The sequence below is a fragment of the Pinibacter soli genome, from assembly GCF_029961145.1.
GTDB classification, from domain to species: Bacteria; Bacteroidota; Bacteroidia; order Chitinophagales; family Chitinophagaceae; genus Pinibacter; species Pinibacter soli.
In genome coordinates this window covers 519,268-576,938 of record NZ_JASBRG010000007.1, presented here as the reverse complement: position 1 = coordinate 576,938, position 57,671 = coordinate 519,268, and the positions used below count along the sequence as shown (strand labels likewise).

General features: G+C 41.3%; 41 protein-coding genes and 1 tRNA gene (2 of these 42 only partly in view). 18 read left to right on the top strand and 24 right to left on the bottom strand.

The genetic code is table 11. From position 1 onward, the window contains the following. Positions 1-1,071: the 3' portion of a PAS domain-containing sensor histidine kinase gene (locus QJ048_RS13275; protein WP_282334858.1), read on the top strand. 504 nt of this gene lie to the left of the window's left edge; only the last 1,071 of its 1,575 coding nucleotides appear in the window; the start codon falls outside the window, past its left edge; the stop codon is at positions 1,069-1,071. An 88-nt stretch (positions 1,072-1,159) separates the two neighbouring features. Here the strand turns inward: QJ048_RS13275 and QJ048_RS13270 are convergent, their stop codons facing one another. Further along, positions 1,160-1,483 carry a hypothetical protein gene (locus QJ048_RS13270; protein WP_282334857.1) on the bottom strand — a complete coding sequence of 108 codons (324 nt, stop codon included), beginning with the start codon at positions 1,481-1,483 and terminating at the stop codon, positions 1,160-1,162. A 454-nt stretch (positions 1,484-1,937) separates the two neighbouring features. Between QJ048_RS13270 and smc the strand changes: the two genes are divergently transcribed. Further along, positions 1,938-5,471 carry a chromosome segregation protein SMC gene (smc, locus tag QJ048_RS13265; protein ID WP_282334856.1) on the top strand — a complete coding sequence of 1,178 codons (3,534 nt, stop codon included), beginning with the start codon at positions 1,938-1,940 and terminating at the stop codon, positions 5,469-5,471. Between the two features lie 244 nt (positions 5,472-5,715). On the opposite strand, the gene QJ048_RS13260 is transcribed toward smc, so the two are convergent. The 8 genes from QJ048_RS13260 to QJ048_RS13225 all read right to left on the bottom strand — a co-directional run bounded on the left by QJ048_RS13260 (position 5,716) and on the right by QJ048_RS13225 (position 12,325). Next, entirely contained in the window at positions 5,716-6,192 is a 477-nt protein-coding gene (locus QJ048_RS13260; RefSeq protein ID WP_282334855.1) for a hypothetical protein, read from the bottom strand. A 398-nt stretch (positions 6,193-6,590) separates the two neighbouring features. Beyond that, a complete protein-coding gene (locus QJ048_RS13255) occupies positions 6,591-6,998 on the bottom strand; it encodes a hypothetical protein (RefSeq protein WP_282334854.1) in 408 nt (135 codons plus the stop codon). A 219-nt stretch (positions 6,999-7,217) separates the two neighbouring features. After that, the gene (locus QJ048_RS13250; RefSeq protein WP_282334853.1) at positions 7,218-7,577 is read right to left on the bottom strand and encodes a hypothetical protein; all 360 of its coding nucleotides are present in this window, start codon (positions 7,575-7,577) and stop codon (positions 7,218-7,220) included. 245 nt (positions 7,578-7,822) lie between these two features. Then, positions 7,823-8,149: a hypothetical protein gene (locus QJ048_RS13245; protein ID WP_282334852.1), complete on the bottom strand. Its 327-nt coding sequence runs from the start codon at positions 8,147-8,149 to the stop codon at positions 7,823-7,825. A gap of 203 nt (positions 8,150-8,352) precedes the next feature. Next, positions 8,353-11,013, bottom strand: coding sequence for a TonB-dependent receptor (locus tag QJ048_RS13240; RefSeq protein ID WP_282334851.1), 2,661 nt, complete (start codon positions 11,011-11,013; stop codon positions 8,353-8,355). A gap of 247 nt (positions 11,014-11,260) precedes the next feature. Continuing rightward, positions 11,261-11,824, bottom strand: a complete 564-nt coding sequence (locus QJ048_RS13235) for a DUF445 domain-containing protein (protein WP_282334850.1) — start codon at positions 11,822-11,824, stop codon at positions 11,261-11,263. Between the two features lie 97 nt (positions 11,825-11,921). Then, the gene (locus QJ048_RS13230; protein WP_282334849.1) at positions 11,922-12,158 is read right to left on the bottom strand and encodes a hypothetical protein; all 237 of its coding nucleotides are present in this window, start codon (positions 12,156-12,158) and stop codon (positions 11,922-11,924) included. A 93-nt stretch (positions 12,159-12,251) separates the two neighbouring features. After that, a tRNA-His gene (locus QJ048_RS13225) sits at positions 12,252-12,325 on the bottom strand. A 317-nt stretch (positions 12,326-12,642) separates the two neighbouring features. Here QJ048_RS13225 and QJ048_RS13220 point away from each other — a divergent pair. Continuing rightward, positions 12,643-14,793, top strand: coding sequence for a carboxy terminal-processing peptidase (locus tag QJ048_RS13220; RefSeq protein ID WP_282334848.1), 2,151 nt, complete (start codon positions 12,643-12,645; stop codon positions 14,791-14,793). Between the two features lie 137 nt (positions 14,794-14,930). On the opposite strand, the gene QJ048_RS13215 is transcribed toward QJ048_RS13220, so the two are convergent. The 8 genes from QJ048_RS13215 to QJ048_RS13180 all read right to left on the bottom strand — a co-directional run bounded on the left by QJ048_RS13215 (position 14,931) and on the right by QJ048_RS13180 (position 23,198). After that, on the bottom strand, positions 14,931-15,443 hold the full coding sequence (locus QJ048_RS13215) for a DinB family protein (protein WP_282334847.1): 513 nt from the start codon (positions 15,441-15,443) through the stop codon (positions 14,931-14,933). Between the two features lie 149 nt (positions 15,444-15,592). Then, on the bottom strand, positions 15,593-16,783 hold the full coding sequence (locus tag QJ048_RS13210; RefSeq protein WP_282334846.1) for a BamA/TamA family outer membrane protein: 1,191 nt from the start codon (positions 16,781-16,783) through the stop codon (positions 15,593-15,595). Positions 16,784-16,881: 98 nt separating this feature from the next. Beyond that, positions 16,882-18,054 (bottom strand): BamA/TamA family outer membrane protein, encoded by a 1,173-nt coding sequence (locus QJ048_RS13205; RefSeq protein ID WP_282334845.1) that lies wholly within the window; start codon positions 18,052-18,054, stop codon positions 16,882-16,884. A gap of 92 nt (positions 18,055-18,146) precedes the next feature. Then, on the bottom strand, positions 18,147-19,187 hold the full coding sequence (locus QJ048_RS13200) for a hypothetical protein (protein ID WP_282334844.1): 1,041 nt from the start codon (positions 19,185-19,187) through the stop codon (positions 18,147-18,149). A 180-nt stretch (positions 19,188-19,367) separates the two neighbouring features. Next, positions 19,368-20,942, bottom strand: a complete 1,575-nt coding sequence (locus tag QJ048_RS13195; RefSeq protein ID WP_282334843.1) for an arylsulfatase — start codon at positions 20,940-20,942, stop codon at positions 19,368-19,370. 54 nt (positions 20,943-20,996) lie between these two features. Further along, positions 20,997-21,968, bottom strand: coding sequence for an HAD family hydrolase (locus QJ048_RS13190; RefSeq protein ID WP_282334842.1), 972 nt, complete (start codon positions 21,966-21,968; stop codon positions 20,997-20,999). Positions 21,969-22,193: 225 nt separating this feature from the next. Further along, a complete protein-coding gene (locus QJ048_RS13185; RefSeq protein WP_282334841.1) occupies positions 22,194-22,496 on the bottom strand; it encodes a hypothetical protein in 303 nt (100 codons plus the stop codon). Between the two features lie 120 nt (positions 22,497-22,616). Continuing rightward, entirely contained in the window at positions 22,617-23,198 is a 582-nt protein-coding gene (locus QJ048_RS13180; protein ID WP_282334840.1) for a DUF4136 domain-containing protein, read from the bottom strand. A 670-nt stretch (positions 23,199-23,868) separates the two neighbouring features. On the opposite strand from QJ048_RS13180, the gene QJ048_RS13175 reads away from it, so the two are divergent. Both QJ048_RS13175 and QJ048_RS13170 read left to right on the top strand, forming a co-directional pair. Further along, on the top strand, positions 23,869-24,897 hold the full coding sequence (locus tag QJ048_RS13175; protein ID WP_282334839.1) for a DUF481 domain-containing protein: 1,029 nt from the start codon (positions 23,869-23,871) through the stop codon (positions 24,895-24,897). A gap of 235 nt (positions 24,898-25,132) precedes the next feature. Continuing rightward, on the top strand, positions 25,133-25,810 hold the full coding sequence (locus tag QJ048_RS13170) for an NUMOD4 domain-containing protein (protein WP_282334838.1): 678 nt from the start codon (positions 25,133-25,135) through the stop codon (positions 25,808-25,810). A 231-nt stretch (positions 25,811-26,041) separates the two neighbouring features. On the opposite strand, the gene QJ048_RS13165 is transcribed toward QJ048_RS13170, so the two are convergent. Next, complete coding sequence (locus tag QJ048_RS13165; RefSeq protein WP_282334837.1) at positions 26,042-26,992, bottom strand: DUF2279 domain-containing protein; 951 nt, start codon at positions 26,990-26,992, stop codon at positions 26,042-26,044. A gap of 188 nt (positions 26,993-27,180) precedes the next feature. Here QJ048_RS13165 and QJ048_RS13160 point away from each other — a divergent pair, with 188 nt between their 5' ends. The 4 genes from QJ048_RS13160 (at position 27,181) to QJ048_RS13145 (ending at position 32,272) form a co-directional block, all read left to right on the top strand. Then, the gene (locus tag QJ048_RS13160; RefSeq protein WP_282334836.1) at positions 27,181-28,905 is read left to right on the top strand and encodes a phospho-sugar mutase; all 1,725 of its coding nucleotides are present in this window, start codon (positions 27,181-27,183) and stop codon (positions 28,903-28,905) included. Between the two features lie 180 nt (positions 28,906-29,085). Continuing rightward, positions 29,086-29,334 (top strand): type B 50S ribosomal protein L31, encoded by a 249-nt coding sequence (locus QJ048_RS13155; RefSeq protein WP_282334835.1) that lies wholly within the window; start codon positions 29,086-29,088, stop codon positions 29,332-29,334. A gap of 320 nt (positions 29,335-29,654) precedes the next feature. Further along, positions 29,655-30,335 carry an SDR family NAD(P)-dependent oxidoreductase gene (locus QJ048_RS13150; RefSeq protein ID WP_282334834.1) on the top strand — a complete coding sequence of 227 codons (681 nt, stop codon included), beginning with the start codon at positions 29,655-29,657 and terminating at the stop codon, positions 30,333-30,335. 149 nt (positions 30,336-30,484) lie between these two features. Continuing rightward, complete coding sequence (locus tag QJ048_RS13145) at positions 30,485-32,272, top strand: chloride channel protein (RefSeq protein ID WP_282334833.1); 1,788 nt, start codon at positions 30,485-30,487, stop codon at positions 32,270-32,272. 211 nt (positions 32,273-32,483) lie between these two features. Here QJ048_RS13145 and uxuA read toward each other — a convergent pair whose 3' ends face one another. Both uxuA and QJ048_RS13135 read right to left on the bottom strand, forming a co-directional pair. After that, positions 32,484-33,650, bottom strand: a complete 1,167-nt coding sequence (gene uxuA, locus QJ048_RS13140) for a mannonate dehydratase (protein ID WP_282334831.1) — start codon at positions 33,648-33,650, stop codon at positions 32,484-32,486. Positions 33,651-34,054: 404 nt separating this feature from the next. After that, positions 34,055-35,110: a LacI family DNA-binding transcriptional regulator gene (locus QJ048_RS13135; RefSeq protein WP_282334830.1), complete on the bottom strand. Its 1,056-nt coding sequence runs from the start codon at positions 35,108-35,110 to the stop codon at positions 34,055-34,057. Positions 35,111-35,411: 301 nt separating this feature from the next. On the opposite strand from QJ048_RS13135, the gene QJ048_RS13130 reads away from it, so the two are divergent. The 7 genes from QJ048_RS13130 to QJ048_RS13100 all read left to right on the top strand — a co-directional run bounded on the left by QJ048_RS13130 (position 35,412) and on the right by QJ048_RS13100 (position 49,430). Next, the gene (locus QJ048_RS13130) at positions 35,412-37,604 is read left to right on the top strand and encodes a glycoside hydrolase family 3 C-terminal domain-containing protein (RefSeq protein ID WP_282334829.1); all 2,193 of its coding nucleotides are present in this window, start codon (positions 35,412-35,414) and stop codon (positions 37,602-37,604) included. A 255-nt stretch (positions 37,605-37,859) separates the two neighbouring features. Continuing rightward, positions 37,860-41,096: a SusC/RagA family TonB-linked outer membrane protein gene (locus QJ048_RS13125; RefSeq protein ID WP_282334828.1), complete on the top strand. Its 3,237-nt coding sequence runs from the start codon at positions 37,860-37,862 to the stop codon at positions 41,094-41,096. A 19-nt stretch (positions 41,097-41,115) separates the two neighbouring features. Further along, positions 41,116-42,978, top strand: coding sequence for a RagB/SusD family nutrient uptake outer membrane protein (locus QJ048_RS13120; RefSeq protein ID WP_282334827.1), 1,863 nt, complete (start codon positions 41,116-41,118; stop codon positions 42,976-42,978). Between the two features lie 25 nt (positions 42,979-43,003). Further along, entirely contained in the window at positions 43,004-44,611 is a 1,608-nt protein-coding gene (locus QJ048_RS13115) for an endo-1,4-beta-xylanase (RefSeq protein WP_282334826.1), read from the top strand. Positions 44,612-44,900: 289 nt separating this feature from the next. Further along, positions 44,901-45,653 carry an SDR family NAD(P)-dependent oxidoreductase gene (locus QJ048_RS13110; RefSeq protein ID WP_282334825.1) on the top strand — a complete coding sequence of 251 codons (753 nt, stop codon included), beginning with the start codon at positions 44,901-44,903 and terminating at the stop codon, positions 45,651-45,653. A gap of 192 nt (positions 45,654-45,845) precedes the next feature. Further along, entirely contained in the window at positions 45,846-48,335 is a 2,490-nt protein-coding gene (locus QJ048_RS13105) for a glycosyl hydrolase 115 family protein (RefSeq protein WP_282334824.1), read from the top strand. Positions 48,336-48,356: 21 nt separating this feature from the next. After that, positions 48,357-49,430 carry an endo-1,4-beta-xylanase gene (locus QJ048_RS13100; RefSeq protein ID WP_282334823.1) on the top strand — a complete coding sequence of 358 codons (1,074 nt, stop codon included), beginning with the start codon at positions 48,357-48,359 and terminating at the stop codon, positions 49,428-49,430. A 232-nt stretch (positions 49,431-49,662) separates the two neighbouring features. Here QJ048_RS13100 and QJ048_RS13095 read toward each other — a convergent pair whose 3' ends face one another. After that, positions 49,663-49,812, bottom strand: a complete 150-nt coding sequence (locus tag QJ048_RS13095; RefSeq protein WP_282334822.1) for a hypothetical protein — start codon at positions 49,810-49,812, stop codon at positions 49,663-49,665. A gap of 534 nt (positions 49,813-50,346) precedes the next feature. Here QJ048_RS13095 and QJ048_RS13090 point away from each other — a divergent pair. Further along, positions 50,347-53,037, top strand: a complete 2,691-nt coding sequence (locus QJ048_RS13090; RefSeq protein ID WP_282334821.1) for a 4-alpha-glucanotransferase — start codon at positions 50,347-50,349, stop codon at positions 53,035-53,037. A 333-nt stretch (positions 53,038-53,370) separates the two neighbouring features. Here the strand turns inward: QJ048_RS13090 and QJ048_RS13085 are convergent, their stop codons facing one another. The 3 genes from QJ048_RS13085 to QJ048_RS13075 form a co-directional block, all read right to left on the bottom strand. Continuing rightward, positions 53,371-54,234, bottom strand: a complete 864-nt coding sequence (locus QJ048_RS13085) for an SMP-30/gluconolactonase/LRE family protein (protein ID WP_282334820.1) — start codon at positions 54,232-54,234, stop codon at positions 53,371-53,373. Positions 54,235-54,320: 86 nt separating this feature from the next. Further along, positions 54,321-54,680 (bottom strand): DUF1304 domain-containing protein, encoded by a 360-nt coding sequence (locus QJ048_RS13080; RefSeq protein WP_282334819.1) that lies wholly within the window; start codon positions 54,678-54,680, stop codon positions 54,321-54,323. A gap of 111 nt (positions 54,681-54,791) precedes the next feature. Then, positions 54,792-56,243 (bottom strand): glycoside hydrolase family 30 protein, encoded by a 1,452-nt coding sequence (locus QJ048_RS13075; RefSeq protein ID WP_282334818.1) that lies wholly within the window; start codon positions 56,241-56,243, stop codon positions 54,792-54,794. A 429-nt stretch (positions 56,244-56,672) separates the two neighbouring features. Between QJ048_RS13075 and QJ048_RS13070 the strand changes: the two genes are divergently transcribed. Beyond that, positions 56,673-57,671: the 5' portion of a DUF5009 domain-containing protein gene (locus tag QJ048_RS13070; protein WP_282334817.1), read on the top strand. Its footprint extends 174 nt past the window's final position; the window shows 999 of its 1,173 coding nt (coding positions 1-999); it begins with the start codon at positions 56,673-56,675; its stop codon lies off the right edge, out of view.

Below are 57,671 nucleotides of genomic sequence, written 5' to 3'. Positions count from 1 at the left end.
CATCATGCCGGTTACAGGAATGGATATTACCAAAATCCCGGCAACAGGAAAATGGGCCACGGCCGTGACCTTTATGCGGTAAGGAAAAACGGTAGCGAGTTTCCGGTGGAAGTCAGCCTGAGCCACTACAAGCAAAACGACCAGCAGTTTGTAATCGCGTTCATTGTCGACATTACCCAAAGAAAAGAAGCTGAGTTGATTCTGCGCGAACAAAAGGAACAACTGGAAAGAATCACCGACGACATCAAGCTACTTAATACACAACTCGAAAATAAAGTAGAGGAGCGAACTTTGATCTTAAAAGAGGCATTGGGTGAACTTGAAAAATCTCAAAGTGAACTGAGCGAAGCTTTAAGCAAGGAGAGGGAGTTGAACGAGATCAAATCAAGATTTGTGTCTATGGCTTCGCATGAATTCAGAACGCCCCTTGCTATTGTATTATCGTCCGCTTCATTGTTGTCGCGATACCAGCTAACAGAAGAGCAGGAAAAACGTGACAAACATATTTACCGGATAAAAAATTCTGTAAATCACCTCAACGATCTGTTACAGGATTTTCTTTCTTTCGGCAAGTTGCAGGAAGGCAACTTTTTTACAGATGTTTACAGCTTTGAAATTCCATCATTTCTACAGGAAACCGTCGATGAAATAAAAGCTTTGCTAAAGCCAGGCCAAACAATTGAATTGCATTTTGACGGGGAGCCGACTTTTGTTTCCGATAAGCGGGTATTAAAAAATGTGCTGATGAACCTGATGGGAAATGCAATAAAATTTTCGCCGGAAAACAAATCGATCACTTTAAAGGCGATATCAAAAGAAAATGAATTACTTATTAGTGTCGCTGACAAGGGAATAGGTATTGCAGAAGAAGATCAGCAATATCTTTTTAGTACTTTTTATCGCGGGAAAAATGCGGTTAATATCCAGGGAACCGGTTTGGGACTGCATATAGTATCGCGTTATATTAATCTGCTGCAGGGAAAAATCACTTATGAAAGCAAGCTGAATGAAGGGACGACTTTTTATATCAGGTTGCCGAAAATGGAAAAGCAGATAGTGAGTGGGGAATAAAACCGGCTTTTCATTCAATTGTGAAACAACCTTTATCAGCCATGTTGATAAAGGTTGTTTCATTTTAAATTCGAAAGTCGCGAATTGATTAATTTATTACTCTGCTATAGGCAGCGCTTAAATCTAGTAAAGAATGGTAATAGCGGTTGCTTGTTCGCTTGCCGGACATACTATTATTTCTATTTTTGTCGATTTTTGTGCTGTTAAGTAAAGCTTTCGCACTGCTTAGGTAATTGGCCGCAGCGTCGTAAAAATTAACCAGCCTGGTTGACGCTTCGTTTTTGGCAACATTTGAACTGTGTTCTGAAATTTTTTCTTTTAACGCGTCTAAAATATTCATCAGAGAGTCCTTGTGTTTGATGAATTCTTCGTTAGTATATGGCAAGCCGGAAATTTCGTGTATGGATTTCATGTCGTCGACCACGTCAATGCTTGAAACCCTCTAAGGCATGCGTACAAGAGCTCGTGCAAAGGTGTTTTTTGTTGTGTCAATCGGTGCAGGCGCCAAATTTTTCTGACTTGCGTGCGCAAAAGATAAGGTACTAAAGAAAAGAGATGTAATAGCAAACTTTTTCATTGAGTTCGAGTTGTTTAGAGGTTTTTTTCGAACGCAAGGTAAAGGAAATCATGATTATCAACAATATATAAAGTTCTCCGATTTTTATTGCAAGTTAATTTACTCCTCCGGATAAAAAAGTGAGTTGAATTTTGTTGACTTCTCACAATCTGTATTTTATCTACTTATCCACAGTTTACCCACAGATTTTTTACTGTTCAGTTAATAACTAGGGAAAAATAACTATTATGGCATCCTTTTTCTTTATTGGCAAACCAATATATTTGCCGTCCCACTAAAATTAAGATCAGTGCGTTTAAAGAGTTTAGAAATCAAAGGGTTCAAAAGTTTTGCTGACAAAACGGTAGTCAACTTTGACGAGAATATTACCGGTATTGTTGGGCCCAACGGTTGTGGAAAAAGTAACATTATTGACAGTATACGTTGGGTGATCGGCGAACAAAAGATCAGTCAGCTGCGCAGTGAAAACCTGGAGAGTCTTGTTTTCAACGGTTCCAAAACACGTTCTGCCAGTGGTTTGGCGGAAGTGAGCCTAACGTTTGAAAACACCCGTAATCTGTTACCAACGGAGTTTACCACCATTACCATCACCCGAAAATTCTATAAAAGCGGCGAAAGTGAATATCGTCTGAATGATGTTAGCTGCCGCCTGAAAGATATCCAAAACCTTTTCATGGATACGGGGGTGAGTACCGATAGCTATTCCATCATTGAGTTGGGTATGGTGGATGACCTGATCAAGGATAAAGAGAATAGCCGTCGCCGCATGCTTGAACAAGCTGCCGGAATTTCCATTTATAAAACAAGAAAAAAAGAAGCCAAGCAAAAGCTGGATGCGGCAGAGCAGGATCTAGCCCGTATCGAGGACCTTTTGTTTGAGATCAATAACCAGCTGAAATCGCTGGAAAACCAGGCGAAAAAAGCGGAGAAATATTACGAGATCAAAAAGGAGTATCGCGAATTAACCATTGAGTTGGCGAAAGCTTCACTGGAAGGATTTAATCTTACCTACCGCGATCTTTCTTCTCAAACTGAGGAGGAAACCGACAAGAAGATCCAGCTCGAAGCGATGATTGCGCAAGAAGAAGCTGCGATCGAGCAGGAGAAAGTTGGTTTTATTGAAAAAGAAAGAGCGCTTCAAAGCATGCAGCATGAGTTCAACGATTTGCTGCAAAACCTGCGAGGTAAAGAAAACGAAAAGAACCTAGCTTCTCAGCGTTTGAATTTCCTGACAGAAAAAATCACCAACCTGGAAGATTTCCTTCAAAAGAGCGAAGGACAAATGCAAGGTTTGGAAGAAAGCATCACTTTCACGCAAAAACAGGTAGAAGAAGAAAGCGGCAAAATGGAAACGCTGCAAATGCAACTGGACGACAAGAAAGACTTAGTCGACAGTCAGCGCCAGGCTTTTGACGAACGCAGAAAGGCGGTTGATGCATTAAGACAAGAAAATCAACAAATACAACGTAGCCAGTTTGAAGCTGAAAAACGCGTGGCTATTGCCGATACATCTATACAAAATATCCAGCGCACCATTAACCAGATTGAAGAGGAGCGTGAAGCGAGACACAGCCAGCTTAAACAACTGGATGAGGAAATGAGTGTGAAGGAGCAGGAATTGGAAACAAAGAAAACCGACCTGCAACAACTTCAGGAGCATCACGAAAGAACCAAAGAGCAAATTTTGCAAACGCAAAGTACACTTGAAGGTTTGCGCCAGACGCTGGCAGATGAAAGCCGTAAACTGGATGCGAAAAAGAACGAACACGATCTGTTGAAGAGCCTCATTGATAGCATGGAAGGCTATCCTGAGAGCGTAAAATTCTTACACAAAAATCCTAACTGGAACCATACTGCACCAATTCTTTCCGATATCATTTATGTAAAAGAAGAGTACCGTGCGGCAGTAGAAAATGTATTGGAGCCATACCTAAACTATTATGTTGTAAACAACCTGCAGGAAGGCTTGCAAGCCGTGCATTTGCTGGATGCCAACAAAAAAGGTAAAGCGAACTTCTTCTTACTGGATAAATTAGACGCGTCAGACGCCAATACACATGAGCCTTTGGCAAATGCGATCCCGGCGATTGATGTAATTGAAGTGGATGCTCAATACAAGAAACTGGCTGAGCATTTATTGGGAAATGTTTTCATCGCAGAAAATGAAGAAGTGCTGAACAACAGCAACGGTGCGGTGGTGCTGGAAAAAACAGGTAAATACGTAAAAGGAAAATATGCACTGACTGGTGGTAGCGTAGGTTTGTTTGAAGGTAAAAAAATCGGTCGTGCGAAAAATCTTGAGAAACTGCGCGATGAGATTGCAGCGTTGGAAACCGTTGTAAGCGGCATTAAAGCATCTATTCAGGAGAAACATAATGAGGTTATCGGCTTCAATGAGCAGTTGAAAGAAAATGTGATCAAGCAAACACAGTCTGATATCAATACATTGACGAACCAGGTTTTTGCGTTACAAAATAAAATTGAAAACCTGCATGCGCAGCAATCAAGCAGCCGCAACAGGTTGGAAGAAATGCAGCAAAACCTTGAAAGCACCAATGGATCTGTTTCCGGTACACGTGAAGAGCTTTCTACATTGGTTCGCCAGATCGAAGAAGTGGGCATGAAACTAATGGAAGTAGAGGGAGAGTACAAAGCTGCGGAAAATGCGTACAACGACGCAAACGCGCAGTACAACGAATTCAACCTTTCACTTACACGTCAGCAAAGCCGCATCAATTCATTGAAACAGGAGCTTGCATTCAAGACCAACCAGTTCAATGATTTGAAAATACAGATCGAGAGCAATGCATCTCAATTGAAACAAACAAGCGAAAATATTGCAGAGAGCGAAGAAGCATTGAAAAATGCAGAGAATGGTTTGGTGGATCTTTTGCGCAAAAAAGAAGAAGATGAAAAGAAATTGAACGAAGCGGATCAGGCTTTCTACAATCTGCGAAACCAGATGACTGAGAAAGAAAGTTTGCTGCGTTCAAAAACAAAAGAGAAAGATATTCTTGAGCATTCATTGAGTGCGATTAAAGATAGACTGAATGAATTGAAACTACAGCTTGCAGGCATGAAAGAACGCTTGCAGGTGGAGTTCAGAATTAACCTGGATGATATTATCGACCAGGCCCGCAATACGGAAACTCCGGTGGAAGAATTGCAGGAGAAAAGCGATAGGATGAAGAAGCGTCTGGAGAACCTTGGCGAGGTGAACCCTACGGCCATTGAAGCTTTTCAGGAAATGAAAAAGCGTTACGAGTTTATTCTTGAACAAAAGAATGACCTTGTTACGGCGAAAGATAGTCTGTTGCAAACGATTGCTGAAGTAGAAAGTACAGCGAACCAAAAGTTCCTGGATACTTTCAACAAGGTAAAAGAAAACTTCATCAAAGTATTCAAGGCTTTGTTTACAGAGGAAGATCAGTGTGACCTTATTTTGGAAAACCCTGAAAACCTTGCGGAGACGGCAATTGATATTGTGGCGAAGCCAAAAGGTAAACGCCCTTCTTCTATCACACAGTTAAGCGGTGGTGAAAAAACATTGACTGCAACAGCATTGTTGTTTGCGATCTATTTGATCAAACCTGCGCCGTTCTGTATTCTTGATGAGGTGGATGCTCCATTGGATGACGCGAACGTAGGTAAATTCACCAACATGATCCGTCGTTTCAGTGAAGAGAGCCAGTTCATTATTGTGACGCACAATAAAATGACGATGAGTGCTGTAGATGTAATATATGGTGTGACCATGCAGGAGCCCGGTGTTAGCCGACTTGTGCCTGTGGATTTTAGGGCGCTTAGCGCGCCGGCGAGATAACAACCAACGTGTCTTTTATAGTAAGCAAGCCTTTCTTCACAGAAAGGCTTTGCTGTTTTTAATACTAAATAAAGTCAGGATACAGACAGAGACGCATTCAATACGTCTCTGTCTGTATCCTTGGGATTGTAAAACAAAAAATTAGGGTCCTAACTTTTTAATGACAGGTTTCAGGCTCGACTGAGACGCGTTCAACGCGTCTCTACAAGGTTCGATTAGTTCGATATTCTTATAGACTGCCGGCTTATTTTGCAGAAACAAACCCTTTGTATAGCTTAGGTTGAGAGTAAATGGTCATTCCAAGAAGTTTCCATTCTACTGTGCCATCAACAAAATATTCAAATTTAGTATTGTCGTCTGTTTGGTTTACGTTGATGAATTCTGGTTTCCAGTTTGTTCCGCTAACCAAACCCGTCCTCCATGCGGAAGCGCTAATTGGCGTGTTTAAATGCTTTTGTTGGTCTTGTCCGTACGTTACATGAAGTTGGTAATCGGAAACCAGAGTTTGCTCTAATTTTACGATTGTGGAGAAAGTGGCCTTTTTATCCAGGCTATCTTCTGGAGTAAATTTCCATGTCTTGATTTGATTCGAGTTGGGTTCTTTATTGCTTTTGTCGTTGTTGGAACTGCCCATGAATGACAGAAGCCCGAATACAAAAACTATCGAGGCAAACAGCCCCCACTTTTCTCTGACAAGTTTTGTCGCTCTGAAACAGGTCACGAAGAAAAAAATGAGCAATGCGATATTGAGTAAGCCCAAAGAAGATAAATCATAGAAAATTGTTTAGTGGTTAATATTGATCCGGGAAAACAGCAACATTTGAAATAACGACGTTCCGGTATTTTAAAATTACAGTATTATTTGGTCTTCATCGGTATTTGGAGGATTCAATGGTGCGTTTTTCTTATATGCCTTCAACATCCAAACTACAGCTCCGAGAATTAGTCTGGTTGAAGTTTTCATCGTCGCAATGTTGTTTCTAAATATAGAAAGATAATTTTCCTGTCGCAAGCGCATGAATATTTGATAAAGGCCATGAATGTCAGGTAGAGATGCATTGAATGCGTCTTTGTAACGCCGGTCATCGTGCAGCAAAAAGTACGCGATTCAGGACATCGTTATACCGATTGCTTTTTTACGATTTTAGAAGCGATAAAAGCAAATAATCCCAGAACAAGACCTGATACGACTCCCACAATTGGTCCCGTCACAAGCATCATTAATTTGGGCGAGTCCGGCATTGGCATCGTTTTCATCATTTCCGCTTCCTTAGCATGATTGCTGATGTAGGTGTTGAATAGAAGAATGTGTGCCGCTGTGATCCAGATGCAGTTTACTAGGCTCACTAAAAGCCCGTGCAGAAAATACTTTGAAGAACAATTTTTGGCAATTAAATAAGCACAAATGATAAAAATTATTAGCCAGAATATCGGTTCAATGTTCGATGGGATAAAATATACTGTACCTAACGCCATTGCCAAACCGAAAAGCGAAAGTTTGAAGATTAAGTTCCAATTTAGATTCATATGGGGATGTTTTATGTTTTCTTAAATTAATCGATCAGTTTAAGTTGTGCAATGGGCACAAAACATTAGTAACAACGATTACCTTTTTGCTGCGGAAAAATACTTCTCCAGCCCTGCTTTCGCAAGTGCAAGTCAGTAATCGTTGCCAGATAAGGTATTTCTTTTTGAAAATTAGTTTCAGTCAGACTGCTTCTGAGCGGTGTCGGCTAAGTTGCGAAGTTAGGAGGCAAGAACGCTGGGGTTCGAATCAATGATCATTTCCGGTGCAGGCCCTGGCATTGGTTGGGAGAGGTCAACACCATGTAAATTTTTGACATTAGCAATAAACCATTTTGTGAATTCATCCTGGTTCGAAGCAAGTTTTGCAAATGCTCCCTGTGGATCATCACCTTCCAAAGTTACAATCACCATGTCGCCCATTGGTGTGTGTTGAAGGAAAGTGCGTTCGTGAATGTTCATTTTTTTTCTGGAATCCACGAAGTCGTCGTACCTGGACGTACGCAATTCATCATGCCATTTTTTCCAGTCGGCTTCTTTCCCTTGAAGAATGGGAAGTGCAAACGCAACGAAATTAGACATACAATTGATTTTAGAAATCAAAAGTAAATTTTCAGGTGTTCATTGTCAAGCGCTGAATTGTTAATGCACAGCAATTACAAGGAAGGAATCCCGTAGAGACGCATGATAATGCGACTCTGTAACACGCAAAGGATACAGGAAAAAGGCGGAAGATGCGTCATCTGTGTGATCACGGCGCGGGAGCAGCTGAGACGCGTTCAACGCGTCTCTACGGATGACTGAATGCCTTGTTGGGGTGCATTGTTCTAGCCAGTTTTAATTATCATTTGTTCTAAATCTTTTAACCTAGGATTATTCGAAGGGACGCTATTGAACGCTTGTATCGCCAAATTGACTATATCGCTATCTAATTTGTAATCAACCTCAAATAAATTGTCAATTGTGTTTTCTAGTGCGATAAACCATTCGTTATACAGTATTAATTCTCTTGCGATGGCTACTAATCTTGTTAAATACATTTTTTCATTGTATTCACTTACACCGTCTTTCACACAGTTATCAAAATTTTCTTTTTTTGCAACCGCCTCTATTTGATCAATAAATTCAATTGTTTTTTGTTTTCCCAGAGTCATTCCATACTTATTATTCGTTTGTATTTAAATGCGAGTTCATCGATGTTTTGGCCCGACTTTGTGATATCAACTTGTGATATTTTTTAAAAATAAAGTACAAAATTTTATCGAAGCTTATAAGTAGATTATATTTTTAAAAAACAACAGGGCCACATCCTTTAACGAATGTGGCCTATTAATTATTCTTTATTAATTATTAATTCCTACTGTCCCATACCGCCCATATTCTCCATGCCTTCCTGGCCGCCTTTCATGTTCTTTCTTTTGAACAATGACGCATCGAATTTACCGAAACGGTAGTTGAAGTTAACACGTATAACCTGCGCATCTCTTGTACGTAAAGAGTTTTGCACGAAGAAGTCTGATGCTGAGTACATATCTGTTTTTCTTGTTTTGAAGATATCGTTCATGTTGACAGAAATAGAAGCCGCCTTGTTTTTAAGGAACTCATATTTTACTGCGATATCAACGCCGCCAGTTGGTCTTAAATAACCTTGTGCTGTAGTTGTTGGACCGCCCCATGGGCCACGGCCGCCGCCGCCACCTGAGCTATAGCTTCCGCCCGGAGGCAACACTGTTTTAGAGGTGTAGTCGCCAGACAACTGGATCGTAAAGTTTTTTGGAAGCTTGAATGTGTTGCTCAATTTTGCGAAATAGCTGATGATGTTATCCTGTGGTTTGATAGTTGTATCGCTTGTGTTGATCTGTGATGTAAAGAAGTTAATGTTGCTGTTTACATCCCACCATTTTGTAATGGCGTTTTTACCTGTCAACTCAAGACCTGTTACATAGCTGTGGTTTGCGTTGATGTAGGTATTGATCAAAACCGCTTTTCCTGTTACCGGATTGTAGTCTTTTTGCTGGCTTCTTGTAATAAGATCAGTTGTGTACTTGTAATATACTGTGGCAAGGAACATATCATTGCCGTGGTATGTTTTTGAATAGCCCAACTCAATTGAATTGGTAAACTCTGGTTTCAAATCTGGATTACCGCGATTCAGGTTAAGCGAATCTGAGTAGTCAGTAAAAGGAAACAGTTGGAAAAAGTTTGGTCTGTTTACTTTTCTCGTATAATTCAATTGAAGATCTTCGCCTTCGCCAAGTTTTTGTGATAAGAACAAAGTAGGGAACAAACTGATAGGGAAGGTGTTCTTGAAATAATTTGACGTGTCTTTAAAGTCTGTTGTCGTGCTGTGAACAGTGCCGCTGTTTTCAGAGCTCTCTGCACGCAAGCCAAGCTGGTAGCTGAATTTGCCGCCCTTTACCTGGTTGGAATAAGTTGCATATGCCGCATACACTTTGTCAGAGTTGTTATACAAAGAAGAAAGTTGTGGCAGCTTGATCTTATTGCCATTGTGATCCACCGTGTAAATGTCATTGTGGCTATCCACGTTTCTTACAGCTGCACGCAAACCCATTTCCACTTTTGATTTTTCGCTGAGTGGATTTACGAAATCTGTTTGTGCAGTGAATGAATTATTTGTACCTCCACCATCAGTCAGCTGATTGAAATAACCAAAGTAATCGTTGTTTGGTCTCAGGTAGGTAGTTGAACCGGTAAAGTTTTCATTTTCGTTATGGCTACCGTTGTATGTTACGTCCGCAGTAAGTTCTTTGCCCGGTTTTGCGAAGTTGTGTTTGTAGTTAAGACTTGCGCCGGTGTTGCGGAACATTGAATTGCCATTCGCTTCTCTATCTGTATAATAGTATTTTGTATCAAGCGGCGGCATCACGCTATCTGTATACATCTGGCTCGATGTATTCGGCTTGAATTTACCACGAACGAAGTTGCCGGAGACAGAGATCGTGTTGCGGTTGTCAACAAAGTAATCCAATCCGAAACGTGAGAAAATGAAATTACCGTTGTTGATATTCTTATCGTATTGTTTAAGCAGGGTAATAGTATCAAGGTTGGTAGCACGTGATGTAGTACCGTTAGAAATAGATTTACGCTGGTTATAGTTAATGTTTGCAAACACGTTCACTTTGTTTTGACGGAGGTTTAAATCTGCACCACCACCTACTTTGCCACGGCTGTCGACATTTGCACGTACGTTTCCGCTATAACCGGCTTTCTTGTTTTTCTTTAAAACGATATTTAAAATACCGGAGTTACCACCAGACGCATCATATTTTGCAGAAGCATTTGTAATTACTTCAACACTTTCGATCGCATCCGCAGGGATTTGATCGAGTGTAAGGTTTGTCGGGCGACCGTCTACAAACAATTGCGGAGCCGTATTTCTTAAAGTAACATTACCGTCAATATCAACCTGCAGAGAAGGTACGTTTCTGATTACATCCACACCCGAACCTCCGGCAGAAGTAATGTTTTTATCAACGTTAAATACCTTTCTGTCGATCTTCATTTCCACCATTGGCTTGGATGCTGTTACGGTTACACCTTCCAGCATCTTCGCGTCTTGTTTCATTTTTATATTTCCCAGGTCCTTGTCAGTCGCATTAAGTGCAGCGTCCATGTTTCCACCCTGCATTCCTTTTAAATCAAATGCTACTTTCATGTCAATCGGTTCGTGTCCGATAGCAGTGATTGTGATTCGAAACTGGCCAAAGAGAGGAATATTTTCGAGACTAAAATCACCATTGCTCCTGGTAAGCATCCCGGTAACAACAGTATCTTTTCTTTTACGGGTAAGTGTATCAAATTTGCTTTGAACCAACTCGATTGTAGCAGCATCGATTCCTTTGTTCGTTTTTTCATCTACGATCTTGCCGTACATTCTACCGGTCATATTGCCCCCGCCAGCGCGTCTTTGGCCTCCACCACCGCCACCGGGGTATTGCGCCTGCGCAGAAATAGAATAAACTGTTACCAGTAATAAGATTAGATAGATTTGTCTCATTGTGTGTAATTGCTTGTATTTTCTGGATCTAGTAGTTAATATGAGGGACGAAAAGCAAAGGAAAATATTGTAAATGCCATGCCTCGAGTTTACATATTAAGGGCTAATTGGCGGCAAATATCTTCTTTAATAGTCTTTCCTACACTAATAAAATGATGAGTGGTTTAGTATTCGAACCAATGGTGAAATACTGAAAATTAAAGTCTTGTGAAGTGCGGATGGCGTACTATTCTATAAGATTAGTGTACTATTTTACGATAAAATATGTAATAAATACCGAGATCGACCCAATGACAAAACCCATAATGGCTCCAGTCATTTCAATAGTAAAGAATTGTTTTGAAAAAGCCTGCCTGATTGTATTTTGGATTTTTTCTTCCGGAACAGATTGCAGTTTGTAAGCGAGTATCTTTTTTAGGTCAAAATCGTTCTGCAGTTCTTTAGCATAATTCTGCATGATCTGCGGAAATAGCGACTGCAATTCATCAAGGAAAACCTGCTTAAGCTGGGCAATTGTTTTCTCTCCAATGAACATTCCCACCACTGGCATTGATTGCTTCAATTTCACTTTTAGAAAATGATCAATGTGTTCGTCAATCACAGGCATGATCTTTTGCAGGTTGGCAGGATCGGTGATCTTTTCAGAAATTTCATCAAAGGAAAAAATCTCGTCGACAGGAATGTTGGCTGCAAGGCTATTGACATTTGACTTACTTGAGAAACGTTTAATGAAAAACTGCAACGCAATCTTATTGCACATCCATCCAATAAAAGCGGCGACAACAGGAACAATCAACAATGCAGGATTCATATTTCAGAGATTGAGGCGCAAAGAAAGGTAATAATTTGAAAATTTGAAGATTTGAAAATTATCAATTGGTGGGGGCGAATTGTGTTCGCCCAAAAAACTACGATGCTTTTTCTGCATCCAAAAGGTCAGCGTTTTTTAGTGTTTCCTCTATTTCTTCAAGAGGGACACCTAACTTCCATGCAATCTTACTAAGCAGGTCAATCTGGGCCTCCATATATTTGTTTCGTTTTGGCACTTCATTGTACCAGTTAAAAACACGTTTTCCAACGTACAGGCTAATCATTACTCCCGCAATGTAAACGAGAAAGGGGATAATGCTGTTTAGAATAGACATTTGTTGTAGATTTTCTATTGTTAATTGAAATTGTAGGGGATTTGCAGGAAGGAAACTAATAAAAAAAGCCGAAACATTTGTTTCGGCTTTTTGGGTGGATGACCGGGTTCGAACCGGCGACCCTCAGAACCACAATCTGATGCTCTAACCAACTGAGCTACAACCACCGTGTATGGGGATGCAAAAGTAAGGTAATTCCGATTCCACACAAAAAAATGAGCACTTTTTTTGAAAAATAATTTCTGTTAGGTATTGAGGGAAAGGTAGTTGCGGGAGGCATTCCCTCACCGCTACCGTTTCCGTTTTACCGTAACCTCTTTCTCCCAACCAATAATTTACGAATTTTTTCGTTAAATATTTTACATGTTTTTACCGTTCATAATATTCTGGCAAAGACGTTGTTAATATGTAATTCATTTTACAACAAGCCATTGCTTTTATTGTTATTTTTGGAGGGACGTGTAAAAAATGTACAATTTGTTGAATGAAAAAAGTGCTTCAATTTATGTTTAGTAAAAGAAGTTTGCCGTTTTTAGTAGTGGTGTTAGCAGGCGCATTGTTTATTGGTTTTCAATCTCTGGGTACAAAGGGGCATAACCCTCCCACAAAGTACGAAAAGATACTCCATAACGTAGGCGAAATGCTGGACCAGGTTCATTACAGTCCGAAAGCAATTAATGATAGTTTTTCAAGAGAAGTTTTTAAGAAGTATTTAGTGGCGATCGACCCGGACAAAAACTTTTTTCTGCAGTCAGACATCAAACAATTAAAAATGTACGAGACCAAGCTGGATGATGAAATTCTAGGTGGCGCTGTACAATTTGTACCTGCTGTAGCTGAAATCTTTAAGAAAAGAGTGGCTGAAGCAGATTCAATCACCAAAGTGCTGTTGTCAAAACCTTTTGACTTCAAAGCAAATGAAGAGGTAGTATTAGATGCAGATAAACTTGATTTTCCAAAAGATGACGCGGAAAGAAAAGACATGTGGCGCAAACGCCTGAAATATATGGTGCTCGAGCGCTATGTGGATATGCAGGACACACAGGAAAAAAACAAAGCGACTGACAAAGCAGCTACTGTAAAAACAAACGAGCAGCTGGAATCAGATGCGAGGGACCGTGTGCAAAAGATCATGAACAAAACATTCGACAGATATAAATTCAAATTTTCTGTAGACGATCAGTTCAATACTTATGTGAACACGATCACTACAACTATGGATCCTCACACAAGCTTTTTTCCTCCTGTAGATAAAAGATATTTTGATGAACAAATGAGCGGCCGTTTCTTTGGTATTGGCGCTTCCCTTCGTGAAGAAGATGGTGGCATTAAAGTAATGACGCTGGTTACAGGAAGCCCTGCATGGAAATCCGGACAAGTTGCTGTTGGCGATATCATCGCGAAAGTGGCACAAGGAAATGGCGAGGCAGTTGACCTTACCGGTTATGCTGTTGAAGATGCCGTTAAACTCATCAGAGGTGATAAAGGAACAGAAGTAAAACTTACGTTGAAAAAAACTGACGGAAGTATGAAAGTTATTTCCTTGATCCGTGATGAAATTGTACAGGATGAAACTTTTGCAAGAAGCACAATTGTTGACAATGGTAAATCTAAAGTTGGTTATATTTATTTGCCTGAGTTTTATGCAGATTTCGACAATCCAAAAGGCGCACGTTGCTCTGCTGACGTTGCAAAAGAATTGATTAAACTGAAAGAGCAAAATGTAGACGGCGTTGTGCTTGACCTTCGTAATAACGGTGGGGGTTCGTTGTTTGACGTTGTACAAATGGTAGGCTTATTTATTGAAGATGGTCCGGTTGTACAAGTGAAAGACAGAGATGGCAAACCAAGTATTTTGCGTGACCGCGATAAAAACATTTTGTATGATGGACCGTTGGCTGTAATGGTAAATGAGTTTAGTGCGTCAGCGTCTGAAATCTTTGCTGCCGCTATCCAGGATTATCACCGCGGTGTGATCATTGGCAGCACTTCTACTTACGGTAAAGGAACTGTTCAGCGTAATATCGGTTTGGATAAGGAAACAGGCATGTTCTCTTCAAACAGTGAACTGGGAACGATCAAATTGACATTGCAGAAATTTTATCGCATCAATGGAGGTTCTACACAATTGAAAGGTGTAAGCTCTGATGTGATCTTACCTGATGTGTTTGAATATTCCAAACTGCGTGAAAAAGATGATCCTGATGCTTTGCCCTGGGATGAAATTCAAAAAGCAGATTATAATACATGGAAACCAGGGTTTGACATGAATGTTGTTTACAACAACAGCAACGGCCGTGTTAACAGTAATCCTGCGTTTAATGAAATTAAAACAGACACCAAATGGCTGGCTGATCAAAATGACAAAGTGTATTCTTTGAACATTGATAAATTCAAAGAAGAGAAGAAAAACATCAGCTCTACAGTTAAAAAGCTTGAGGCTTTGAACAAATTGCCTAAGGAGCTTGATGTAGTTACACTTCCTCAGGATGTTAACAGATATGCAAACGACAAAGACCGCCAGGATCGTTTTAAGCAATGGCAAAAATCTTTGAAGAATGATATCTACTTAAATGAAGCAGTAAATGTGGTGAATGATATGGTGGTGCAGAGAAATTTGGCGAAAGCGAAGTAGGAGGGAATTGGGAATTGAAAGTTGAAAATGGTAGGAGCGAATCGCTTCAGAAACCATTTAAAATAGAAAGAGAGTTGTACTAAGGTGCAACTCTCTTTTATTTTAAAACCCAATCATTTTCAATTTTCAATTCTCAACTAACCCAGGTATCTCTCCTTCAAAATCCCCATGTGGTGCTGCACGTGACCGGCACACATAAAGCCAAGGGCAGTAACGTTGATGTGGTTATTGTTGGCTGTGCCGGTTAAAAGTAGTTGCTCCTTTGTAAAGGCTTTAAACATGGCAATGTTTGCCTTTCTGAGATGCTTGAATTCTTCGATCATATCCTTCCATTTTCTCTGGTCAACCGGCGTGTTATAGCCCCATACATTTTCGTCAAAGCCAGGCAGATCTACACCCTCATTTTTTGAAAAGCGAAGTGCCCTATAAGCAAAAACGCGTTCAGTATCTATTACGTGTTGCAACAGTTGTTTGATTGTCCATTTGCCTTCTGCATAAGCGTAATTAACTTTCTTGCGTGGAATACGTTTGAGCAGTTTCAGAAATGATTTCAAATTATTTTCAAGTGCGTCCATTGCATCATCTTCTTTCACAATATTGATATAGCGTTTGAAAAAATCAGCTGATACGACGTTGGTCTTGGTTGGCATGTGTTTGGATTTAGTGAGTCTAAAGATAAGCATCATGGAGGAGAGACGGAAGGCTGATTATCAAGATTGTCATGATTAGCCAGGATAGAAGAAAGAAAAAATCATAACAAATCATCACAATCTTGATAATCTGCGTTCTTTCTCTTCCTCTAAAACGCTTCACCAAAATCAACATAAAATCCTCTTACTCCGTGAGGGCCAAAGCCACAGTCGACGCGAAGATTGGTATTGTTTTTTGTATCTACGCGAATGCGTAAGCCGCCACCATAGGACAGCCAGAAGCCGCTGGGCTTAAGATGTCCGTAGTAATCGGCAACGCGTCCAGTACCTATCCAGCCTGCGATGCCAAAGATGTTCCACACTGGCATACGATACTCAACCTGTGCGTCTACAAGTACTTTGTCGCGAATGGCACCTTCGTAGTAACCGCGCATTTTTTTATCACCGCCCATTTTTGCCAATTCAAAAAATGGAACGGTGCCTGATGTATAAGTAGTTGTTGCCTGCGCTGCAATAATATGTCTTAACCAGGGATTGAAATATGTACGGCCATCCAATTCAAATTTTATAAACTGGTACTTGCTTCCCATCCACGGTTCATAAAAAAGGATGTCTGTTAAAATGAAATGACCTTTGTATGGATTGTAACGATTGTCGCGGCTGTCATAAGCCATTGAAAGCCCTGCGCCAATGCAGGTTCCGCCTTCTGTACCAGGCACATTGTTCTTAACGAGATAGCCGGTGCTATCGACTTCTATTTTGAAATAATCTGCCAGATCAAGCGCTGCGCCGAAGTAAAGATTCTTTGCGATCAGCCGCATAGGATTGGTGACAAATTTTATGCGATCGACGGAGACTTCTTCTTCATTGTCCCTGGTTACATCATTGCCTATACCGTAAATATATTCCGGCGTTCGTTTGTAGTTGATATAACTTATAATGAGCCATCTGTTTTCATCAAAACTAAGATCGTTTGCTATCGATGCATTGATTCTTCCTTTTGTAGAATAACTTACCACTCCAGAAATTCGTGATGGCTTTGATATAGTATCTTTTTTAGAAAGATTGAAAAGGTTAAACTTGGCGAGCCCAAGCGTAGTACCAGCTTCAGTGCTATAAGATGCGAGTGGCACAGGAATTATTTTAAATAGTTTTTCCGCCTTTTGGTTGAATTTATCAAACTTGGAAGAATTCTTTTTTGCTGTATCTGCTGGTGGTACTGTGTCCGTTTTCGAAACAATAGTGGAGTCTTGCGCAATGCTGGCAAAACAAGACAATAGCATTAGCACCATGAGATGAACAGAATAAGGAAAGGTATTTTTATAAAACCTGCATAGCATAAATATTCTTCAGGGTTAATAGAATGTATTGCGTTATGAGTGATGAGTTGTGAGTATTGAGTAAATGCTACACTTCATTCTCAACTCTCAACTCTCCACTATTTAAGCCAATTGCTTCCAAACACTATATAATACGCCCAGTCCGAATTGCTGAATGCAACGTCAACGCCCATTCTTAAACCAAATTTCCTGGCCATCAGATAGCGGAAACCTGTACCGTAGGTGTACACCAGCGTTGAGCTGCCAAAATCTTTCCATTCATCGAAAGCTTTGCCGGTACCGCCATACAGCATAATGCTCCATCGTTTATAAAAATCCCAACGTGCTTCCAGTTCGGTGAGCAGATCTGCATTGCCCTGGTATCTTGCTGTTGGAACACCACGCATGTCGATGTAGGGTTTCAAATAGAAAGGCTGGTCACCAAAAGACTGCTGACCGTCCACTCGCCATCCTCCAACCAGTTTTTTCGAGATGGTTTTGTAAGCGTACATATAGTAGTTCAAATGCCAGAAGTCATAATCACTGCCGAAAATATTATCCGATCTTCTTGCATCGAAATGAACTTTAAAACCTTTATTGGGCGTAAAAGTATTGTCTCTGTTGTCCAGTTCTACCACACCGCCCAGCTGACTCACGATGCTTGAATATTCCTTGGAACTTACAAAATCCGGCGGCAGCAAATGGTTCCCGGTGTACTCCACGTCTGTTTTGAGAAATAGATATCTTAAACCTGCATACCAATGCGAGAACCCTATTCTTTTTGTGGCTTGTAATAAAACGGGGATCATTTTCATGTTAAACTCAAACTTTTTTTCACCAACCGAAGGCAGCGTTCGATAGAAGGACATGTTGATATTACCATAAGCGCCAAAAGCAAGATATTTGATCCTGCTTTTAATAAATGTTCCTGAGCGGAAAGCACCCGTGAGCCAGGTGTTGTTGATAGTATAAAATGCCAATCCACCCGTTATAGAAGGTGCCACAGGTGTTATCACCTGCTTGCCCTTAACGGAATCTACGTAGGGGTGTTGTGAGTTGATAAATATAGGCACAACACCGCCGCCAAAACCACCAATGGCAGGTTCTGTTATGATGATAGGAACCGGGATAAATCCATGTGCCTCAATCAGGTAATCACTCACGTCGAACGCACCGTCGAGAGAGTCTTTCGTTGAGACTGGTTTCTTATTGTGTTGCGCATGCAGTGCTGCACAAATAAATGTGAAAAGGACTAAGCAAATTATTTTTCTGGAATAGACAGTATGTAACATCAAAGTTCTGTATTTACTAATGTTCAATAAAAATTCTAACGTTGAAGAGTGCGACGCAAGAGTGTTTCATAGTAGTACAACTGCTGAGTCCATCAATGTTTCTTAAACATTCTGAATCTGTAGTTGGCTGAAAGCAGCAACGACTCTCGACCTCCCAAAAAACCAAACTCTGTTCTTACCTGCCAGGAGTGATTAAATTGAAATTGTCCGCCTACGCACATGCTCCATTCCGATGTCGGTCTCTTGTTCAGTGAGTAGTGGACGATAACGTCTTTGTCGCCTCCGTCGGTTATTTTATTAATAACGGCTTGCGCCAGTTGTTTCATTACAATTTTTTGGGCAGGAGTGAGGTTCTGGTACCAACCTGCTGTTTCGTTTACAATGCCTTCCATATCAGATAGAGAAGCATCTGTTTTTAGGTCGGAGAGATTGACAGTGCCTTCTGTTGTTCTGTTGATAAAGAATCCTTGCGCACCAACCCACAATGCAAAACTTCTGTAAGGCTTATCTTTCATCAGAAAATTTTTCCCTAAGCGTGCATCAACCATGTTGGCACTTATAGTTCCGGAAATTTTGTCCATGTGCGTCCATGTGTGATTGAAATCAACAATGCATATAAAGCCGTGATAACCGGCTGCAAATGTTGTTCCCAATCCAAATGTGTTGCCATGGAACTTTGCATTGGTGTTCATTACAAATGGCTCAACAATAGAAACGTTTGTTTGCGCCGTGCTAAAACCACCAATAGCGTACAGATCCAGGAACGGCAATATCCATACATCCGGCCTTACAGTGACAGATTGCGTTTTCGCAACAACATCTCCAAACTTTATGAACTCCAGCGGCACAGGTTGCATGTCGTTAAATCCAACTTTCAAATCGCTTATCAACACCTTTTGTTTGGCAAAAAGTGTGTTCAACATTATTCCAGTGTTGTATGGCAAATCAAAACCCCTTCCAGAAGCCCTTTTACCTAGTATGGGCATCGTCCATTTGTAATCGGAATTTTTAATACTATCCACATATGCCTGCTGTTTGGGGCCGTATTTTGTACCGGCTCCGGCTTGCGCCAACACACTGTTTGCATAACCCGAAACAGCAACAATACATAAACCGGTAAGCAATTTTTTCATTTTGTGTAATATGGTTTTATAGCATAGGGTTTGTTAGCTTACTTGCCTGTAATTTCTTAAAAGCAACCAATGCCGGGGTTTTATATATCTAGTTATTGAAGGATACAGTATTACAACAAACAGATAGCATTGTGTGCGTATTGCAATGCTATCTGCCTGCGGCTTTCTAATTCCTAATTTCTAGTTATTCGGTCTCGCCAGTCGTTCGACATCCTTCAATCGCTTCAGCGCATCTTGTTGACGCAACATGCCATAATTTATGCCAGCTGCGTTAAGAGAGCTTCCTTCCTGGTAAGGATATTTGTCAAAGTCGGAGAAGAAATCTTTTATCACTCCTTGAACAGGTACAATGAGCCACATTTGCCTGGCGAGAAAATCAATGGCTCCGCCGCCTTCTTCCATTCCACGTTCATATGGGTCCATACGAAGATTTGCAATGAGTGCCCAGGCTGGCGTTTCTCTTACGCCTGTTGCTATATTGCCATGCGCTAACGCAAAAGTTAATTTCCAGTCGTCGTATCGAATAGCGTTAAGGTTACCTCCCTGGTCAAAATAGAGGAGCCTGTCGCGTGGTCCCTTTGCTACTTTACCCTGGAAGTATGGCGTAAAATCATAACCATCCAGGTGAACTTTAAAGGATTTTCCTGCGCCACTCCAGCCGGTCATCATTTTTTCTTTAACGCCCGGAGCGCCGGCAGCATCACAGAGTGTAGGAAACCAGTCAAGTAAAGAAATGATGTCATTGTACACAGTTCCAGGTTTTACAACACCCGGCCATTTCACCATCATAGGAATGCGCATACCGCCTTCCCATGTTGTACCTTTTTCGCCTTTGAAGGGAGTCATACCACCATCGGGCCATAGCGCGATTTCTGCGCCGTTATCAGTTGTATATACAACGATGGTGTTGTCATCTATTTTAAGATCTTCCAGTTGTTTCAGCAGTTCCCCGATCATTGCATCGTGTTCTGCCATACCATCCGCTTCAATGCCCTTGCCTGTCTTGCCAAGTGAAGCAGGCTTCAGGTGCGTGAATACGTGCATACGTGTACTGTTGAACCATACAAAGAATGGTTTGTTTGCCTTGGCATTTTTATCAATAAATTTTTTGGCAGCGCCCAAAAATTCTTCATCAACGGTTTCCATTCTTTTACTTGTAAGCGGACCAGTGTCTTCAATTTTACCATCAGCGGTAGAATGAATCACTCCGCGAGGGCCATATTTCTTTCTGAACTCAGGATCTTTCGGATAGAAATAACCTTCAGGTTCTTCTTCTGCATTCAGGTGGTAAAGGTTTCCGAAGAATTCATCAAAACCGTGTTTTGTTGGTAAGTGTTCGTCGCGGTCGCCAAGGTGGTTTTTGCCAAACTGGCCCGTAGCATAGCCTTGCGCCTTCATTACATCCGCAATGGTTGGCATCCAACTGGTGATGCCATGCGGATCGCCGGGCATACCGATTGTTAACAGGCCTGTGCGGAAAGGCTCTTCTCCAAGAATGAATGAAGCGCGGCCCGCTGTACAACTTTGTTGGCCATACGCGTCTGTAAAGATGGCGCCTTCACGGGCGATGCGATCGATGTTGGATGTTTTATAACCCATAATGCCCATTGTATAAGCACTGATTTGAGAAATGCCAATATCATCCCCAAAGATCACAAGGATGTTGGGCTTCTTCTGTGCATAGCTACTTGCCGCAAACAGGACGCAAATAAGCGCTGTTCCCAATTTGAAAAGGTTTGATTTTGTTCGTTGCATGATTTGGTATTTATTCGATTGAAAAAAGACTTCTGGAGTTCAGGGGGATTGCGCTTAGTCAGCGACAAAAATTGTTTTCCAGTTTCCTTTCATACTTACTATGTTCCAACCAAATTTTTTTGCCCAGTTCAACGACTTGTTATCCTTTTCCTGGTAATAGAATTCGCGTTCTTTGTCATCATGATTTATGAGGAGTTGATAGGAAGGGTATTTATTGCCTTGTGAAAATCGCAGCATATAGATGTCGCCGCCGCCGCCTTCATTGCCGCAGGCGAATATGGGACGTTTACCGATGTGGTATTGTATGCTCACAGGTTTCACCTGCTTGTCGTTAAAAGTATTTAGTTTGGGCGTGCGATAAATGTCATTAATACCGGCACTGTCTTTATACACATAAACAAATGTGGAACCTATAACCTGTTCAGGGGGAATACCATAATATTTTGTTGAAATGGCGCGCATAAAATCAACTGTTCCGCCTGAGCAGATATACGTCTTAAAACCATTTGCACGCAGATATTGCAAGAGTTCTACCTGTGGCTTGTATACGAGCTCTTCAATGGATTTGCCGTTTGGAGCTTTCGCATTTGCAAAAAAGTCTGCCACTTCTTTTTCATATTCTTCTTCTGTCAATCCTGTATGTGTAACAGCTACCAGCTTTATCAAATCCTGCTCCGACATACTTTTGATATAGGTCATGTCATTGGATGCGATGGCCTTAAATGGTTGCTTTTGTTTGAGCGCCGGATTTTTACCGATCATTTTTTTTGCCCTGTACATTGCGAAGATGCCTTGTATCAAGGGCTTTTCGCACCATAGGGTACCATCGTTGTCAAATGTTGCTACACGATCTTCTGCAGGAACGAAAGTGGAAGTGCCCTCTGTGGTAACGCTTTTTACAAAAGCAATGATGCTGCCTTTCAGGCTGTCATTGTTCCAGGAGCGCAAAGGATCATCTTGAGCAAACGAAACGTTTATTAAAATGCTGCAAAAGATGATTATTAAAAGAGTTGTGCTTTTTCTCATAAAATAAGTCAACGGACAATTAATAATTAATAATTAAGAATTAACAGGTGCGGTGTTCTATATTAAGAGTCGGAAATTGATAGTTGAAAATGATGGCTCTCGTGATTCAGTAGTCTCGTTCAACTGTCAATACACAAAACCAAACCGATACCCCGTAACTCTTGAAAAACTATTGGGTTTGCATTGCTACAAACCCAATAGATATTCTGATATGTTGTGGAAATGCTACTTACTACTTTTGTTCTGTTTACTTATTTTTTCTTCTTGCAGTTCAATTTTTAATGCCTGGTTCGCTATGATTTTTTTTAGCGTAGCATTTTCTTCGAGCAATCTTTTTATAGCGCTTTGAGATTGAAGATCAGGTGAATTTTTTTCGGCATTTTCCTGATGCTGTTTTTCTTTCCACCTGTGAAAAACGCTATACGACAGTTTATATTTGTGCAGCGCCTGCGAAATGCCCGAAAGTTCTGCCTCATTCAGAATTTGCTGCTTTTCCTCTTCAGTAAATTTTCTTCTTTTGGCAGGCATAGGCTGGGCTTTTATCCTGTGAAAAATTTATAAGTGGTAATTATTGTCAATCATTATCAATACCTGTTCTCACGCATATTACCGCTTACGTTGTGTGGTAGGATGTTCGCTAGCCCAATGCTATTTTTTTGCCGGAGCCATACCCGGAGGGAAGCTTTCCATGATTTTCTGTATTGCCAAAGGAATTTTTGTATCGGGATCTTTGATTGGTTTGTCGATTTCTTTGTTGCCGATACCTTCCCACAACAGGTTTTTTGTTTTTGCATCAACCACTTCAATAATCACGGAGCCATCTTTATACTCCTGTACATTGTAGGTAGTGTAGCCTGTTGCGCCCATGCCGCCACCCCAACCATATGGTCTGTAGTAGCCACCATAACCGTAATAGTTTGTGTTAGACGAAACGGATTGTTTGTCCTTCAAAATGGTTACTGAGTTTACAAGCAGATCAGCGGCTTCGACTGTAGCTTGTTTAAAACCTTTTTTATTCATCTCGGCAACGATTGCGTTGTCGATGCGGTTTTGGTTAAGCTGGCTAATAGATTGTTTGCTTGGATCCGGTGTAATTAATGCAAATGTTTTGTACTGAGAAAAATTTGCATTCTTGTCATAGTCGCTTGTCACCTTTATTGTGGGGCCACATGACGTCATAATAAATCCTGCGACAGAAGCAGTTAGAAACACAAGGAGGATCTTTTTCATATTTTGTTTGTTTTGTAAAAAAAGAAAATGGAATTTATAAAGTAGTTGTATCTATTAAATTTGGTTGTACATTAAATAGGGTAGCAGTTTAGTACCAGAGACCGGTATCCGGACGCCGGTGTTTCTGTAAAACATTATTACATGTTTTACCTGATGCATGTACTAAAGAATATTTGATTTAAGGACCGGTCACCGATGTCCGGCTACGAGCCACTGCTTTGTTACATATAGGGTACGGAGTAAGCACCAAAGAAACTTTGTGAAAGCTATCTTACCCACTTGCACCGTGATCCGGAGTTAACACCGGTTGGTTTAAATAGATGTTCTTTCTTGCAATGATGTAATCAACAAGCAACTTTGCATTATGTTCAAACTTTTTTTAAATACAATAAAATTATCAATATCAACAGCTACATTGGGTTTTGCTGTGGTTTCGGATACGCATACATGTATGAACACATAAACCATTATGATTTAGAATTGTTGATTAGTTTTTAGCAAGGGTTGAAGAATATTAAGGGAGCGTTTTTCGCTCTTAGAGATAGATATCTTACAACAATGGGATTTTAAAATGGTTTATAAAAAGCCAGTTTTACCGGAAATATTTTTTTGTTACCCAAGGTAAAACGGGTTCGTTTCACCATATTAAATGAATTAAACAATCGACTGAATGCTCATTCGTAACGCATTGCTCTTTTTATTGGTCGCCGTCATCTATCTGCCTTCATCGGCTCAGCAAAAGGATTCTATTTTTCTGAATAATGGCCAGGTACTTATCGGTAAAATAGAGAATGGAAGCCTGGGAGAAATAAGCATCGACGATATCGATCTGAAAATGCAAAGCGTGAAGCTGTATAAAATCAAACGGATCGTGACGTTTACCCGTGTGAAACTGGAAATGGTCGACAAACGAATTATCTATGGTGTACTGAAGCCTTCGTTAAAGCTGAACCACGCTGAGATATTAATGGACGATAGCACAATTGTAACTGTTCATTTAACGGAAATAAGCCAGCTGATCACGCTGGAAAAGAATTTTTTTCAAAGGCTTACAGGTAATTTTTCATTGGGCTTTAGTTATGCGAAGTCAAGCAGAGTGGGGCAGTTGTCGGTCAGTGCGCAAGTTCAATACTCGACGCCTTTATTTGAAAATGAATTGTCAATGTCATCCATTTCTTCTATAGACTCCTCGCACTTTTCCCGTGACCAGGGAAATATATCACTTTATTCAGGTTATAATATTAACTCTACTATGTTTGCAGCCGGCATGTTGCAGTACCAGCGCAATCTTGAGCTTTCTATAGCCCGTCGTTACCAGGAAATGTTGGGTGGTGGAATGAAGTTTTTTGTAAGGGAAAACTGGCAATTACAAGGGCTCACGGGGCTTGCGGTAAACCAGGAAAAGAGCACCGACGATGGCGCTCCTTCAGTTGTTACATTGGAGATTCCTATTATCATGCGCTTTAATTTTTTTAAGTTTCGTCATCCTGATATTCAGATTAGCACGAGCGAGGCGCTGTACTTCAGTTTAACGGACAAGGGCCGCGTCCGTTTCGATGGCAGTACCAGTTTTTCATGGCAACTCATACGATACTTCTATTTAAAGATCAATCCATATACCAACTACGATAGCAAGCCCCCTGCAGGTTCCAGCAATTTTGACTTTGGAATGACGGTTGGGATTTCTTATAAGTTTTAATAACCGAATAACTGAGTAACTGAATAACTGAAGAGTTGAATCAATTAGTCATCGAATAATTGATGGGTGAGGCTTGTTTTGCAAAACTGACCTTTAAACACTCAGTTATTCAGTTACTCATTTACTCGGTTATTCAGTCCTAAATAAACTACCTAGAAACATGGATTTTAATCTCATTTGCAGAAACGAAGCAAATAGTTTGATAACTTAGCCTCGTATTAAAGCCTGATTAGACTTGAGTAGCACTAAGAACTATCCGTTTCAAAACAAGTCGCTAACTAATATTCGTAATGAGAAATGGAAGGATATTCCCGGATTTGAAGGCATTTACCAGGCTTCAAGTATGGGGAGAGTTAAATCTCTCGATCGTGTCATTTCGCATCCGCGATTAAAAGAGCAATTTGTTGAGGGGAAAATATTAAGCCAGTCGATTGCTGAGAATCGCAACATCAAAACCGGTGTTCCAATGGTCGACCTGCGTGTAAGCCTTAGCAGTGAAGGTGCGCAGTACTACTACAACACAAGACGCATTATTTACATAACTTTTGTTGATCCCAATCTTGATTACAGCAAAGATGAATTGTACATCATCAATAAAGATGGTGATGGCTACAATAATCGTCTGAGTAATTTAAAGGCGGTAACAAGAAGTGAAAAGCAAAAGCGTGTGTTTGAAAGGGGCCGCCACGACACCTATTTAAAAACTGCCGACCGCTCCAAGTGGCCAAAGAATTATGGTGGCTATACCCGTCGCAAACCAGTCAAGCAATACCTTAAAGGCCGGGTCGTAGCTCGCTACGAAAGCGTTAGCGAGGCTGCGAGGCAAACAGGTTGCGATGAAAAAGGAATCATATTAACTGCGAAGGGTGTGCATAATCAGTGTGGAGGATTTAAGTGGAAGTATTCGAAGTAATTAAGAATTAGGAATTAAGAATTAGGAATTAGGAATTAAGAATTCGTCCTGTGCCGCTTACAAACTGTTTGTCGGCATTCAATAGATTACAAAGGGAATTGTTCGTTTGAGCAAACCCCTTTGTAGTCTATTGAGCGAAAAAACTCGCATAGTCGCTGCTGAGCAAAAACGTGATTCGATTATCTATGGTCTATCGCACTTAAAGAATTCTTAATTCCTAATTCTTAATTGTCAAAAATACAACCAGTGCCCTTTCAGCTTTCCCTGTGAATTAAGTTCCAATGTCGGCGCGGGAAACTTCACTGCATTTAATGCGAAGAACACACTGCGAAGCAATTTGCTCTTCGTTCTTATTTTAGTGAAATCAATATCAGGAGCTATATAGAAACGTCTCACCCGTGGATAATTTGTATAATCATACACATGTCCGTTGTCGTCAGTCCATTTATTTTCATAAGCGCCCAGCATTAGGTCAGAGCTGTAACCAAATGAAAAATTCAGCCATTTGGGAATGCGGCTTTCTTTCCAGAAAGAATGCAGGTTTGCGCTAAGCCAGTAGGTTTGTGAGTTATAGTCTTTCAAAATCCGTTCTCCTGTGCCGCTGCCAAAAAGATCGTTGCGGCGTGCAATCAGATCGGTTGGATATTTGTATGGATAGTAGCTGAATTTTATCTGCAGACGCTGTTCGTGCCATCCAAGTTCCTGCGCCACGAAAGAAGCCGCACCAACAGTATTTGCCGCCATATCTCCCCAGCTAAAACCCCATTCTGCAGAGAAGCCGTCCTGAATTTCTATTACGCTTTGATATGCCAACGCACTTGCGCCGCCCAGCCAAACGCTTGTTTTATCTTTTAACCCCGTCCATTCCCATGCCTCAGTAGATAGTCTTGCAATTTGGTAAGCTGTCCATGTGTGGCCGGCTTTATCCATTTGGTTCCATTCGCCGTTGTCATTAAAGAAATGAAATTTCTCTTTCGGATAATCTGCGTACCATGCTTTGTTGAGCGCTACATATGTGCCTACCCACAGGCCCACATGAGCACCGGTGGTGATCCAGAATTTTGTTTTATTAAAATGAGAATGTGGAACGGAATCTTCAGAACGAGTCTGTGCAAGGCCTTTAAAGCTATACAACATTACTGTTGAAAACAGTAACAAGGCCGTCAATAGTTGTTTAATCATCTTCATTAGGAGGCGGAAAAATAGAAAATAAACCAATCGCATCTTCATTTGATGCTACGATTAGCACTTTTTTTGCAAAGATTCATTTTTTGTTCATGGTATTATGTTTGAATAACTCCTATTTTTGTCGTCCTCGGACTAATTTGATAATGTAATATTTTTAAATAATTAAAAATAAAATATAACATATGGATGCCGCGATCAATGACAAAGTCAACTCATGGTTAAATGGTAACTATGATGAAGCAACAAAAAATGAGATCAAAAAAATTGCATCAGAAAATCCACAGGAATTAGCAGAATCATTTTACCGCAACCTGGAATTTGGAACTGGTGGACTTCGTGGTATCATGGGCGTTGGAACCAACCGCATGAACAAGTACACGGTTGGAATGGCAACACAGGGGTATGCAAATTATCTGAAGCTGCAATTTCCAAATGAGGAGATCCGCGTAGCAATTGCACACGACTGCCGTAACAACAGTCGCTTTTTTGCTGAAACAACGGCCAACGTATTTGCAGCCAATGGCATCAAGGTTTTCCTGTTTGAAAGCCTGCGTCCAACTCCGGAACTGTCATTCACTATAAGATTAAAAAAATGCCAGGGTGGTGTGGTTTGTACAGCTTCACACAACCCGAAAGAATATAATGGTTACAAAGCTTATTGGAACGATGGCGGCCAATTGGTACCACCGCACGATAAAAATGTAATCAAAGAGGTTGAAAAAATTGCTTCTGTAGATGAAGTAAAATGGAGTGGTGGAGAAGCAAACATCACTATCATTGGTCATGAAGTGGATGTGCAGTACATCGATATGGTAAAAGGACTGAGCGTTTACCCTGAAGTGATCAAACAGCAGCACGACCTAAAAATCGTTTATACTTCCATTCATGGTTCAGGTATTAAACTGGTTCCGGATGTACTGAAAGAGTTTGGTTTCGATAACGTGAATATTGTGATGGAGCAGGCAGAGCCAAACGGTAATTTCCCAACGGTTGTTTATCCAAACCCTGAAGAAGCTGAAGCGATGAGTATCGGTTTGAAAAAAGCAAAGGAACTGGATGCGGACATTTTGCTCGGTACAGACCCTGATGCTGACCGTGTGGGTATTGGCATGAAAGACAGACAGGGCAACTGGGTGCTGATGAATGGCAACCAAACTGCTGTACTGGCTTTCAACTATATGATCGAAGCACGCAAAGTAAAAGGTTTGGCGCAGCCAAATGACATGGTTGTGAAAACCATCGTTACCACAGATATGATCAATGAGATCGCACGTCAAAGTAAAATTAATTGCTATGATGTGTTGACAGGTTTCAAATGGATCGCAGAATTGATCAAAGAGAAAGAAAGCAAAGAAAACTATATCGTTGGCGGTGAAGAAAGCTACGGCTTAATGATCGGCGATAAAGTACGCGATAAAGATGCGGTAAGTGCCGTTGCATTATTGTGCGAAATGGTTGCTTACGAAAAGAACAAGGGCAGAACGCTGTACGACAAATTGATTGATCTGTATGTACAATACGGGTTCTACAAAGAGCGCCTGATTTCTATTACCAAAAAGGGAATGGATGGCCAGCAGCAAATTGCTGCAATGATGGAAACTTACAGAAGCAATCCTCCAAAAGAAATCAATGGCGTGGCCGTTGCTCAATTACTGGATTACGAAAAGCTGGAAGGTAAAAATCTGCAAACAGGCGAAACTTGGAATATCACTTTGCCAAAAAGCAACGTATTACAGTTCATTTTAGCAGATGGAAGCAAAATCTCTGCAAGACCAAGCGGTACAGAGCCAAAGATCAAATTCTATTTCAGCGTAAATACGAAACTGGCAAATGCCGCTGAGTTCGAGGCAACTGAAAAGGCTTTGGACGCGAAAATAGACGGCATTATTAAGGATATGAAGCTGTAAAAAAGTAAAAAGTCAAAAATAAAAAGTCGAAAATTTTAGGTGCAACATTTTGATAATCAATCTGGCATTTAAAAGGTTTTTAATTTTTACTTTTTAATTTTGCCTTTTAATCCTATCTTTGCAGTCCAAATTTTTATAAGTATACGGCAAAATCCGTATGCACCTTAAAATCAAAGAGTTATGAAACAAGGTATCCATCCAGCTAGTTACAAATTTGTTGTATTTAAAGACATGAGTAACGGCGAAACATTTTTAGGTAAATCAACTGCCAATTCTAAAGAAACTATTACCTGGGAAGATGGCAAAGAATATCCGGTTATTAAATTGGAGATTTCTAACACTTCTCACCCTTTCTTTACTGGTAAGAACGTATTGGTTGATACAGCAGGTCGTATCGACAAATTCAAAAAGAAATACGCGAAAAAATAGTTTTAGCAGTTTCTACAAAATATTATCCCGGAGCTTACGCTTCGGGATTTTTGTTTTAGGTCGGTGGCACACTGATGACGCTGATTGGACTGATTTACGCAGATCTATTTTGTGCAATTCTTCATGCGGCTTGCAGCGATTCAGGAATGTTGAGGTCGGCATTTGAGCCCTGATTAATCTGCGTTGCGACGCTCCGTTCAACAGAAGTAATGTTAACCAACAGTAAGCAAACAAAATCAGCGCAAATCAGTCCAATCAGCGTCATCTGCGTTCCTCTCTTCATCGAAAAAATCATTATTTTAGCCTCCCAAGCATTAAACATGAAGAACATCATTGTCACAGGAGCAAATGGCAACCTCGGGGTTGCTGTGGTAAAAAAGATATTGGCCGATGGCAATAGAGTGATTGCCGTTGGATCATCAGGAAATACACTGGGCTTTGCAAGAGATAACAGCAACTTCGAGCTGCACGATATAGATCTTACCAAACATGAAGATGCGTGGACATTCAGTGAAACCGTTATTGAAAAATATGGCCAGATAGATGGCGCTGCTTTGCTCGTAGGCGGTTTTGCCATGAGCAATATAAATGATATGCAGTTGGAAGATATGGAGAAAATGATCCGCCTGAACTTTGCTACTGCATTCAATGTTGCCAAGCCATTGTTCAATCACATGCTGTCGAATAACAATGGTAAAATAGTTTTCGTGGGTGCGAAACCAGCAACGGAGCCGCACATGGCAAAAAATATGATCGCCTATTCATTAAGCAAATCTCTATTGTATTCTTTCGCAGAAATATTGAATGCATCTGCTGATGGTAAAAATGTAAATACATCCGTTGTTGTTCCTCAAACCATCGACACTCCTCAGAACAGGAAAGATATGCCAGATGCGGATTTCAGCAAATGGTCAAAGCCGGAAGATATTGCTGAAGTATTCTCATTTATTTTTAATGATAAGTCGAATGTGGTAAAGCAAGCGGTGTATAAGTTATATTAAATAGGAATTAGAACCTAGGAATTGGTTTAGGTGCAACATTCGTTATAACCATTCGTCTCATTTTGTTTGTAGCTACGCTAAACATGTTTCCGGGCTACTTAATTCCTATTTCCTAATTTCTAATTCCTAATTCCTTCCTAAGTTTGCACATGAAGCAAAAGTTAAAAACAGCCTACAGTTCACTCTTTAGCTATTTGCGGGAAAAAGTCAACCGGGTGCAGTATATAATGATTGTCGCGAGTTTGGTGGGTTTGTGTTCTGGATTGATAGCTGTTCTTTTAAAAACAGCAGTTCACTATATTGAAAAATGGATCAGCGAAATTCCTTTGTCGCGTTTTTCTTACCTTTTGTTTCCAGGTTTGGGATTACTGATTACAGTAATTATCATTTATAAATTTTATGGGGGCCATATAGAAAAAGGAATTGCAATGGTGCTGCGATCCATCGCAAGAAGATCGTCTTTTATTCCTTTCAGCCATACTTACATGCATGTTGTAACGAGCTCCGTCACCGTTGCGTTAGGAGGGTCTGTGGGGCTGGAGGCGCCAATCGTTGCGACGGGGTCGGCTGTTGGTTCCAATCTTGCACGCATTCATCAGCTTAATTACCAGGAGAGAACATTGCTGATAGCATGTGGTGCAGCGGCCGGTATTGCTGCCGTATTCAATGCGCCGATCGCCGGTGTAATATTCGCCATAGAGGTGTTGCTGGCAGAAACGATCATCAGCTATTTTATCCCGTTGATTATATCTGCAGTGATCGGTGCGTTGTGTTCTAAGATCATATTAAATGAGAATATTCTTTTCAACTTCGTACTGAAGCAAACTTTTAATTATTACAATGTGCCGTTTTATATATTGCTTGGTGCGTTGTGTGGTTTCATTTCTTTGTACTACGCAAATGTGTTTAAGAAAGTAGAACACAAAATGCACGATTGGCGTTTGAATCCATATGCAAAAGCATTGATCGGCGGATTCTTCCTATTGATCATTTACATTTTATTTCCGACTCTTTTTGGCGAAGGGTATGACAGCGTGAAATTGGTGGCAAACGGCGACAGCAATATCATTCACGACAATACAAGACTGTTCGCTTTGATGAACAATGAATGGGCGGTAATTGTTTTTGTCGGAGCAGTAATGCTATTGAAACCGATGGCTGCGGGTATCACGATTGGTAGCGGCGGAAATGGCGGAAACTTTGCGCCGTCGCTGTTTGTAGGAGCTTACCTTGGCTTCTTTTTTTCCAAATTATTGAATGCAACAAAATGGTTTGATACACCCGTGGGAAACTTTAGTCTCGTTGGCATGGCGGGTGTATTGAGTGGTGTAATGTATTGCCCGCTCACCGCGATATTTCTTATCGCTGAAATTACAAGCGGCTACGAACTTATCATTCCATTGATGATCGTTTCTTCCATGTCATTTTTCATTGTGAAACACTATCAGCCTTATTCAATGGAAACGCGAAAACTTGCACTAGAAGGCCAAATATTTACACACAAACGAGAACAGAATATTTTGACATCGATTCAGCTAAGCGATATCATCAAGAATAATTATCAAAGCATTTCCATTGATAGTTCGCTGCGCGATTTGGTGGAAATGATCAAGCTGAGTGATAAAAATATATTTGCAGTAGGGGACAAAAAAGGAAACTTCATCGGCATTGTTGAGTTGAATGATGTAAAAAAACAAATGTTCAATCCCGAGTTGTTTGACAAAGTAAGCATTCGTCAGATCATGAAAAAAGCGCCGGATGTTATCTACGCAGGCGAAAGCATGACACGTGTAATGGAAAAATTCGATCTAACACACAGTTGGTATTTGCCTGTGTTATCGGAAGACAGGAAATTCATCGGCTTCATTTCCAAAACAAAAATATTCGAACAGTACAGGCAAATTATTTCGGCGCAGAGTGACCTTTATGATAATTGAAAATTGAAAGTTGAAAGTTGAAAATGCATTGTGTGCTGCGTCATAGGATTTCTGTCAGCAGTCGACCGTAGAGACGCGTTGAACGCGTCTCCGCAAAACATCGAGCTCCACTGAAAAACAATAAGCCCCGGTAGGTGAAACCTGCCGGGGCTTTATATTCAGTTGTATCAAATTGAAATCAATTCTCAACGCCCATTTTCAACTTTCAACTCTACAACGATCTCGCGATACCCAATTCCAAACCTCTCAATTCCGCGATGCCTCTCAATCTGCCGATTGCGGAATAGCCGGGATAAGTTGTTTTCTTCAAATCATCCAACATCTGATGACCATGATCTGGACGCATTGGAATGGATTGATTTCTTTTTTGCATTAACAAAACGATCTCTTTTACCACTGCAAACATATCAACGTCGCCGTCGAGGTGATCTGCTTCAAAGAAATTGCCTTCTACATCACGTTTAGTGCTGCGTAAGTGAATGAAGTGAATATGATCGCCGAGACGTTTAACCATGCCCGCCAAATCATTGTCGGTGCGCACACCATACGAACCTGTGCAATAGCACAAACCATTTGCAGGAGAAGGAGCGGCATTGATCAATTCCAACGCATCTTTTTCCGTGCTTACAATACGTGGCAAGCCAAGGATAGGGTAGGGAGGATCGTCTGGATGGATCGCCATTTTTAATCCTGCTTCTTCAGCAACGGGAACAACCTGTTGTAAGAAATAAAACAAATGTTGTTTCAGTTTTTGCGCATCAATGCCTTCGTATGTTTTTAATGCTTTTAATATTTGTTCTTCTGTAAATCTTTCTTCACTTCCGGGCAAGCCAAGCAATGCATTTTTATACAACGTCTCTTTTTCTTCAGGAGTCATTGTTGAAAATCTTGTTTTCGCTTTGCTTATTTCTTCGGCAGCATAGTCGGCTTCTGCATTAGGACGTTTTAAAATAAAGAGATCAAATGCAATGAATGCTGATTTCTCAAAATAAAGCGCTTTACTGCCATCAGGCATTACATAGTTGATCTCCGTGCGCATCCAGTCAAGGATAGGCATGAAGTTGTAGGTAACTACTTTTAAACCGCAAGCTGCCACATTGCGCAGACTCACCTTGTAGTTCTCGATATATTGTTTGTAATTGCCAATTTGTTTTTTGATGTCTTCGTGAACCGGCAAGCTCTCAATCACTGTCCATGTAAGGCCTGCGCTTTCTACTTGCTGTTTTCTTTTGTTAATTTCTTCCACTGTCCAGATGTCGCCAACAGGCACATGGTGCAATGCGGTAACTACGCCTGTACAACCAGACTGTCTGATATCCCAAAGACTCACCGGATCATTTGGGCCGTACCAACGCATCGTTTGTTCCATTAATTTCATAAGTATTGAGTTATGAGTTATAAGTTATGAGTTATGAGTTCCGGGCAGCAAAACTAAAGGTTTGAGCCGTGAATGAGCTAAGAAATATCAGGAAATTGAAAAAGGCATACACAGTTTATTTTTGGAAACGTTCCCGATGGTGTTAAGGCAAAAGTAAAAAGTAAAAAGTCAAAAATTAATACCTCATCGTCCAATAGAATTACGAATGCTAAAGTGTGCGACGCAAGGATGCTGAGTGCTATTCAACTGCTGACTACCTAATAAAAACTGTAATTATTGTTATACCTTTCGACGGGCTCTGATTGACACTACATTTCGGCTGCCAGACCTGTGCCGTTGTTCGTGTTTTCACGAAACCGCTGCCGCAAAAAAATGGTTCGTGGAAACACGAACCATGGCACTCGTTAAGCAATATGCAGGCCCTGATTGTTGCCCTTTCCTTTCAGGCTCGATGCTCTCACTACGATCTCCGAACGCAGAATGATCTTGTTGGTCGTGCTGATACTGCCATCGCCTGTAAGGTGATCGATGAGGTTACGCATGGCCATTTCCCCCATTTCATAACATGGATAATTAACGGTCGTAAGATGTGGCTCCACAATCTTTGAAATAGGATCGTTGTTGAAGCCTGCAAATGCAATATCGCCGGGAATTGAGTAGCCTGCCGTTTTAATGATTTGCATACAATTAGCGGCACATACATCGTTAGCCACAAACACAGCATCTGGCTTGTTTTGCATTTGCAATATTTTTTTGCCGAGCTCTTTACCTGCTTCTTCGCTTAGCTCGTTAACGATCAAAAGTTCGTCCTGGAACTCAACGCCGGCGTCACGCAACGCATCTTTATAACCACGGCATCTTTCAGCGTATACGTTTCTTGTGAGGTTGCCCGCAATATGCATGATGCGCTGGCAACCTTCGTCCACCAGGTGTTTCGTAATGTCGTAAGCATTGCGATAGTTGTCAATAATAACATTGAGGCTGCGGCTGTCTTCGTACACACGGTCGAAGAAAACAACAGGAATATTTTTGTCGAAAAACACATCAAAGTGCTCCATGTTCTCAGTATCATAAGCAAGAGAAACCAGCAGGCCATCTACGCGGCTGTTGAACATCGTGATGGTGTTGGCGATTTCCTTCTTTACAGACTCCAGTGACTGGCTAATGATAAGATTATAGCCATTCTCGTTGGCTATTTTTTCCATACCTGCAATAGCGGAAGAAACGAAATAACTGTTAAGCTTGGGAACAATTACACCAATGGTGTTCGTTTTTTGTTTTCTCAGGTTCCTGGCAAAATTGTTCGAGCGGTAGCCCATTTCTTTAGCGGCTTCCTGAACCTTTTTCTTGGTTGACTTACTAATGCCCGGATGATCCTTCAAACTACGGCTAACGGTGGCTGCGGATATCTTCAAATGCTTGGCAAGGTCGTATATAGTAATCTCTTTGTCTTCTTTCATCTGTGAATTTTCATTTTATTGGTCAAGATGCCCCCGGAACAACCTGGTGGGGCAGGGAATTCGCATGCAATAATCGGGCTTTTTGGGGCCAAAACTCTTATCATGCGTATTTCATACAATCGTTTGCGTGTTGATTCTGGGTACTAAATTAACTTTTTTTTGAAAATTTTTATGCAATCGGTTGCAAATACAAAAAAAATTCTGATATTAGCAGAGTGTTTATGCCGAACGTGTCTTACCAAAACTAAAAGGACACAAACGAGAGATTGCTTTTTTCGCTATAAGACTATTTATAAGCCATATGAGACAAAGATTCTGCACAACTGCGATCGGAATTTTCACTGCTGTTTCGATGCTTCAGGCACAAACCAGCAAGCCCGTTTATTTAGATGTTACAAAGGCTCGTGAGGTCCGCGTTCAGGATCTGTTAAAGAGGATGACACTGGAAGAAAAAGTGAGCCAGATGATGAATAGCAATGCCGCAATCCCCCGCCTTCAAATTCCCGAATACAATTGGTGGAACGAAAGTTTACACGGCGTGGCCCGTTCAGGCGTTGCAACGGTTTTTCCGCAGGCAATCGGTCTTAGTGCAACTTTCGATACTGATCTGGCTTTAAAGGTATCAACAGCCATTTCAGATGAAGCTCGTGCAATATATAATGTATCCGTTGCAAAAGGCTATCGCCAGAAATATGCCGGTCTGACTTTTTGGACACCTAATATTAATATATTCCGCGACCCAAGATGGGGGCGTGGCCAGGAAACATACGGAGAAGATCCATTCCTTACTTCAAGAATCGGGGTTGCATTTGTAAAAGGTTTGCAGGGCAATGATCCCAATTATTTAAAAGTAGCAGCTTGCGCCAAACACTACGCTGTACATAGTGGTCCTGAAAGGTTGCGTCATGAGTTTGATGCAAAGGCTTCTATGAAAGATATGCGTGAAACTTATTTACCGGCGTTTAAAGCATTGGTAACTGAAGCTCACGTGGAAGCGGTGATGTGCGCCTATAACAGAACGAACAGTGAAGTGTGCTGCGGTAACACATTCTTATTGCAAGATGTATTGAGAGATGAGTGGAAATTCAAGGGACACGTGGTTTCTGACTGCGGTGCTATCGAGGATTTCTATAAGGGACATAAGGTGGTAGCAAACAGCGCCGAAGCTGCAGCCCTTGCTGTGAAACGCGGTGTGAGCCTGGATTGCGGCGGCGAATACGCTTCCCTTATTGACGCCGTAAAACAAAAACTGATTACAGAAAAAGAGATCGACAGCGCATTGGCTATTTTGCTTCGCACAAAAATGAAGCTCGGTATTTTTGATCCGGCTTCTTCTAATCCTTACAGTAAAATTTCTGCAAACGTTATCAATAGCGCTGAACACAGAGCATTGTCGAAAGAAGTAGCGTTGAAGTCAATCGTATTGTTGAAAAACAATGGAGCGCTTCCTTTGAAAAATGATCTTAAAAAATATTTCGTAACAGGGCCAAACGCAGCAGACGTAATGTCGCTGATAGGTAACTATTATGGAGTGAATCCACAAATGTTTACTTACATGGAAGGCATCGCTTCTCATATTTCTCCTGAGAGTCAAATGCAGTACAGACCTGGTTGTTTGCTGGATAGAAACAACATCAATCCAATCGACTGGACAACCGACGAAGCAAGAAACACAGATGCTACAATCGTTGTATTGGGCATCAATGGACTGATAGAAGGTGAAGAAGGCGAATCAATTGCTTCTCCATCTTTTGGTGACAGGCTTGATTACAACATTCCTCAAAATCAGATTGAGTTTTTGAGAAAAATGAAAAAAGATAATCCCAAACCTATAATAGCGGTAATTACAGGAGGCTCTCCCATGAACCTTTCTGAAATTCATGAACTGGCTGATGCTGTTTTGCTGGCATGGTATCCTGGTGAAGAAGGCGGAAACGCTGTGGCAGATATCATTTTCGGTAAAGTATCTCCTTCCGGAAAATTGCCTGTTACATTTCCTAAATCACTACAACAGCTACCATCATACGAGGACTACGGTATGAAGGGCAGAACGTACCGCTACATGACCGAAGAGCCAATGTATCCGTTTGGCTATGGGTTGACGTACTCAAAATTTGATTATGGTACCTTGAAAACATCTACGCAGAATGTAAAGAGAGGCCAGTCAATGACCGTAGAAACAACTGTTGCCAATAAAGGCAGCAAGGCGTCTGACGAAGTGGTGCAATTGTACATTTCTCATCCCGGTGCCGGTGAAAACGAGCCGTTGTACAGCCTGAAAGGTTTTCAAAGAATCAACCTCGCAGCGGGTGCAACAAAAGTGGTGAAGTTTACCGTAACTCCGGAAATGTTATCCCTTGTAAACGATAATGGCGAAACCCTTGAAACAACTGGTAAAGTGACTTTTTATGTAGGAGGTTCTTCACCAATGCAAAGAAGTGAAACGTTGGGAATTGCTAAACCGGCAACGGGAAATGTTGCAATTGTTGAATAGAGACAAATTCAAATTCAAAAGTAAAAAGTCAAAAGTAAAAATTCAAAAACATGGAGCAGTCTTTACTAAATGGGAAGATCGTGCACGTCAGCCTTTTTTGACTTTTGACTTTTTAATTTTTCCTTTTATACCCAAAACCAAATGCTTAGCCAAAACGAAATTGCCATGAACACATCTTAAATGCGCCTGCGTACGCGCAACAAATCTTCGCACCAATTTTCCAAATATTAATTCACAAATGAACTGCTTGTTTTTATGAGTACTACTATCAAAAAAAAATCAGTAGTAAGGCAGAGAAGACTAAACTTATTCGGTGTTCTTCTGCTATTGCTAACCGTGTGCAGCAATATGCTGTATGCGCAGACTAACAATGTCAAAATAACCGGTACCGTTACAGATGATGCCGGCAAGGCATTGGCTGGCGTGACCATTAGTGCGGGCGCCCATGCGACTTCCACCAATAACGACGGTGCCTATTCTATTACTGTTCCGGCTAACAGCACACTAACGTTTAGCTATGTGGGCTATCTTAGCATCAGCCGTAAAGTGGGTGCCAAAGACGACGTCCTGATCATCAAAATGGAAAGCAAAACCAAAGAGATGGAACAGGTTGTTGTAGTTGGTTATGGTACACAAAAGAAAAGAGACGTTACAGGTTCTGTAAGTATAGTAAGCGCAAAAGCTTTGAAAGAAGTACCTGCTGCTAACTTCCAGAATGCATTGCAGGGACATGCTCCAGGTGTGGATATTCAGACTGTAGGTACAGCGCCTGGTTCAGGAGCTGTTATCCGCATTCGTGGTATCCGTTCTGTGCTGGGAAGCAATGCTCCACTTATAGTAGTCGACGGTATTCCATACAGCGGTAACCTGAACGACATTAACCCCGATGATATCGCGTCCTTGAGCATTTTGAAAGACGCTTCTGCTACCGCTATTTATGGTAGCCGTGGTTCAAACGGTGTTATCCTGATCACTACTAAACGCGGCGCTGCAGGTATTGCAAAGGTGGATTACAACGGTTACTACGGTATAGGCACAGTGGCCAATAAATATCCTGTATTTAACGGATCGGAATATATTGCTATGCACAATATTGCTGCACCTGTTGGTACTGGTTTTACGCCGGATGAGATTAAAAACATGAATGCTGGTAAATCAACCGACTGGCAGGATATGATCTATAAAAATTCCTATAAGACAAATCATTATATCACTGTTTCAGGCGGTAACGAAGGCACCACTTATTCTTTGGGAACAGGTTATTATAAAGAAACAGCTGTGTTGCCCGGTCAGGATTATCAACGCGGCTCTTTAAGATTGTCAGTTGATACAAGGGTAGGTAAATGGTTGAGAGTAGGCGTAAATACCATGAACAGTTTGAGCATCCAAAATGGTGCACAGTTTGTAAATGGCGGTACGATGTTCCCTACATTGGTAACCAGTCCTTTGGTAAGTCCTTACGACAGTACGGGTAAAATTGTTTTCAATGCTATGGGACAAGGTGATCCGAACGATGTTGGTGGGAACTACAGCCCATTATTGCTAAAGAATAACAATGGCATGTGGGTGGACAAAAAAAGAATATTACATACATTCAATAGCCTCTTCGCAGAAGCGAACATCTGGAAAGGCATTAAATACCGCTTTAATTTGGGATTGGATTTTTCCCAGGAAGAACAGGACCAGTACCAGGCAGCGGACCACTACAATGGTAAGGTCAATCCTGCTACAAACTCAAATCCAAGTTTCTTCAGACCACAAAACGGTAACCATGCTTCTGTAAATAATATTTCTACATGGTCCTACACAGCGGAAAACTTATTGACTTACGATAAAGATTTTGGTAAGAGCCATATCGGCGCTACAGCTTTGTATAGTGTTCAGCAACAGTCCATGCATAATACTTTTGCCAGCAAGGATTCAATGTATAATGAGCAGACGCAATACTTTGATATGTCCCAGGCTTCACCAACACCCTCAGCAGTAGTTAGCGGTGGCGAAGCTTCTTCTTCTATCATATCTTATATGGGGCGTGTCAATTATGTGTATGATAATAAGTACATGCTTACCGGAACATACAGAAGGGATGGGTCATCAGTATTGGCTGCAGGTCACAACTGGCACCAGTTTGCGGCAGCTTCAGCAGGTTGGAGCATTTCAAACGAAAATTTCATAAAGAATAACGACAAACTCAGTTGGATAAGCCTATTGAAATTGAGAGCAGGCTACGGACAAACGGCATCGCAGGAAGTAAGTGCTTATTCTTCTTTGGGTAGTGTTACTAACGACAACGGTCTTAGCGGATTACCTGGCGATATGAGTAAGAGTACAATCGTAAAATATAATTACGGCACGAGCATAGGGGTAGGTTATTATTTAGCCGGATTGCCAAATCCTAACCTCGACTGGGAATATACCAATACGCTAAACATTGGTTTGGATTATGCTTTCCTAAACAATCGCATTACCGGTGCTATCGATTATTACAGCGCCATTACAAATAAATTGTTGTTTAATCAAACACTTCCTACATCTTCCGGTGTAAGCAATCCTTATCCAGTTAACGTGGGACAAACGAAGAACTGGGGAATGGAATTTTCCATTAACTCATTAAATATCAAACCATCAAGTGCCGATGGATTTAGCTGGACTACTGATTTGAATTTGTTCTTCAACAGAAATAAATTGACCAAACAAATTGGTAGTACAACACAAAACGTCGGTAACCAGTTATTCACCGGTTATTCCATGACTTCGATCTATGACTATCAAAAGCTAGGCATATGGCAAACTAGCGAAGCTGCACAAGCTGCCCTTTATGGAGCAACACCGGGTCAGATCAAGATACAGGATTATGACAATGATAAAAAGATCACCCCAGCTGACAGACATATTATCGGCAATGGAGATCCGAAAATACAAGGTGGTATGACCAACACTTTCACTTATAAAGGTTTTGATTTGGGCTTTACAGTATATGGACGTTTCGGTGGTTTGTTGGTTAGCCAGATTCACCAATGGTCATCTTCATATTTGACAACATTAGGTTCAGGCGCAAACCTTGGCAGAAACTCAATAAAAGTAGACTACTGGACACCAAACAATCCTACCAACTGGTTCCCTACACCTGCTAATGGTACAAGCGGATGGAGCACTGCACCTACAGCCTGGCAAACTTTGGGCTATTACGATGCTTCTTTCCTGCAAATAAAAGCCATCAATTTCGGATATACATTTAAGCCGAACCTGGTGAAACAACTAGGCGTTCATTCTCTTCGGGTGTATGGTACGATAGATAATGTTGGCTTCCTGTTCTCTCCTTATATGAAGCAAACAGGCATCTCGCCAATTGCTACTAACCAGGGAGCATCAGGTGTTGGTGGTAGTACTTCGGTAGATAATTTGCGCCCCGGCCAAAACGGTATGACAACCATTAGTGCATCTACACCGCTTACAAGAAATTATATGCTGGGCGTAAATGTGAATTTTTAAATTACTAAAACAGACAGGAATGAAACGAGTAAAAATATATCTATACATACTGTTAGCAGGTTCGGTCCTATTGACAGAGAACAGCTGCAGTAAAAAATTAACAGAGCACCCTTATACTGTTAATACGGTCGCGATGTTCCAGAATACCCAGGGAATTCAATTGGGCTTGAACGCAGTATATTCAGGCTTGCGCTACATATACGGCCCTGAAGGTGCCAATATTATTGGTGACTTAGGTACCGATATGTGGTGGGGCAACGCCGGCGGCGCTGCGGCTGCTTACCAGATCAGCACCTACACATATGACTATACAGACGGGTCCATTTTAACGCTGTGGAACAGAACGTTCAACAACATCAATATGTGCAACGGCATTATAACCTGGGCGCCAAGCATCACAGGTATAGATACCGCGGATGTTTTGGGACAGGCGCACTTTTTAAGAGCGTTGTGCTATCTCAATCTGGTATCGCAGTTTGGTGCAATACCGGTGGATCTTGGTAGCGGTGATTATGCTTTCAATCAATCTTCTTTCGCCGGATTCAACCGTTTGCCTTTGGCAGATATCTTGACAAAAGACTGGAAGTTGATCATCAGCGATTTGACCTATGCAACACAAAATCTGCGTACTCAGCGTCCGGCTGGTGCCTATAATTTGTCAAAGGCTGCTGCCTACGGTTTGCTGGCAAAAGCGTATATCTTCAAAGGATATTCTGCCAATGCTGAAACCTCTGACTGGCAAAATGCCTACAATGCAGCGATGCAGGTTATCAATAACAAAGCAACATATGGTTGCGCCTTGTTGCCGAACTATGCAGACGTAACATCATATGCAAAATATTCTAAACCAGAACTGGGGGGCGATTATAATGCGGAAATTTTATTTGCTATTGAGCGCATTCCCGGCGATTTGCCTTCCAACGAAGAAAGTGTTTTCAATGGGTTAGCTGCAACTTCAGGTGGTAAGGACGTGAATGCCTCTAATGATTACAACATGAGCTACGATGGTGCTGCTGCTCCTCTTGTAAGCAGTCCTGGTAAGCCTTGCGCTACACGCTCTCCGCTGTATGGTCGTCCTTTGCGTATAATTTGTCCTACAGACTATTTAATCAAAACGATATTTGCTGATAAGACAAACGACAGCCGCTACGATGGTACTTTTAACAGTGTCTATCTCGCTACAGTTCAAACTACCTCTTCCTATCCCGCAGGAAGCTCCTTTACAGGAAGTTTTACCTACAATGTAGGCGATACTGGAATTGTAGTGTCACACAACGATACTGAATATGCTGCTTTGGTTGCCGCACAATTAAAATCTGCAAAACCTTACCGTGTAATTAGCCAAAGTGAAATGCCGGGTGTCAATGGTACTTACCCTGGCTCCGGTGGTGCTGCTCAGCCGGTTTTAATTCCATCAATGATGAAATACTGGGATCCTGCGAGACCTAACGCAAACGATGGTGGTGGTAGGCCTTACCCAGTGCTCAAATTGTCTGAAGTATACTTATTGGCAGCAGAAGCGGCTATGAAAATGGGCAACAATGCTGAAGCTGTAAATGAAATCAATGTGGTAAGATCTCGTGCTGCCTTTAGAAGCAATTTATCTGCAGCAGATGTGGCAACAAGACAGGCTGCTATGGTGGCCGCAACCCCAGCAACGATTACAGTTGACTTTATTTTGGATGAGCATGCCCGTGAGTTGGCAGGAGAGGCAAATCGTTGGGTGGACCTGGCCATGAGGGGGCAATTGCTGAATCGTGCAAAACTCACCCCATATGGTGCTAAAATACAGAGCTACATGACATTGAGACCAATTCCGAAATCACAGTTGGATAACATGACGGTGCCAAATTCGAAGGACTATCAAAATCCGAGCTGGTAATTAATCAAAACTAAAAACTTGAATTATGAATAATAAATCAAAATATTTCATGTTGTCATTATTGGCTGCAGGTGCATTGGCTTCCTGTACCAAAATGAAGGACATTGGTACTCTTAATACGGGGATTTACACCGATACTTCCGGAACATTAAAAAGCGCTGCCGGTACTTTGCCTTTTGGCTTTGCAGCGTACCAGGGAGATAAAAATTTCGCCGCCTATTTTCCAATCATTGCAAGAGAGGGAACAAACATTACACCGGGTAATGAAATGAAACACGGATCAATTGTGCAAAGCGATGGTTCATTGAATTTCACAAAGGCAGATGCATTGGTTAGCCAGGCTTCTACCGCGGGCTTAGGTATACATGGGCACACATTGTTGTGGCATTCACAACAAAACGCTGATTATATTAAAACCTATGCTGGTATAACAGTTCCTGCTGCAACCGAATTATTGACCAATCCGGGCTTTGAATCAGCTGGAAACAATTGGAGCATTTTTAATACAAATGGTGCTACCATTACTTTTCCAACAACAGGTGCAAATGCGCATGCAGGTACCGGTTTTATGCAAGTAGTAAACCCTACTGCTCAAACCGGTAACCAATGGAAAGTGCAGGTATCGAGTGCTGCTTTTGCTACCACTCCGGGAAAACAATATAGTATCACTTATTGGGTAAAAGCAATTTCAGCCGGCGGTTCTATCAGGCTCTCCACAGGGCCGTCTGCAGCACAATACCAAGGCGACCAAACAATCGGTACTGCGTGGCAACAAGTGAGTTGGACAATTACTGCAACACTTACTTCTACAACATTCCTCTTTGACATGGGACAAGTTGCCAACACTTATTACATTGATGATGCAAGTGTGAAAGAATTCGTGCAGGCTGCCTCGCCAACTCAAGCTGCGCTTAAAGTAGATACTGCAATGAACAAGTTCGTTACAGGTATGGTAACGCATTACAAAGGAAAAGTCGCAGCATGGGATGTTGTGAACGAACCATTGACAGACGCAGGTACGATCCGTACAAGCACAAACCTTGGTGGAGTTGTTCCAAATACCAGTACTTTCTTCTGGTCAGACTATCCTTTTAACGGTGTGACCAAAGATTACGCGTTACGTGCATTCCAATATGCTGCCGCTGCTGATCCTAATGCTTTGTTGTTCATCAACGATTATAATCTTGAATCAAGCAAAGCGAAAACAGATTCAATGGTAGCATACGTTGCATACTTAAAAGGTAAAGGCGCTAAGATTGATGGTATCGGCACTCAAATGCACTGCGATGCACGAGGCACTTACTATGCCGGCATCGATTATATGTTCCAGCAGCTGGCATCAACAGGTCTGAAGATCAGAATATCTGAGCTTGATGTTACAACCATACCTTCAGGTACAGATGCAACTGTTGGTGATCCTCAAACATTGGGATATCAAGCTACGATGTATCAGTACATCATCAATTCATACCTTAAAAATGTACCAGCTGCACAACGCTATGGTATTACTATTTGGGGTGTTGATGATCCGGATAGCTGGAAACCTACAGGATTGCCATTGTTGTGGGATAAGAATTTCAAGAAAAAACCAGCATACTCTGCTGTATTGCAAGCCTTGAAAGCAGGTAAATAAACTTTGAAATACACGGAACGCAGATTTTCATGATTGTCATGATTTGTCAGGATTTTTTTGGTGGTCAACGGTAGAATAAAAGTCGTCATCGTTGCGTCGTCCCGATTCGATGCCTAATCGGGATTCCGATACGAAGTATAATCGGAACTTGTACAGGAGAACAAGTATCAGCGATATGCATCAAAAACAAATTTTAAAAATCATTACCATCATCACAATCATAAAAATCTGCGTTCCTTCTTTTTAAATTGCGCTTGCCTGTGATAAGAATTAAATAGAGAAAGAAATTATGAAAACAGCTAAAGACAATAAAATTGCATTAGTGACTGGCGGTGGCTCTGGTATTGGATTAGCAATCGCACAAAAATTTGTGCATGAAGGCATTTTTACAATTATTATAGGGAGAGACGAGAAAAAATTGCAGCACGCAAAAGAGAAGCTTGGGGAATTGTGTGAATTTATTTCCTGCGATCTGACTGACTTAAAAGCCATTCCCGTAATGGTAAAAAAGATCGTTGATCAATACGGTAAAATTGATGTGCTGGTAAACAATGCCGGCATCAATATGAAAAAAGAATTTTTAGATGTAACTGATGAAGATTTTCAGAAAATATTGCAAACAAATGTCAGCGCCGTATTTTCATTGTCAAGAGAAGTGGTAAAGTTTATGGTGGAGAAGAATGTAGGAAGCATCATTAACATCAGTTCAATGGCTTCTCAATACGGCATTCCAAAAGTAATTGCATACACAGCCTCCAAATCTGCAATAGAAGGCATGACAAAGGCGATGGCAGTGGAGCTTTCTCCAAAAGGCATTCGCATCAACTGCATTGCTCCAGGTTTTATCGCTACAGATATGTCTGCCGCAGCACTGAATAACGACCCCGAAAGAAAACAAAAAGTAATGTCACGAACGCCAATGGGCGCACTCGGCAAACCTGCCGACATCGGCGACGCAGCCTTATTCCTCGCATCCGAAGGTTCAAAATATATTACCGGTGTAGTGCTTCCTGTAGATGGGGGCAACTCTGTTGGATTTTAGGCCTCACCACTGCCTCTCTCCAAAGGAGAGAGACAGAACCCGCTATAGTAAGTGGTTTTATAAAAACAGACAAGTAAGTTTGCTTAAGCAAAAATCAGCGTAAATCAGTCGCATCAGCGTCATCCCCGTCCGAACGGTTTCAGCCGGGCGGATGTGTGCCACTGAACTCATCTTTGTGCCAAATAAAATACCATGAAGAAATCGGTTGTTGTATCGGTTGTACTTTTTATTTCGCTTTTCACTAAAGGGCAGAATATCATTGCGACGAAAAATGTCCCCGGAAATTTTTCATTTCAAAATGTAACTATCTATACAGACGAAAGCGCCGACTGGTTGATTCAAAAAGCTGCGAATCTTCTGCAGCAGGATATAGAAAAAGTTACGGGCAGTAAGCCAGCAGCGGTTCATTCCATCGGCAATAGCAATACAATTGTAATTGGCATTGCTAATAAGTCGGCTGCAATTAATGAATTGGTTAAGGCAAAAAAGATTTCCATTGATAGTTTACAAGGCAAATGGGACGCATACCAGGTGCAACTGATAAATGCTAAAACCCTTGTTATTACTGGTGCTGACAAACGTGGTGTTGCTTATGGCATATTCGAATTGTCAAAACAAATAGGCGTGTCGCCCTGGAACTGGTGGGCTGACGTACCTGTTTTGCAAAACAAAAGCGTAAGCATACAAAAGAATGCTTTTCTATTTTCTTATCCATCCGTTAAATACAGGGGCATATTCTTAAACGATGAGGCTCCTGCACTTTCCGGTTGGACAAAGGAAAAGTTTGGCGGATTCAATCATCTTTTTTATGAGCATGTTTTTGAATTGCTACTTCGTTTAAAAGGAAATTATTTGTGGCCCGCAATGTGGGGAAGTGCATTTAATGATGATGATTCTCTTAATCCTGTTTTGGCAAACAAATACGGCATTGTAATGGGCACATCACACCATGAACCAATGATGCGTGCACATGATGAATGGAAAAGATACGGTTCCGGAAAATGGAACTATGATGTGAACTCCGCAAAGCTGGATGAGTTTTGGAAACGCGGCATTCAGCGCAATGGTAATAATGAAAGCATTGTGGCCATTGGTATGCGAGGCGATGGAGACGAGCCAATGAGCGAACAAAGCAATATCGCTTTACTGGAAAAAATAGTAGCCCGCCAGCGATCGATCATTGAAGAAATAACTGGCAGGAAAGCGGAAGAGGTGCCCCAAATGTGGGCCCTTTACAAAGAAGTGCAGGAGTACTACGACAAAGGCATGCGTGTGCAGGAGGATGTGACTTTGCTATTGTGCGATGACAACTGGGGCAACATTCGCAAGCTTCCAAAACTTACTGATAAACCCCGCAAAGGTGGTTATGGCATTTACTATCATTTCGATTATGTAGGAGATCCGCGCAATTACAAATGGTTAAACACAAACCAGATTGAACGTACCTGGGAGCAAATGCATCTTGCATATGAATATGGTGCAAAACAAGTGTGGATCGTTAACGTAGGCGATCTCAAGCCAATGGAATTTCCCATTTCATTTTTCCTTGATTATGCATGGAAGCCCGAAAATATTAAAGCCGAAAATTTGCCCGCCTATACCCGCAATTGGGCGCAGCAGCAATTCGGAAAAGAGTATGCTGCTTCGATCGCAAACATTCTTACAAAGTATACACAATACAACGCTCGTCGCAAACCGGAACTCTTAAACGACAGCACTTTTAGTCTCTTAAATTATAACGAGTTTCAACGGGTAACAGATGATTACAACCGACTGCTAAAACAGGCGGATGATATCAACAAAAAGATGCCCGCACAATACAAAGACGCGTATTTTCAACTAGTGCTACATCCGGTAGAAGCTTGCGCCAATCTATATTCCATGTATCTGGCAGTTGCAAAGAATAAATATTTCGCAGAGCAAAAAAACTACGCATTCGCAAATGTGATGGCAGACAGTGTTGCGTTTTATTATTCAAACGATGCAAGCATTTCAAAATACTACAACGATACTTTAGCGGGAGGAAAATGGCACCACATGATGGACCAAACTCACATAGGCTATACCTATTGGCAACAACCTGATTCCAATAAAATGCCACAGGTTATGAGGTTTGATGTCGCAAGCAATAATGTGTCTGCCGTAAAATACACATTGCCTGTTGCGACCTGGCAAAATGGATATGCCGCTTTTGAAGCTAAAAGGTTTACTAAAGCAGTTGGCAACAACAAAATCAAATGGCAGGTGATTCCAAATGCCGGACGTACTGGTGACGGCATTACGCCTTTTCCTGTTACTGCATCTGCTCAAACACCCGGCGGGAATGCTCCTCGTCTTGAATATGAGATAACAACGAACGCGGCGATAGACAGTATTACAGTCTCATTATACTTTTCTCCAACACTTAATTTTCACAATGATGGTTTGCGCTATGCTGTTTCTATTGACAATGCAGCACCACAAATCATCAACATTCATGAAGGCATGAATAACAAAAAGTGGGGGAGTTGGGTGGCAAACAATATTATCATCAGTAATTCAAAACATGCGTTGAAAAAAACAGGAAAGCATGTGGTAAAGTATTGGATGGTTGATGCCGGACTTGTTCTACAAAAAGTAGTAGTCGATTTTGGAGGCGTAAAACAAAGTTATTTAGGACCTCCCGAAAATTATAAGAAGTAGTTTTTTCAAAAATAAATTATCATGCAAAAGCATCTTGTGAAACTTGCATCAGTCTTGTGTTTATCTGCCAGCTTGGCGACTACAAATGCTCAACAGAAAACCCTGAAGGACGCATATAAAGACTATTTTCCAATTGGCGTTGCTGTTATGCCACAATCTCTAAGAGGAGATGAGGCTAAATTGATATTGCAACAATTCAACAGCATAACTCCAGAGAATTCCATGAAGATGGGAGCGATACATCCGGAAGAGAACAGGTATAACTGGGCCGATGCAGACTCTATAGTTGCTTTCGCACAGGCGAATGGTTTGCGTGTTCGCGGCCACAACCTTTGCTGGCACGAGCATACACCAAAATGGTTATTCACCGATGCAAATGGGAAACTGGTCTCTAAAGAAGTTTTACTAAAACGTTTGAAAGATCATATAACTTCCGTTGTATCACGCTACAAAGGAAAGGTCTACGCATGGGATGTGGTAAACGAAGCGGTTGACGATGATAGCTCAAGACTTTATCGCAATTCATTGTGGTACCAGATATGCGGAGAAGACTTCATTGTAAAGGCATTTGAATATGCACACAAAGCAGATCCTAACGCACAATTATTTTACAACGATTACAATACCGAAAGACCAGAGAAACGTGACCGTGTTTACAAGTTGCTGAAGAAACTTGTTGATGCGCATGTGCCAGTTAATGCAGTTGGGTTGCAGGGACATTGGTCAATTTATGAGCCCACAGAAAAAGAGTTGAGAGACGCAATTGTGAAATTCGCTTCGCTTGGTTTAAAAGTACAGATCACAGAACTGGATATATCTGTTTATCCCTGGGAGAAAAATGTGCGTGCAAAAACGGCGAGCGACATCGACAAGTATACTCCTGAGCTGGAAAAAAAGCAAGCGGAGCAATACAGCAAAATGTTCCGCATCTTCCGTGAATATAAAAACGTGATCTCCGGTGTCACTTTCTGGAACACTTCTGATCGAACCACATGGCTCGATCATTATCCCGTTCCCGGCCGCAAAAACTATCCCTTGCTGTTTGACGTGAATTGGCAACCGAAGAAATCATTTTGGGAAGTGGTGAATTTTTAAGAGCTGAAGAAAGGAAGAAAGAACGCAGATTATCACGATTTTGATGATTTTTTAAGATTTTTTGATTAGAAAATAAAGTAACCCTCGTTTTTGAGGTATTTGCATTCAAAATTTCAAATCATTTCTAATCATCAAAATCATCGCGATCTGCGTTCTATCATCGCCGAAAAACTAAAAAACCCTCCATTCGGAGGGTTTAATTATTTTGATCCTTATAAAAAGGAATAAATGCTTAGATGATGTCCATCGCCTTAACGAAGTAAAGGCAAACGAAAGGAATGATCAAAGTTAAATATTCAAAACGAAGAACGATCGCTGAAACCAATGCTATAGTTGAAATAAAGAACAACAACCAATAAAGTCCTGTAGATTTTTTTGCCATGTCAAAAAAAGTTTGTGCGAAAATAAGGGAACAAATTCAAAAAAGGACAAGCAATGATTAAAAATTTTCGGTTGATGGTTTGCAATTAGTAATTCAATGTCGTTTAGTTAAGGTGTTTGAAAAAACAAAAGCATCTCGCTTGTCATCCCGAGGAACGAGGGATCTGGGCCTAACACTAGCGAACACTATGCGTAAACAATCACGCAGATCCCTCGTTCCTCGGGATGACAAGCAGTCTTTCTTTCCTGGACATAGCAACCAAGTAATTGAAAAGTTGCTTAACTAAACGACATTGAATTAATAATTAAGAATTAATAGGAGCTGCAACATAATAATATGTAGACTTTTTTGTGTTTAACAACAACTAATGCCCGAATCTCCTGATAAATGTGCCCCTTAATTATTACTTATTATTTATTAATTATCAACGGCATGCTGTGTTTTTTGTAAAAAAATTGCCAGCTTATTGTATTTTCGATTACCGACGATGTTCCCATAGAAATAAGCCAATTCTGAAATTTCAAAATATTTTACATGCGGATCGATTTTTACGTAAGGTTTTTTACCCATTTTGGACAGGCCATTTCCCTGAAAGGCAATATTGATAAGCTGGGAAAATTTGAAACAGAAGGTTTGCCGCTCAGTTATTTTAGCCGGGACTTCTGGCATGCAAGTATTGATATCGACGCGGAGAACCTGAAAGAGATCCGCTACAAGTACGCATTGAAAAATGTTGACGGTTCTTTTGTGGACGAAGGCGGCGACGACAGAGTAATCGAGTTGTCTAAAATTAGCAATGACCTAATAGAGGTCATCGATACCTGGAACTTCGCCGGAGAGTTTGAAAACGCATTTTACACCATTCCGTTTCGCGAAACACTTTTGCCTTCCCACTCAACCGTGACAAAAGCGCGGTCTCCCAAAAAGTTCAGCCACATATTTCGCATAAAAGCGCCATTGCTACACAAACATGAAGCAGTGTGTATTTCCGGAAGCGGGGCCGGACTGGGAGATTGGGATCAAACGAAAGCAACTGTATTTAAGATGCATGGCAACTGGTGGGAAGCAAAAATAGAACTACCGAAGGAGGATCTTCCCATTACTTACAAATATGCTATCTACGACGCCAGGGAAAAAAAGATCACACGTTTTGAAAATGGCGCCAACAGGTCGTTACATGGAGATGCGACCGATAAGATAACGATTATTCACGATGGATTTATAAACCTCCCAAACAACACATGGCGCGGCGCCGGTGTAGCTATGCCGGTATTTAGTTTGCGCAGCAAAAAAAGCTTTGGTGTAGGCGAGTTTCTTGATATTAAATTGCTGGTAGATTGGGCAAAGTCCATAGGGCTCAAGCTTATACAACTTTTGCCTGTCAATGATACCATTGCAACCAATACATGGCTGGATTCATATCCGTATGCCGCTATCTCCGCATTTGCGCTGCATCCCATCTATATACATCTTGAGCAGGTGGCCAATCATAAACATAGTCATATTCTAAAGCCCTTGAAAAAAGTTCAGGGCGTATTGAACGACCTCAATGCGGTGGACTATGAGCAGGTAATGAAATACAAGCTCTCCATTATGAAGGTGTTGTATTTCGCGGAAAAAGAGGCGTTTTTAAAAGATGAAGATTTCAAAAAGTTTTTCGAAGAACACAAAGAGTGGCTCGTGCCATACGCTGCATTCAGTTATTTGAGAGATTTGAACGGCACAGCAAATTTCGCACTTTGGAAAAAACATGCCGTGTATGATAAGGCTGCAATTGACAAATTCGTATCGCCGCGCAACAAGCATTATGATGAAATAGCCACCTGGTACTTTATTCAATACCACCTGCACCTGCAACTGAAAGAAGCAGCGGAATATGCACACAAGCACGGCATCATAATGAAAGGAGATATACCCATTGGTGTATATCGCTACAGTTGTGATGCATGGGTAGAACCTGCTTTGTACAATCTCGATATGCAAGCGGGTGCGCCGCCTGATCCGTTTGCCATCTCCGGACAAAACTGGGGATTACCAACTTACAACTGGAGCAAAATGGCAGAAGATCATTATGGTTGGTGGCACAGGCGTTTCGACCAAATGACGAACTACTATGATGCATTTCGCATAGATCACATCCTCGGTTTTTTCAGGATATGGAGTGTACCTGTTGAATCAGTCGAAGGAATCATGGGTCACTTTGTTCCCGCCATTCCTGTTTATATAAATGAGTTTACGGAGCGTAATATTTGGTTCGATCATAAACGCTATACACAGCCATTTATCAACGACTATGTGTTGAGCACAGTGTATGGAAATGATGCACAGTATGTGAAAGATACGTTCCTGCATTCAACAGACTTTGATACGTTTGAATTGAAGCAGGAATTCAACACTCAGCAAAAAGTGGCCGCATATTTCGCGAAGCTGGAAAGCAATGATCATAACGAGGCCTTAAAGCAAGGTTTGTTTAATCTTATTTCAAACGTTATACTCTTTGAAGTGCCCGGTTCCAACGGTTCACAATTTCATTTTCGCATCGGAATGGAAGGCATTACTTCGTATCAGCAACTGGAATGGCACACGCAACAGCAATTGAAGGACCTTGCAATCAATTATTTCTATTACAGACAAGAAGATTTTTGGAAAAAAGAAGGCCTGAAAAGGTTGCCGGCACTGAAAGCCTCAACAGGTATGTTGATCTGCGGAGAAGATCTCGGCATGGTGCCGACATGTGTGCCCGATGTAATGAAACAACTCGGTATTTTAAGTCTCGAAGTACAACGTATGCCGAAATCGCTTAACCAGGAATTTTTCCATCCTGCGAGCGCACCATACTTAAGCGTGTGCATGCCGTCCACGCACGACATGAGCACCATCCGCGGTTGGTGGGAAGAAGACAGGGCTCGCACCCAACGCTTCTTCAATTACCAGTTACAGCAATGGGGCGATGCGCCTTTATTCTGTGAACCATGGATCAATAAAGCGATTATCCTGCAACACTTGCATTCGCCTGCAATGTGGAGCATCTTTCAAATACAGGACCTGTTTGGCATAGACGGCGATTTGCGCAGCGAAGATGTTGCTGCGGAGCGCATCAATGATCCTGCAAATCCCAAAAACTACTGGCGCTACAGAATGCATGTTACGCTGGAGCAACTGATTAAAGAAAAAGCATTTAATCACGAATTGAAAGAGAATGTAAAGGCGAGCGGAAGAAGCTAGAAGCGAGGAATTAAGAATTAAGAATTAGGAATTAAGAATTGTTGACTGTACAGTCATTCGGTCTGCTTTCATACTTCATATAACACAGGAAGAATTCTTAATTCTTAATTCAATGTCGTTTAGTTAAGCAATTTTTCAATTACTTGGTTGCTATGTCCAGGAAAGAAAGGCTGCTTGTCATCCCGACGAAGGAGGGATCTGCGTGACTGTTTACGCAAAGTGTTCGTTAGTATTAGGCCCAGATCCCTCCTTCCTCGGGATGACAAGCGAGATGCTTTTGTTTTTTCAAACACCTTAACTAAACGGCATTGATTCTTAATTCCTAATTCTTAATTATTTCTCAACGCCTTTCACCTTCAGCTTCACTTTATAAAACCCTTCAGACGCCGTCAAAAACAATTCGTCATTATCCTTACCTCCGATGCAAGCATTCGCAGTCCATTTCGCAGGCACATCAATGTGTGCGATCTTTTCACCTTTGGAGTTGAATACTGTAACGCCATTGCCACAGCAATATAAATTGCCTTGGTTGTCCAGCGTAATTCCATCTGCTCTTGACTGCGCAAAGAATTGTTGATTGCTCAAAGAACCATCGCTGTTAATAGTGTACTTGTAGATTTTTCCGCCATCGATGTCTGCTACAAAAATAAATTTGCCATCAGGTGTTCCCACAATGCCATTAGGTTTTACAATGTCAGCAGCAACGATGACAGGTTCTTTACTTCCTTTTTTAAGATAGTATACTTTTTGTCCTTCGATCTCTGGTTTCTTTCTTGTCCAGTAGTCACGCTGATAGTAAGGATCAGTAAAGTAAATGCCGCCGTGCGCATCGATCCACAGATCATTTGGGCCGTTAAGTTTTTGTCCTTTATAATCACTCATCAATACAGTTACCTTGCCCGATGGATCGATTGACCACAATTCATTCTGGTTGTCTGCGCACGCAATGATGTTTCCTTTTTTATCAAAATATAAACCATTCGAGCGGCCGGTTTTGTCAAGGAAAACAGAAAGCTTGCCATTGATATCATACTTCCATATTTTATCATTCGGCTGATCCGTAAAGAAAATGTTACCCGCTTTATCCACTGCCGGGCCTTCTGTAAATGCAAAGTTATTGGCAATCGATTCGAGCTTTGCTCCGTCTGCTATGATGGGCGAAGTGCTGTCTGCACCTGTATTTGCTGAAACACTCATACACGTAAAAATAAAAAGTGAGAGTAAGCAATATAGCTTGTGATATTTCATAAAATTCCTAATGTATTTAATCAAAAAAATCCTTGTTATAAATGCACCAATACAAGTGCAATAAATGCAGGCAATGCCTGCTTATAGATGATCGAACGTGATGCCGTTATTCCACCGTAAATACCAGCCACGACAACGCAGGTTAAAAAGAAAACTGCCACATATAAATGCCACTTCGGATCTTCGATACACAAAGACCATATCAGGCCCGCCGCCAAAAAGCCATTGTACAATCCCTGGTTGGCCGCGAGTGTCCTTGTTTTCTCAAACAGATCCGGAGGAAAACCTCTGAATGTTTTCTTTCCAACCGTTGTCCAGGCAAACATCTCTATCCATAAAATATACAGGTGTTCGATAGCAACGATGGCAATAAAAAAATTGGCGACTACCTTCATTGTAAATATGTTTTGCGTAGCACAAAATATAAAAACGGCTTGAAAAGCAGAAGCACCGGATTCTTTAACCACCGGTGCTTCCTTATATATACCACGATCAGGTAAATAAGTCTATTTGATGACCAACGACGAAATGGAGTGCGGCAAACTTGTTGCCTGCGCTGCCGTTCCATTGATCCAAAGATTATAATCAAGTTTTTTATCGGTGCGGTTCATCACTACCACAACAACGCTTCCGTCAGTATTTTGAAACGCAGTTGTTTCTAATGCATCTCTGCTGGATGCGGTGCTAATGCGCTTTGCACCCGGACGGATGAATTTTGAAAACTGTCCGATATAATAGAATGCATTAGTGTATATCAACTCACCGGTTTGTGTATTTGCATGCACAGGCGCGAAACAAAAATTACCGACGTGGTTGGGGCCACCGTGTTCATCAAGCAAAATGTTCCAGTCTGTCCATGCAACCGTTCCGCAGTTGAAATCGTTGATCATGGAGTTGCCATATTTTTCTCCAAGCGACCAGTTGCGAATGCTGTCCATACTAAACTTTTCTTTACAGCCTTCGGTGAAGATCAGGTTCTTGTCAGGGAATGCATCGTTGATCATTTTGATATTGCTGAATTGCATAGCACTGCCTGTCCATGTTTCATACCAGTGGTAACCAACACCCCACACATATTTTGCCGCTTCAGGATCGCTAAGGATAGTGCTCGCACGTTGATAAGCAAGATCTCTGTTGTGGTCCCATGCAATCAGTTTCTTGCTGCCTAAACCATTTTTTTGCAAAGTTGGCCCGAGGTAATTTTTAATAAAATCCCTTTCGTCCTCTGCTGTATAAATGCAGGATTCCCAGGTTTGCTTAGCCATGGGTTCGTTTTGTGTGCTAAGCCCCCAAATAGGAATACCTTTTGCTTCGTAGGTTTTAATAAATTTTACGTAGTAGTTTGCCCATGTTTGCCTTGCCTCCGGTTTCAATTTGCCACCGTGCAGCATGTCATTATTATCCTTCATCCATGCAAGCGGGCTCCACGGGGCAGCATACAAAGTGAGTTTGCCACCAGCCGCAGCAATAGCTTGTTTGATCAATGGAATACGGTATTTCTCATCATGTGCCACATTGAAAGTGCTCAGTGAAGCATCTTCATTTGTCACATAAGTATAGCTATCGCTTGAAAAGTCGCAACTGTGAATGGTGGTTCTGCCGATCGTATAACCAATACCACTGTTCGCATTATAATAGGCCTTTAATAGTTCCTGCTGTTTATCTTTTGGCAGCTTCGCAAATGTTTCCGCAGATGCATCTGTCAACGCGCCACCAACTCCCATAAATGTTTGGAATGTCCTCGACGGATCAACAAATATGCAAGGCTGTGTTTCCAAGGGCTGAGCAAGAGGTGAAAAACTCAACGTGCCGTTTTGTGAAAGGCGCAGATCTGTATTTTGCGCAGTAGTGTACACTGTAACCGTTTTATTTGCCGTGTTGTATTTTTTTACAGCCGTTTGGGCGTTCGCCAAATAAAATGAAGAGGAAGCAATAAGAACCAGGAAGAGTTTTTTCATGTTATTCTACTTTAAGTACATATTTGAAATGTAAACGATCGTATGTAGAGACAAGGCATTGCCTTGTCTCTGACAGCCGTTCACTATGTAAAGAGGTCAAGAAGCTAAAAATATACTCGTTTGCCGGGTAAAAAAAATAAAAGACTCCGTTTGGCGTAGTGCAGAGCTACATAGGTAAGCTGAAGTTTGGTGTAATATTAATTTACAAATGATAATCAGGTGATTGTAGTTTTTCAATAATTGCGTGATGTAGAGTAAATGACGTAAAAGCAATCTTGCTATTTACCAGTATTTGTAGGACTTTGTACTGTTGTACAAAAAAGAGGATTTTTTGTGCCAATTAAAATTTGATTGGTATACGTTACACAACGACCGTTTACTTACATAAATGAAACGAGCAATTAGCCTGATACCAAATTATAGAAATTCATGAATCTGTTACCTAAGAGATTGAAATCGATAGATGTTTTCCGGGCCGTTACCATGTTCCTGATGATTTTTGTAAACGACGTTGACGGCGTTCAAAAAATACCTGAGTGGATCAAACACGTCGATTCGCACACCGATGGGATGGGATTTGCGGATGTTATTTTTCCGGCCTTCCTTTTCATCGTTGGCCTGTCATTACCATTTGCTATTCGGCACAGAATAAATAAGGGCGATTCTGTCCAGCAGATTGCATTGTACATTTTTTCCCGTTCGCTTGCTCTGTTGATTATGGGCCTGTTTCAGGTAAACCTCGACAATTACAGCAAAGCTTCCATCTTATCGAAAGGTTTGTGGATGCTTTTAATCACGATAAGTTTCTTTATTATCTGGCTTGACTACTCCCCGGAAATGCCGAAGGCAAAAAAGAATATTTGCGTTGGTGCCGGTATCACATTACTTGCTTTGATGGCGATCTTATATAGAAGCGGCGACCCTGCAAATCCCGGGTGGATGCATGCTTCATGGTGGGGCATTCTTGGCATTATCGGTTGGGCTTATCTTGTGTGTGCGATTGTTTTTCTTTTATCAAAAGGAAACTTCAATATTTTACTGATTGCGTTTGTTGCCTTTGTGGCAATCAACATTTGTGCGCATACCGGAATTTTTACAAAAAGGCTTTGGGTGGTAAATGACGGCTCATCAGCATCACTTGTTATGGCGGGTGCCTTAATAAGTAGCTTGTACACAAAAATAGCAGGAACAAAAAACGACGGTGGCCTTTTGTGGTTGTTAGCCATTTGCGGCACAGCAATGATTGCGCTTGGCTTTATCGTTCGTCCTTATGTTGGTGGTATTTCAAAAATACATTCAACGCCCGCATGGGTGTTTATTTGCACAGGCATCAGCATTCTGGCTTTTGAGTTTTTTATCTGGCTTGTTGATATTAAAGGAAAAGAAAAGTGGTTCTCGTTTATTTCTCCAGCAGGCACAAGCACACTT

Excerpts from the sequence above, each read along its gene's own strand:
- QJ048_RS13120 (WP_282334827.1), top strand. The coding sequence starts at position 41,116 with ATGAAACGAGTAAAAATATATCTATACATACTGTTAGCAGGTTCGGTC.
- QJ048_RS13250 (WP_282334853.1), bottom strand. The coding sequence starts at position 7,577 with ATGTCTAATTTCGTTGCGTTTGCACTTCCCATTCTTCAAGGGAAAGAA.
- uxuA (WP_282334831.1), bottom strand. The coding sequence starts at position 33,650 with ATGAAATTAATGGAACAAACGATGCGTTGGTACGGCCCAAATGATCCG.
- QJ048_RS13155 (WP_282334835.1), top strand. The coding sequence starts at position 29,086 with ATGAAACAAGGTATCCATCCAGCTAGTTACAAATTTGTTGTATTTAAA.
- QJ048_RS13165 (WP_282334837.1), bottom strand. The coding sequence starts at position 26,992 with ATGATTAAACAACTATTGACGGCCTTGTTACTGTTTTCAACAGTAATG.
- QJ048_RS13085 (WP_282334820.1), bottom strand. The coding sequence starts at position 54,234 with ATGAGTGTTTCAGCAAATACAGGTGCAGACAGCACTTCGCCCATCATA.
- QJ048_RS13110 (WP_282334825.1), top strand. The coding sequence starts at position 44,901 with ATGAAAACAGCTAAAGACAATAAAATTGCATTAGTGACTGGCGGTGGC.
- QJ048_RS13245 (WP_282334852.1), bottom strand. The coding sequence starts at position 8,149 with ATGACTCTGGGAAAACAAAAAACAATTGAATTTATTGATCAAATAGAG.
- QJ048_RS13175 (WP_282334839.1), top strand. The coding sequence starts at position 23,869 with ATGCTCATTCGTAACGCATTGCTCTTTTTATTGGTCGCCGTCATCTAT.
- QJ048_RS13195 (WP_282334843.1), bottom strand. The coding sequence starts at position 20,942 with ATGCAACGAACAAAATCAAACCTTTTCAAATTGGGAACAGCGCTTATT.
- QJ048_RS13180 (WP_282334840.1), bottom strand. The coding sequence starts at position 23,198 with ATGAAAAAGATCCTCCTTGTGTTTCTAACTGCTTCTGTCGCAGGATTT.
- QJ048_RS13185 (WP_282334841.1), bottom strand. The coding sequence starts at position 22,496 with ATGCCTGCCAAAAGAAGAAAATTTACTGAAGAGGAAAAGCAGCAAATT.
- QJ048_RS13090 (WP_282334821.1), top strand. The coding sequence starts at position 50,347 with ATGCGGATCGATTTTTACGTAAGGTTTTTTACCCATTTTGGACAGGCC.
- QJ048_RS13200 (WP_282334844.1), bottom strand. The coding sequence starts at position 19,187 with ATGAAAAAATTGCTTACCGGTTTATGTATTGTTGCTGTTTCGGGTTAT.
- QJ048_RS13150 (WP_282334834.1), top strand. The coding sequence starts at position 29,655 with ATGAAGAACATCATTGTCACAGGAGCAAATGGCAACCTCGGGGTTGCT.
- QJ048_RS13105 (WP_282334824.1), top strand. The coding sequence starts at position 45,846 with ATGAAGAAATCGGTTGTTGTATCGGTTGTACTTTTTATTTCGCTTTTC.
- QJ048_RS13115 (WP_282334826.1), top strand. The coding sequence starts at position 43,004 with ATGAATAATAAATCAAAATATTTCATGTTGTCATTATTGGCTGCAGGT.
- QJ048_RS13255 (WP_282334854.1), bottom strand. The coding sequence starts at position 6,998 with ATGAATCTAAATTGGAACTTAATCTTCAAACTTTCGCTTTTCGGTTTG.
- QJ048_RS13145 (WP_282334833.1), top strand. The coding sequence starts at position 30,485 with ATGAAGCAAAAGTTAAAAACAGCCTACAGTTCACTCTTTAGCTATTTG.
- QJ048_RS13240 (WP_282334851.1), bottom strand. The coding sequence starts at position 11,013 with ATGAGACAAATCTATCTAATCTTATTACTGGTAACAGTTTATTCTATT.
- QJ048_RS13160 (WP_282334836.1), top strand. The coding sequence starts at position 27,181 with ATGGATGCCGCGATCAATGACAAAGTCAACTCATGGTTAAATGGTAAC.
- QJ048_RS13080 (WP_282334819.1), bottom strand. The coding sequence starts at position 54,680 with ATGAAGGTAGTCGCCAATTTTTTTATTGCCATCGTTGCTATCGAACAC.
- QJ048_RS13230 (WP_282334849.1), bottom strand. The coding sequence starts at position 12,158 with ATGTCTATTCTAAACAGCATTATCCCCTTTCTCGTTTACATTGCGGGA.
- QJ048_RS13075 (WP_282334818.1), bottom strand. The coding sequence starts at position 56,243 with ATGAAAAAACTCTTCCTGGTTCTTATTGCTTCCTCTTCATTTTATTTG.
- QJ048_RS13190 (WP_282334842.1), bottom strand. The coding sequence starts at position 21,968 with ATGAGAAAAAGCACAACTCTTTTAATAATCATCTTTTGCAGCATTTTA.
- QJ048_RS13095 (WP_282334822.1), bottom strand. The coding sequence starts at position 49,812 with ATGGCAAAAAAATCTACAGGACTTTATTGGTTGTTGTTCTTTATTTCA.
- QJ048_RS13125 (WP_282334828.1), top strand. The coding sequence starts at position 37,860 with ATGAGTACTACTATCAAAAAAAAATCAGTAGTAAGGCAGAGAAGACTA.
- QJ048_RS13270 (WP_282334857.1), bottom strand. The coding sequence starts at position 1,483 with ATGAAATCCATACACGAAATTTCCGGCTTGCCATATACTAACGAAGAA.
- QJ048_RS13215 (WP_282334847.1), bottom strand. The coding sequence starts at position 15,443 with ATGCCAACCAAGACCAACGTCGTATCAGCTGATTTTTTCAAACGCTAT.
- QJ048_RS13235 (WP_282334850.1), bottom strand. The coding sequence starts at position 11,824 with ATGAATCCTGCATTGTTGATTGTTCCTGTTGTCGCCGCTTTTATTGGA.
- QJ048_RS13135 (WP_282334830.1), bottom strand. The coding sequence starts at position 35,110 with ATGAAAGAAGACAAAGAGATTACTATATACGACCTTGCCAAGCATTTG.
- QJ048_RS13100 (WP_282334823.1), top strand. The coding sequence starts at position 48,357 with ATGCAAAAGCATCTTGTGAAACTTGCATCAGTCTTGTGTTTATCTGCC.
- QJ048_RS13210 (WP_282334846.1), bottom strand. The coding sequence starts at position 16,783 with ATGCTATGCAGGTTTTATAAAAATACCTTTCCTTATTCTGTTCATCTC.
- QJ048_RS13130 (WP_282334829.1), top strand. The coding sequence starts at position 35,412 with ATGAGACAAAGATTCTGCACAACTGCGATCGGAATTTTCACTGCTGTT.
- QJ048_RS13220 (WP_282334848.1), top strand. The coding sequence starts at position 12,643 with ATGAAAAAAGTGCTTCAATTTATGTTTAGTAAAAGAAGTTTGCCGTTT.
- QJ048_RS13205 (WP_282334845.1), bottom strand. The coding sequence starts at position 18,054 with ATGTTACATACTGTCTATTCCAGAAAAATAATTTGCTTAGTCCTTTTC.